Annotated in this window: 54 protein-coding genes (1 of these 54 only partly in view); 19 read left to right on the top strand and 35 right to left on the bottom strand. The window is 59.3% G+C overall.

The window, feature by feature from the left end:
• The 4 genes from ACA052_RS15820 to ACA052_RS15805 all read right to left on the bottom strand — a co-directional run.
• A protein-coding gene (locus tag ACA052_RS15820) for an AraC family transcriptional regulator (RefSeq protein ID WP_497645721.1) crosses the window boundary here: on the bottom strand, positions 1-384 show its beginning. It extends 456 nt beyond the left edge of the window; only the first 384 of its 840 coding nucleotides appear in the window; it begins with the start codon at positions 382-384; its stop codon lies beyond the left edge, outside the window.
• A gap of 76 nt (positions 385-460) precedes the next feature.
• The gene (locus ACA052_RS15815) at positions 461-1102 is read right to left on the bottom strand and encodes a DUF1345 domain-containing protein (protein ID WP_497645720.1); all 642 of its coding nucleotides are present in this window, start codon (positions 1100-1102) and stop codon (positions 461-463) included.
• Between the two features lie 151 nt (positions 1103-1253).
• Positions 1254-4349 carry a multidrug efflux RND transporter permease subunit gene (locus ACA052_RS15810; RefSeq protein WP_497645719.1) on the bottom strand — a complete coding sequence of 1032 codons (3096 nt, stop codon included), beginning with the start codon at positions 4347-4349 and terminating at the stop codon, positions 1254-1256.
• Positions 4350-4364: 15 nt separating this feature from the next.
• On the bottom strand, positions 4365-5522 hold the full coding sequence (locus ACA052_RS15805) for an efflux RND transporter periplasmic adaptor subunit (protein ID WP_497645718.1): 1158 nt from the start codon (positions 5520-5522) through the stop codon (positions 4365-4367).
• Positions 5523-5774: 252 nt separating this feature from the next.
• Between ACA052_RS15805 and ACA052_RS15800 the strand changes: the two genes are divergently transcribed.
• The 3 genes from ACA052_RS15800 (at position 5775) to ACA052_RS15790 (ending at position 8143) form a co-directional block, all read left to right on the top strand.
• On the top strand, positions 5775-6476 hold the full coding sequence (locus ACA052_RS15800; protein WP_497645717.1) for a response regulator: 702 nt from the start codon (positions 5775-5777) through the stop codon (positions 6474-6476).
• A 4-nt stretch (positions 6477-6480) separates the two neighbouring features.
• On the top strand, positions 6481-7782 hold the full coding sequence (locus ACA052_RS15795; RefSeq protein WP_497645716.1) for an ATP-binding protein: 1302 nt from the start codon (positions 6481-6483) through the stop codon (positions 7780-7782).
• 109 nt (positions 7783-7891) lie between these two features.
• Positions 7892-8143: a hypothetical protein gene (locus ACA052_RS15790; RefSeq protein WP_497645715.1), complete on the top strand. Its 252-nt coding sequence runs from the start codon at positions 7892-7894 to the stop codon at positions 8141-8143.
• A 308-nt stretch (positions 8144-8451) separates the two neighbouring features.
• On the opposite strand, the gene ACA052_RS15785 is transcribed toward ACA052_RS15790, so the two are convergent.
• From ACA052_RS15785 to ACA052_RS15770, 4 genes are read right to left on the bottom strand one after another with little or no spacing between them, the layout of a single operon-like run.
• Entirely contained in the window at positions 8452-9219 is a 768-nt protein-coding gene (locus ACA052_RS15785) for an anti-sigma factor family protein (RefSeq protein ID WP_497645714.1), read from the bottom strand.
• Positions 9216-9713 carry an RNA polymerase sigma factor gene (locus tag ACA052_RS15780; RefSeq protein ID WP_497650334.1) on the bottom strand — a complete coding sequence of 166 codons (498 nt, stop codon included), beginning with the start codon at positions 9711-9713 and terminating at the stop codon, positions 9216-9218. The genes ACA052_RS15785 and ACA052_RS15780 overlap by 4 nt, the downstream gene beginning before the upstream one ends.
• 54 nt (positions 9714-9767) lie before the next feature.
• The gene (locus tag ACA052_RS15775) at positions 9768-10298 is read right to left on the bottom strand and encodes a tetratricopeptide repeat protein (RefSeq protein WP_497645713.1); all 531 of its coding nucleotides are present in this window, start codon (positions 10296-10298) and stop codon (positions 9768-9770) included.
• 27 nt (positions 10299-10325) lie between these two features.
• Positions 10326-10871, bottom strand: coding sequence for a cytochrome b (locus tag ACA052_RS15770; RefSeq protein ID WP_497650333.1), 546 nt, complete (start codon positions 10869-10871; stop codon positions 10326-10328).
• A gap of 151 nt (positions 10872-11022) precedes the next feature.
• On the opposite strand from ACA052_RS15770, the gene ACA052_RS15765 reads away from it, so the two are divergent.
• Complete coding sequence (locus ACA052_RS15765; protein ID WP_497645712.1) at positions 11023-11796, top strand: class I SAM-dependent methyltransferase; 774 nt, start codon at positions 11023-11025, stop codon at positions 11794-11796.
• A 107-nt stretch (positions 11797-11903) separates the two neighbouring features.
• Here ACA052_RS15765 and ACA052_RS15760 read toward each other — a convergent pair whose 3' ends face one another.
• From ACA052_RS15760 to ACA052_RS15745, 4 genes are all read right to left on the bottom strand, one after another.
• Positions 11904-12857 carry a D-2-hydroxyacid dehydrogenase family protein gene (locus tag ACA052_RS15760; RefSeq protein ID WP_497645711.1) on the bottom strand — a complete coding sequence of 318 codons (954 nt, stop codon included), beginning with the start codon at positions 12855-12857 and terminating at the stop codon, positions 11904-11906.
• A 13-nt stretch (positions 12858-12870) separates the two neighbouring features.
• Positions 12871-13896, bottom strand: a complete 1026-nt coding sequence (locus ACA052_RS15755) for an alpha/beta fold hydrolase (RefSeq protein WP_497645710.1) — start codon at positions 13894-13896, stop codon at positions 12871-12873.
• Between the two features lie 115 nt (positions 13897-14011).
• Positions 14012-14458, bottom strand: a complete 447-nt coding sequence (locus ACA052_RS15750) for a DUF411 domain-containing protein (RefSeq protein WP_497645709.1) — start codon at positions 14456-14458, stop codon at positions 14012-14014.
• A 185-nt stretch (positions 14459-14643) separates the two neighbouring features.
• Entirely contained in the window at positions 14644-15639 is a 996-nt protein-coding gene (locus ACA052_RS15745; protein ID WP_497645708.1) for an aldo/keto reductase, read from the bottom strand.
• Between the two features lie 115 nt (positions 15640-15754).
• On the opposite strand from ACA052_RS15745, the gene ACA052_RS15740 reads away from it, so the two are divergent.
• Positions 15755-16684, top strand: coding sequence for a LysR family transcriptional regulator (locus ACA052_RS15740; protein WP_497645707.1), 930 nt, complete (start codon positions 15755-15757; stop codon positions 16682-16684).
• A gap of 3 nt (positions 16685-16687) precedes the next feature.
• Here the strand turns inward: ACA052_RS15740 and ACA052_RS15735 are convergent, their stop codons facing one another.
• A complete protein-coding gene (locus ACA052_RS15735) occupies positions 16688-16825 on the bottom strand; it encodes a hypothetical protein (RefSeq protein WP_497645706.1) in 138 nt (45 codons plus the stop codon).
• Positions 16826-16988: 163 nt separating this feature from the next.
• On the opposite strand from ACA052_RS15735, the gene ACA052_RS15730 reads away from it, so the two are divergent.
• Positions 16989-17177, top strand: a complete 189-nt coding sequence (locus ACA052_RS15730) for a hypothetical protein (RefSeq protein WP_028620074.1) — start codon at positions 16989-16991, stop codon at positions 17175-17177.
• Between the two features lie 19 nt (positions 17178-17196).
• On the opposite strand, the gene ACA052_RS15725 is transcribed toward ACA052_RS15730, so the two are convergent.
• Positions 17197-17568, bottom strand: a complete 372-nt coding sequence (locus tag ACA052_RS15725; protein WP_497645705.1) for a fe2+ zn2+ uptake regulation protein — start codon at positions 17566-17568, stop codon at positions 17197-17199.
• Positions 17569-17913: 345 nt separating this feature from the next.
• Between ACA052_RS15725 and pvdQ the strand changes: the two genes are divergently transcribed.
• Positions 17914-20244 (top strand): bifunctional acylase PvdQ, encoded by a 2331-nt coding sequence (pvdQ, locus tag ACA052_RS15720; RefSeq protein WP_497645704.1) that lies wholly within the window; start codon positions 17914-17916, stop codon positions 20242-20244.
• A gap of 127 nt (positions 20245-20371) precedes the next feature.
• Here pvdQ and ACA052_RS15715 read toward each other — a convergent pair whose 3' ends face one another.
• Together ACA052_RS15715 and ACA052_RS15710 are read right to left on the bottom strand one after the other, a co-directional pair.
• Complete coding sequence (locus tag ACA052_RS15715; RefSeq protein ID WP_497645703.1) at positions 20372-21373, bottom strand: FecR family protein; 1002 nt, start codon at positions 21371-21373, stop codon at positions 20372-20374.
• A gap of 96 nt (positions 21374-21469) precedes the next feature.
• On the bottom strand, positions 21470-26284 hold the full coding sequence (locus ACA052_RS15710; protein ID WP_497645702.1) for a dermonecrotic toxin domain-containing protein: 4815 nt from the start codon (positions 26282-26284) through the stop codon (positions 21470-21472).
• A gap of 228 nt (positions 26285-26512) precedes the next feature.
• On the opposite strand from ACA052_RS15710, the gene ACA052_RS15705 reads away from it, so the two are divergent.
• Complete coding sequence (locus ACA052_RS15705) at positions 26513-27553, top strand: Ldh family oxidoreductase (RefSeq protein WP_497645701.1); 1041 nt, start codon at positions 26513-26515, stop codon at positions 27551-27553.
• Between the two features lie 125 nt (positions 27554-27678).
• Here the strand turns inward: ACA052_RS15705 and ACA052_RS15700 are convergent, their stop codons facing one another.
• A complete protein-coding gene (locus tag ACA052_RS15700; protein WP_497645700.1) occupies positions 27679-27996 on the bottom strand; it encodes an ElaB/YgaM/YqjD family protein in 318 nt (105 codons plus the stop codon).
• Positions 27997-28161: 165 nt separating this feature from the next.
• Here ACA052_RS15700 and ACA052_RS15695 point away from each other — a divergent pair, with 165 nt between their 5' ends.
• Positions 28162-28413, top strand: coding sequence for a hypothetical protein (locus ACA052_RS15695; protein WP_010460650.1), 252 nt, complete (start codon positions 28162-28164; stop codon positions 28411-28413).
• On the opposite strand, the gene ACA052_RS15690 is transcribed toward ACA052_RS15695, so the two are convergent.
• Positions 28414-29331 (bottom strand): LysR family transcriptional regulator, encoded by a 918-nt coding sequence (locus ACA052_RS15690; protein WP_497645699.1) that lies wholly within the window; start codon positions 29329-29331, stop codon positions 28414-28416.
• A gap of 84 nt (positions 29332-29415) precedes the next feature.
• Between ACA052_RS15690 and ACA052_RS15685 the strand changes: the two genes are divergently transcribed.
• Positions 29416-30339 carry a carbon-nitrogen hydrolase family protein gene (locus tag ACA052_RS15685; protein ID WP_497645698.1) on the top strand — a complete coding sequence of 308 codons (924 nt, stop codon included), beginning with the start codon at positions 29416-29418 and terminating at the stop codon, positions 30337-30339.
• Between the two features lie 152 nt (positions 30340-30491).
• Here ACA052_RS15685 and ACA052_RS15680 read toward each other — a convergent pair whose 3' ends face one another.
• The 3 genes from ACA052_RS15680 to ACA052_RS15670 form a co-directional block, all read right to left on the bottom strand.
• Positions 30492-30965, bottom strand: coding sequence for an LEA/WHy family protein (locus tag ACA052_RS15680; protein WP_497645697.1), 474 nt, complete (start codon positions 30963-30965; stop codon positions 30492-30494).
• Positions 30966-31023: 58 nt separating this feature from the next.
• The gene (locus ACA052_RS15675) at positions 31024-32496 is read right to left on the bottom strand and encodes a nucleobase:cation symporter-2 family protein (protein ID WP_497645696.1); all 1473 of its coding nucleotides are present in this window, start codon (positions 32494-32496) and stop codon (positions 31024-31026) included.
• 129 nt (positions 32497-32625) lie between these two features.
• Positions 32626-33519, bottom strand: coding sequence for a LysR family transcriptional regulator (locus ACA052_RS15670; RefSeq protein ID WP_497645695.1), 894 nt, complete (start codon positions 33517-33519; stop codon positions 32626-32628).
• A 101-nt stretch (positions 33520-33620) separates the two neighbouring features.
• Here ACA052_RS15670 and ACA052_RS15665 point away from each other — a divergent pair, with 101 nt between their 5' ends.
• Positions 33621-34712, top strand: coding sequence for a polyamine ABC transporter substrate-binding protein (locus ACA052_RS15665; protein WP_497645694.1), 1092 nt, complete (start codon positions 33621-33623; stop codon positions 34710-34712).
• A gap of 13 nt (positions 34713-34725) precedes the next feature.
• On the top strand, positions 34726-35685 hold the full coding sequence (speB, locus tag ACA052_RS15660) for an agmatinase (protein ID WP_497645693.1): 960 nt from the start codon (positions 34726-34728) through the stop codon (positions 35683-35685).
• A 148-nt stretch (positions 35686-35833) separates the two neighbouring features.
• Here the strand turns inward: speB and ACA052_RS15655 are convergent, their stop codons facing one another.
• Positions 35834-36886 (bottom strand): aldo/keto reductase, encoded by a 1053-nt coding sequence (locus ACA052_RS15655; RefSeq protein ID WP_497645692.1) that lies wholly within the window; start codon positions 36884-36886, stop codon positions 35834-35836.
• 141 nt (positions 36887-37027) lie between these two features.
• Here ACA052_RS15655 and zapE point away from each other — a divergent pair, with 141 nt between their 5' ends.
• The 3 genes from zapE (at position 37028) to ACA052_RS15640 (ending at position 39327) form a co-directional block, all read left to right on the top strand.
• Positions 37028-38146: a cell division protein ZapE gene (gene zapE, locus ACA052_RS15650; protein ID WP_497645691.1), complete on the top strand. Its 1119-nt coding sequence runs from the start codon at positions 37028-37030 to the stop codon at positions 38144-38146.
• Between the two features lie 17 nt (positions 38147-38163).
• Positions 38164-38745 carry a DinB family protein gene (locus ACA052_RS15645; protein WP_497645690.1) on the top strand — a complete coding sequence of 194 codons (582 nt, stop codon included), beginning with the start codon at positions 38164-38166 and terminating at the stop codon, positions 38743-38745.
• A gap of 90 nt (positions 38746-38835) precedes the next feature.
• On the top strand, positions 38836-39327 hold the full coding sequence (locus ACA052_RS15640; RefSeq protein WP_497645689.1) for a GNAT family N-acetyltransferase: 492 nt from the start codon (positions 38836-38838) through the stop codon (positions 39325-39327).
• 167 nt (positions 39328-39494) lie between these two features.
• Here ACA052_RS15640 and ACA052_RS15635 read toward each other — a convergent pair whose 3' ends face one another.
• The 3 genes from ACA052_RS15635 to ACA052_RS15625 form a co-directional block, all read right to left on the bottom strand.
• The gene (locus tag ACA052_RS15635; protein ID WP_497645688.1) at positions 39495-39710 is read right to left on the bottom strand and encodes a hypothetical protein; all 216 of its coding nucleotides are present in this window, start codon (positions 39708-39710) and stop codon (positions 39495-39497) included.
• Positions 39711-39860: 150 nt separating this feature from the next.
• On the bottom strand, positions 39861-41597 hold the full coding sequence (locus tag ACA052_RS15630) for a phosphoethanolamine transferase CptA (RefSeq protein ID WP_497645687.1): 1737 nt from the start codon (positions 41595-41597) through the stop codon (positions 39861-39863).
• A 198-nt stretch (positions 41598-41795) separates the two neighbouring features.
• Positions 41796-41978, bottom strand: coding sequence for a DUF6026 family protein (locus ACA052_RS15625; protein ID WP_497645686.1), 183 nt, complete (start codon positions 41976-41978; stop codon positions 41796-41798).
• A 235-nt stretch (positions 41979-42213) separates the two neighbouring features.
• On the opposite strand from ACA052_RS15625, the gene gnd reads away from it, so the two are divergent.
• The 3 genes from gnd to ACA052_RS15610 are packed head-to-tail and all read left to right on the top strand — an operon-like array spanning position 42214 to position 45571.
• On the top strand, positions 42214-43230 hold the full coding sequence (gene gnd / locus ACA052_RS15620; RefSeq protein WP_497645685.1) for a phosphogluconate dehydrogenase (NAD(+)-dependent, decarboxylating): 1017 nt from the start codon (positions 42214-42216) through the stop codon (positions 43228-43230).
• Positions 43227-44750 (top strand): glucose-6-phosphate dehydrogenase, encoded by a 1524-nt coding sequence (gene zwf, locus ACA052_RS15615; RefSeq protein ID WP_497645684.1) that lies wholly within the window; start codon positions 43227-43229, stop codon positions 44748-44750. Before gnd ends, zwf begins: the two co-directional genes overlap by 4 nt.
• The gene (locus ACA052_RS15610) at positions 44747-45571 is read left to right on the top strand and encodes an HAD family hydrolase (RefSeq protein ID WP_497645683.1); all 825 of its coding nucleotides are present in this window, start codon (positions 44747-44749) and stop codon (positions 45569-45571) included. The genes zwf and ACA052_RS15610 overlap by 4 nt, the downstream gene beginning before the upstream one ends.
• Before the next feature lie 79 nt (positions 45572-45650).
• Here the strand turns inward: ACA052_RS15610 and ACA052_RS15605 are convergent, their stop codons facing one another.
• Both ACA052_RS15605 and ACA052_RS15600 read right to left on the bottom strand, forming a co-directional pair.
• A complete protein-coding gene (locus ACA052_RS15605; protein ID WP_497645682.1) occupies positions 45651-46934 on the bottom strand; it encodes an NHL repeat-containing protein in 1284 nt (427 codons plus the stop codon).
• A gap of 371 nt (positions 46935-47305) precedes the next feature.
• On the bottom strand, positions 47306-47572 hold the full coding sequence (locus ACA052_RS15600; protein ID WP_497645681.1) for a hypothetical protein: 267 nt from the start codon (positions 47570-47572) through the stop codon (positions 47306-47308).
• A 343-nt stretch (positions 47573-47915) separates the two neighbouring features.
• On the opposite strand from ACA052_RS15600, the gene ACA052_RS15595 reads away from it, so the two are divergent.
• Entirely contained in the window at positions 47916-49241 is a 1326-nt protein-coding gene (locus ACA052_RS15595; protein ID WP_497645680.1) for a sigma-54 dependent transcriptional regulator, read from the top strand.
• A gap of 146 nt (positions 49242-49387) precedes the next feature.
• Here ACA052_RS15595 and fapF read toward each other — a convergent pair whose 3' ends face one another.
• From fapF to pnuC, 8 genes are all read right to left on the bottom strand, one after another.
• Positions 49388-50665: a fibril amyloid transporter FapF gene (gene fapF / locus ACA052_RS15590; RefSeq protein ID WP_497645679.1), complete on the bottom strand. Its 1278-nt coding sequence runs from the start codon at positions 50663-50665 to the stop codon at positions 49388-49390.
• A gap of 46 nt (positions 50666-50711) precedes the next feature.
• Positions 50712-51449, bottom strand: coding sequence for a fibril amyloid subunit FapE (fapE, locus tag ACA052_RS15585; RefSeq protein ID WP_497645678.1), 738 nt, complete (start codon positions 51447-51449; stop codon positions 50712-50714).
• Between the two features lie 33 nt (positions 51450-51482).
• The gene (gene fapD / locus ACA052_RS15580) at positions 51483-52163 is read right to left on the bottom strand and encodes a fibril amyloid maturation endopeptidase FapD (protein WP_497645677.1); all 681 of its coding nucleotides are present in this window, start codon (positions 52161-52163) and stop codon (positions 51483-51485) included.
• Positions 52164-52225: 62 nt separating this feature from the next.
• Complete coding sequence (fapC, locus tag ACA052_RS15575) at positions 52226-53548, bottom strand: amyloid-like fimbrin subunit FapC (RefSeq protein ID WP_497645676.1); 1323 nt, start codon at positions 53546-53548, stop codon at positions 52226-52228.
• Between the two features lie 51 nt (positions 53549-53599).
• Complete coding sequence (fapB, locus tag ACA052_RS15570; RefSeq protein WP_497645675.1) at positions 53600-54190, bottom strand: fibril amyloid subunit FapB; 591 nt, start codon at positions 54188-54190, stop codon at positions 53600-53602.
• Position 54191: 1 nt separating this feature from the next.
• Entirely contained in the window at positions 54192-54632 is a 441-nt protein-coding gene (gene fapA / locus ACA052_RS15565) for a functional amyloid chaperone FapA (RefSeq protein WP_497645674.1), read from the bottom strand.
• A 356-nt stretch (positions 54633-54988) separates the two neighbouring features.
• A complete protein-coding gene (locus tag ACA052_RS15560) occupies positions 54989-55513 on the bottom strand; it encodes an AAA family ATPase (protein WP_497645673.1) in 525 nt (174 codons plus the stop codon).
• The gene (gene pnuC / locus ACA052_RS15555) at positions 55510-56073 is read right to left on the bottom strand and encodes a nicotinamide riboside transporter PnuC (RefSeq protein ID WP_497645672.1); all 564 of its coding nucleotides are present in this window, start codon (positions 56071-56073) and stop codon (positions 55510-55512) included. The genes ACA052_RS15560 and pnuC overlap by 4 nt, the downstream gene beginning before the upstream one ends.
• Positions 56074-56275 lie beyond the last annotated feature (202 nt).

The following is a 56275-nucleotide window of genomic DNA, read 5'->3' as shown; positions in this document are numbered from 1 at the left end:
GCTGGTGGCGTGGGCCAGGCGACGGTCAGTCGCCAAGGTGTTGGCGAAGCTCAATTGACTGTTCTCGGGAGCGTTGTCGAACATCGCGCTGACTTCACCATTGAGCCACTGCGGGTCGAGGTACAGCATGCGATAGGTGAAACCGTCCTCGGTCGGTGCCTCGCCGTCGTGGATGTCGCCCGGCTCCAACAGGAACACCTTGCCCGGTGTGCTCTGATGCTTCGCCCGTCGACAGTTGAACTGCTGGACCCCTTGTTCGGTGACACCCACCAGATAGCTGTCATGCCAATGCGGGTCGTAGGCGTGCCCCTCGAAATGTGCGCGCAGCGTTTCGATACCGGTGTCGGCATCCAGGGCCAGGTCGATCCAGTTGTGAGTGGTCATGCGGCACCTGTAAGACGGATTGCCGATCTATTTAACGCCCGCGCCAAGGGCAACGCCTAGAACGTTTGTGCAGCCATCAGTTGAACAGTCCGGCCGCGATATTGATCGAAAATCCAAGAATCGCGGTATTGAACAGAAACCCGATCAACGACTGCGCCAGCACAATTTTGCGCATGCCCCGTGTGGCCACGCCGACATCCGAGGTCTGCACCGCCGCACTGATGGTGAACGAGAAGTACAGGAAGTCCCAGTAGTTGGGGGTATCCAGCCCTTCAGCGAAGCGCAGCGCCAGGTCTTTGCCGTTCCAGGTGTAGAACAGGCGAGCGTAGTGCACGCTGAAGATTACCCCGATCAGCAGCCATGAACCGATCACGGTCAGCGCGGTAAATCCGTAATGCAGCAGCTTGCGGCTGGTTTCCAGATCCTTGCTGCCCGCCAGTTCGAAGGTGATAGTGGCCAGGCTGGCAATCGCCGCGATGCACACCACGAACAGCACCAGCCCGGCGTTTTCGTCTTCGATTTCGGCAATCCGGCGCACGTCCGGCGCTTTGGCGCGCGCGGTGAGCCAGAGCATCAGCACCAGATACGTCCAGACGCCGACATTCCAGCCAATGAGGATTTTGCTGATGATCGAATCGGCCGGAGCCAAAATGCCTACCGCGATACCGAACGTCGTGGCGGCGGAGAGACGAGGGTGGGTGCGGGCGAGGAAAGGCATGGGAACTCACAGAAGCAGAAGTGTCTCCACCATAGCTTAGGTAAATGCGCTTTTGTAGGAGCTGCCGAAGGCTGCGATCTTTTGATTTTGCTTTGTTGAAAAACAAGATCAAAAGATCGCAGCCTGCGGCAGCTCCTACAGGGGGGCGGTGTCAGGTTTTGTGGCGTTTGCGGACGAGTTTCATCACCACCACAAAAAACACCGGCACGAACACCACGGCCAAGGTCGCGGTGATCATGCCGCCAATCACTCCGGTGCCGATGGCTTGCTGGCTCGCCGAGCTGGCGCCGGTGGCAATCGCCAGCGGCACCACGCCGAGGATGAACGCCAGCGAGGTCATGACAATCGGTCGCAGTCGAAGGCGTGCGGCTTGTAGCGTGGCATCGATCAGGTCGTGGCCTTCGTCGTACAGGCTCTTGGCAAATTCGATGATCAGGATCGCGTTTTTCGCCGACAGGCCGATGATGGTGATCAGTCCGACCTTGAAGAACACGTCATTCGGCATGCCGCGCAAGGTCACCGCCAGCACTGCGCCGAGGACGCCGAGCGGCACCACCAGCAACACCGAGGTCGGGATCGACCAGCTCTCGTACAGCGCCGCCAGGCACAGGAACACGATCAACAGAGACAAGCCGAGCACGATCGGTGCCTGACTGCCGGACAATCGTTCCTGCAACGAAAGGCCCGTCCACTCCTGGCCCAGTCCTGTCGGGCCTTGGGCCACCAGCCGTTCGATTTCCGCCATGGCTTCACCGGTGCTGTGGCCGGGTTTCGGTTCACCGGAAATGCTCACCGCCGGATAACCGTTGTAACGCGTCAACTGCGCCGGCCCCTGGGTCCATTTGGCCTGAACGAAGGCAGACAATGGCACCATTTTCCCGCTGTTGTTGCGCACGTGAATCTTCAGCAGATCGGCCACCTGACTGCGCTGATCACCTTCAGCCTGAACCACTACCCGCTGCATCCGTCCCTGGTTTGGAAAGTCGTTGATATAGGCTGAACCGACGGCAGTCGACAACACGTTGCCGATGTCGGCAAACGACACGCCCAATGCGTTGGCCTGCTTGCGGTCGACAATCAGTTGCACCTGCGGTGCTTCAGCCAGGGCGCTTTCACGCACGTTCATCAGGATCGGGCTCTTCTCGGCGGCCGCCAGCAACTCGCTGCGCGCCTGCATCAGCGTGGCATGCCCGAGGCCACCACGATCCTGCAAGCGGAACTCGAAACCGCTGGATGTCCCGAGGCCGTCCACCGGCGGCGGTAGGACCGCGAACGCTACGGCGTCCTTGATCTGGCTCAGCGCGATGTTCGCGCGGTCGGCAATCGAAGTCGCCGAATCGTCGCTGCCGCGTTCAGACCAGTCCTTGAGCGTGGTAAACGCCAGCGCTGCGTTTTGTCCGCTGCCAGAGAAGCTGAAACCGAGAATGACGGTGCTGTCGCCGACGCCCGGTTCGGTGGCGTTGTGCGCTTCGATCTGCTCGACCACCTGCACCGTGCGGTTCTTGCTCGCGCCGGGTGGCAGCTGAATGTCGGTGATGGTGTAACCCTGGTCCTCAACCGGCAGGAAAGAGGAGGGCAGACGACTGAAGCACACCCCCAGTCCCACCAGCAGCACACCGTAGATCAGCAGATAGCGACCGCTGCGTTTCAACGCATAGGCCACCCAACCTTGATAACGCTCGGTCAACTGCTCGAAGCGGCGATTGAACCAGCCGAAAAACCCGGTCTTCTCGTGGTGCTCACCCTTGGCAATCGGCTTGAGCAAAGTCGCGCAGAGTGCCGGGGTCAAGGTCAGGGCCAGGAACGCCGAGAACAGAATCGAAGTCGCCATCGACAGCGAGAACTGCCGGTAAATCACCCCGACCGATCCCTGCATGAACGCCATCGGAATAAACACCGCCACCAACACCAGCGTGATGCCGATGATCGCGCCGGTGATCTGCTTCATCGCTTTGCGCGTCGCTTCCTTGGGCGACAGGCCCTCGGTGGCCATGATCCGCTCGACGTTCTCCACCACCACAATCGCGTCGTCCACCAGGATGCCGATGGCCAACACCATGCCGAACATGGTCAGCACGTTGATCGAGAACCCGAGCGCCAACATCGTCGCAAAGGTGCCCATCAGCGCCACCGGTACCACCAGCGTGGGGATCAATGTGTAGCGGATGTTTTGCAGGAACAGGAACATCACCGCGAACACCAGCAACATCGCCTCGCCGAGGGTATAAATCACTTTGGTGATCGAGACTTTGACGAAGGGCGAAGTATCGTAAGGGATCTTGTACTCGACGCCGGCCGGGAAATAGCGCGCCAATTCATCCATCTTGGCCCGCACCAGTGTCGCGGTGCTCAAGGCATTGGCAGCCGGTGCCAGTTGCACGCTGACGGCGGTGGACGGCTTGCCATTCAGGCGGGTGGAAAACTGGTATTCCTGGCTGCCGATCTCGACGCGTGCCACGTCGCCAATGCTCACGGTTGAGCCATCGGGATTGGCTTTCAGGACGATGTCGGCGAACTCTTCCGGCGTCGACAACTGACCTTTGACCAGAATGGTCGCGGTGATCTCCTGCGTGGTTCGCGTCGGTAAATCGCCAATGCTGCCGGCCGAAACCTGAGCATTCTGCGCGACGATGGCGGCGTTGACGTCGGCCGGGGTCAGGTTGAAACCGATCAGCTTCTGCGGGTCGATCCAGATGCGCATGGCGCGTTCGGCACCGTACAACTGCGCCTTGCCGACACCGTCCAGACGCTTGATCTCGTTCATCACGTTACGTGCCAGGTAATCGCTGAGCGCCACGTCGTCGAGCTTGCCGTCACTGGAGGTGAGTGTGATCAACAGCAGGAAACCCGCGGAGACTTTCTCCACCTGCAAGCCTTGTTGCGTCACGGCCTGGGGCAAGCGTGATTCCACCACCTTGAGACGGTTTTGCACGTCGACCTGAGCCATTTCCGGATCGGTGCCTGGCTGGAACGTTGCGGTGATCGTTGCACTGCCAAGGCTGCTTTGGGATTCGAAATACAGCAGGTGGTCGGCGCCGTTGAGTTCTTCCTCGATCAGGCTGACCACGCTTTCGTCCACGGTCTGCGCTGAAGCACCGGGGTACACGGCGTAGATTTCGACTTTCGGCGGCGCAACGTTCGGGTACTGCGCCACCGGCAACTGCGGAATGGCCAGGGCGCCGGCCAGCAGGATGAACAGGGCAACCACCCAGGCGAACACCGGGCGGTCGATAAAGAACTGCGGCATGAAAAAGCGTCCTGCTTACTGACCAGAAACCTGGGCAAGTGGAAGAGGGGTGTCGTCGATCTGCACTTTCTCGCCGGGACGAGCGTGTTGCAGGCCTTCGATGACAATGCGGTCGCCGGGCTTGAGGCCGCCGGTGACGATCCAGCGATCGTTTTGCACGGCGCCCAACTCCACCGACTGCTGGCTGACACGCTGCTCGGCGTCGAGCAACAACACTAGGGCGATGCCGGCGCTGTCACGCTGGATCGCCCGTTGCGGCACGCTGATGCCGTGCGCAATCACCGCTTGCTCCAGGCGCACACGCACGAAACTGCCGGGCAGCAAGTCGAGGTCGGGATTGGGAAATTCGCTGCGCAGGATGATCTGGCCGGTGCCGGGGTCGACGGTGATGTCGGTGAACAGCAACTTGCCGGGCAACGGATAGAGGCTGCCGTCGTCCTGGATCAGCGTGGCTTTGGCCTGGTTCTGACCGACCTGCTGCAACTGGCCGGAACGGAAGGCGCGGCGCAGGTCGTTGAGTTCGCGGGTCGATTGGGTCAGGTCGGCATGAATCGGATTCAGCTGTTGGATCAAGGCCAGCGGCGTGGTTTCGTTCTGCCCGACGAGGGCGCCTTCGGTGACCAGCGCGCGACCGATGCGCCCGGAAATCGGCGCTGTGACGGTAGCATAACCCAGGTTCAGTTTTGCCCGCTCGACGGCGGCTTTGTTGGCGGCAACGTCGGCCGCGGTTTGCCGGACGCTGGCCCGGGCGTTGTCGTAGTCCTGGCCGCTAATGGCGTTGCCTTCGATCAACTGGGCGTAACGCTGCTCTTGCAGTCTTGCCTGGAACGCATTGGCCTCGGCCTTGCGCAACGCGGCTTCGGCGCTGTCCAGATCTGCCTTGAACGGTGCCGGGTCGATGTGGAACAGCACGTCACCTTTTTTCACGTCGCTGCCTTCACGGAAGGCCCGTTGCAACACTACGCCGGCGACCCGGGCGCGGACTTCGGCAATCCGCGGCGCGGCAATCCGTCCGCTCAGCTCACTGCTGATCGATAGCGGCCGGGCTGTGAGGGTCTCGACGCGAACGGTCGCCAGCGGCGCCTGTTCTTCGGCGTTCGAGGACTTGTCGCACGCGCTGAGCAGCAACGCCAGTGCGATCAGGCTGAGCCTGGCAAGCAGATTCCTGGACATGAATTACCCCAATAATGACCCCCAGCATCCTACTGGGCGTTGACGAGGGTAGCGGTGAAGCTTTGTAGGTGCTGTGTGAAATTGTGTAAGGGTTTTACTCAGGTGTGTGCGGGGGCGTATATCCTTGGCGACCGCTTCGCGCTCGTTCGCGGGCAAGCCTCGCTCCTACAGAATTACCGCAGGGCCTGTAGGAGCGAGGCTTGCCCGCGAAGAGGCCGGAACAGTCACCCTCGCATTTGCTGGAAAAACCCCATGCCCAACATCCTCCTGGTCGAAGACGACACCGCGCTCTCCGAATTGATTGCCAGCTACCTGGAACGCAACGGCTACTCCGTCAGCGTGCTCAGCCGTGGTGACCAGGTGCGCGAGCGGGCGCGGGTCAATCCGCCGGACCTGGTGATCCTCGACCTGATGCTGCCCGGGCTGGACGGCCTGCAAGTCTGCCGCTTGCTGCGCGCCGACTCGGCTACGTTACCGATCCTGATGCTCACCGCCCGCGACGACAGCCACGATCAGGTGTTGGGCCTGGAAATGGGCGCCGACGACTACGTCACCAAACCCTGCGAGCCGCGGGTGTTGCTGGCCCGGGTCCGGACCCTGCTACGCCGCAGCAGCCTCAGCGAACCGCAGTCGGCCAACGACCGCATTCTGATGGGCAACCTGTGCATCGACCTGTCCGAGCGCACGGTGACCTGGCGCGAGCAATTGGTGGAGCTGTCCAGCGGCGAATACAACCTGCTGGTAGTGCTGGCCCGGCATGCCGGCGAAGTGTTGAGCCGCGACCAGATTCTGCAGCGCCTGCGCGGCATCGAATTCAATGGCACTGACCGCTCGGTGGACGTGGCGATTTCCAAGCTGCGGCGTAAGTTCGACGACCACGCAGGCGAGGCGCGCAAGATCAAGACGGTGTGGGGCAAGGGTTACCTGTTCAGCCGCTCCGAGTGGGAATGCTGAGGCGATGTTCAGGATCCTGTTTCGTCTTTACCTAGTGACCATCGTCTCGTTCAGCGCCGCGATTTACCTGGTGCCGGATCTGGTAATCAAGGTGTTCCATGAACGCTTTGTTACCTACAACCTCGACTATTCGCGCGGGCTGCAAACCCTCATCGTCAAACAGTTTCATGCCATACCCGAAGCCCAGTGGCCGGCATTGGCGGTCGAGATGGACAGGGAGTTCGACCCGCTGCGCATCGTGCTGACCCACAACGATGATGCCGGTTTCACCCTGCACGAGCGGGAACGTTTGCAGCGTGGCGAGAACGTCGTGCGCGTTGGCGACTGGGGCTGGCGCACCCTGGCGGTGGCCCCGCTGAATGAGCAGTCGGTGGTGCAGATGGTCGTGCCACCGGACCCGCTGGACGTCAATTTGCTCTACTGGAGCATCAACGTGCTGATCGGCGCGACGATGCTCGCGTGCCTGCTGCTGTGGCTGCGCCCGCACTGGCGCGACCTTGAACGGCTCAAAGGCACGGCGGAACGTTTCGGCAAAGGGCTGTTGAGTGAGCGCACACAGATTTCCGCCCGCTCTAACATCGGCAGCCTGGCCCATGTTTTTGACACCATGGCCGGCGACATCGAAAAACTCCTCAACCAGCAGCGCGACCTGCTCAACGCCGTTTCCCATGAACTGCGCACGCCGCTGACGCGCCTGGATTTCGGACTCGCACTGGCGCTGTCCGACGACTTGCCTGCCGCCAGTCGCGAACGTCTGCAAAGCCTGGTTGCACACATCCGCGAACTCGACGAGTTGGTCCTGGAACTGCTGTCTTACAGCCGCCTGCAAAACCCGGCGAAAGTGCCGGAGCAGGTCGAGGTGTCACTCGATGAATTCATCGACAGCATTTTAGGCAGCGTCGACGAGGAGCTGGAAAACCCGGACATCGTCATCGACGTGCTGCTCCACGGTCAGCTCGAACGCTTCAGCCTCGACCCACGCCTGACCGCCCGCGCTATTCAGAATCTGCTGCGCAATGCGATGCGTTACTGCGAGAAGCGGATTCAGATTGGGGTGCAAGTGTGCGCGAAGGGCTGTGAGATCTGGGTGGACGATGACGGGATCGGCATTCCCGACGATGAGCGAGAGCGGATATTTGAACCGTTCTATCGGCTCGATCGCAGTCGGGATCGGGCCACCGGAGGGTTTGGCTTGGGGCTGGCGATCAGCCGCCGGGCGCTGGAAGCGCAGGGTGGTACGTTGACCGTTGAACCCTCACCGCTGGGGGGCGCGAGGTTTCGATTGTGGTTGCCTAGCACTGATTAATAAGCTTCACCTGTCAGATTTGACAGTAGTCACCTTCACCAATTAAGCGTTTTATTGCTTCTTCGCAGTCAGCCTTCTACGGCAAGTGCTGATGGCAAGGAGAGGAGAGATGGTTGAGCACCCAATAAAAAAAAACGGCCTTGGGACTATTAGTGCGATCAGGGAGGTCAGGGTAGAAACAACGTCGACGAAGTTTGCCATGGTGACGCCTGATGACGGTTCCTCCCGATTAGCCATCAGGATAGGGCCCAATATCACGCCTGAAGGTGAAGTCTGTTTTTTCGTGGGCGACACGGTGAAATATACGGTGGCGATCGGTGCGGCGGGGGTGCTCCCGGGAGCACTGGAAAGAACCTTCTGACATCAATAACCAGACGTTATTTTTTGTAGCAGCTGCCGAGCCTGCGAGGCTGCGTCCGGCTGCGCAGCAGTCGTAAATTCAGGCAGCAAGGTTAATCAGGCAGACCGATTTGCGAGGACTCCGGTCGAGCGTGACCCCGGCCCGAACGCAGCCTCGCAGGCTCGACAGCTGCTACGGTCTTGCGACCGAATGTAGGAGCTGCCGTAGGCTGCGATCTTTTGATTCTGCTTCTGCGGCCAACAGCAAGATCAAAAGATCGTCCGAACGCGGCCCGAGCCTTCGGCAGCTCCTACAGGGGGCTGGATCGCTCAGGTGCTGAGCCGTTGCCGCAACAGTTTGGCCATGTTCTCCAGTTCCTCCGCCGGGTTGTGCCCGATCAGCATCCAGGCGTGTTCCATGTCGGCCCAATAGACGATGTTCATGCCATGCCGGCGTTCCCGGGCGAAATCCCGGGTGCCGCTGTTGGCGCGGGTGATACACAGCGCCATCGGGCCGTGGACCGGGTCCAGGTAGGTTATCTGGGCGATGGCCACGCCGTCGTACTCGAGGATCTGCGCACGCTTGAACTCGGGGCGCGGCAAGGTCAGTTGCGCGGGCAGGAGATTCAGGCCCAAGCGCGAATCGATGGTCCGCAATTGCACGCGTTGGGCCGCTTCGTCGCTGGGCAAGTGTTCCAGGGTTTGCGGCACGTAGAGCGACATGTAGTCGGCGACTAATCCGCGCCAATTGTTTTCTTCCTGGGTCGATTGCCAGCCGAGGAACAACCGGTCCGCGAGCACGCCGCTGACCACGAGGCTGGCGGCCGCCGCGAGGAACCAACGCCGATTCATCCCCGGGCGTTCAGGCGAGGGCAGGGTATCGAGCATGGACTGCAAGCGATCCACCGGCGCCTGTCGCGCCAATTCATCGAAGGCCTGGTTGAACGGCAGACTACTGCGAGCCAGCCATTGCAGGCGCAGGTTGAGCATCGAATCCTGGGCAATGGCCGCGTCGACGCGGGCGCGTTGTTCGGTGTCGAGCTGGTCGTCGAGGTAGGCGACCAACTGCTCATCCGAAGGTATCGCGTGATCGTTCATCGACGTTCTCCAGTGGTAGGGTTCGGCACCGCCTGCAACGGTGGATACTCGGCCAGTTTCACCCGGGCGGCGGCGAGGCGGCTCATCACCGTGCCGATGGGCACCTGCAGGACCTCGGCGACTTCGCGGTAGGACAAGCCCTCAACGTAGGCCAGGAACACGGTTTCACGCTGGGCCTCGGGCAACGCATCGACGCGCCGGATCACCTGCGCAGCGAGGACGTGGGTCTGCGCCGCGTATTCACCGTCGAACGACAAGGCATTGTCGGCATCCACCAGCCCCTGGCCATGGCGCACGCGACGTGCGCGTACTTCGTTGAGCCAGATCGAATGCAGGATGCTCAGCAGCCAGCGGTCCATGCGCGTGCCCGGATCAAACTGCGCCGCACGTTCGAGCGCCCGCACGCAGGTGGCCTGCACCAGGTCTTCGGCGACATGCCGTTGCCGGGACAGCAGCAGGCCGTAGCGCCATAAACGCGCCAGATGCTGGCCCAGCTCTGCCCGTATTGCCTGATCGCTGGCGATGGCGACCTCCGTCTGCTTGGGGTATCAGGTTTTCGATGAATCGTTGATGGCTTCCGCCAGGTCCTGGTATTCCTCGCAGGTATTGCCGCAGATCGATTGGATCTTCCGCAATTGTTCCTGGGCGAGGTCCAGCCGGCCTTTGATCACGTAGGCTTCACCGAGGTACTCGCGGACTTGCGCGTACTGCGGATCGAGTTTCACCGATTGCAGGTAATACCCGATGCCTTCATCGGTGCGGCCCAGTTTACGCGTGGCGTAACCCCGATAGTTCAGGGCTATGGCAGTGTTCGGGTCTTTCAGGGTATCGAGCAGGGCCAGGGCTTCTTCGTAGCGACCGTCCTTGGCCAGACGATAGGCATAAGTGGTGCGGTCGGCGTCCGGCACCAGGCTGCTGGTTTGCTTGAGGCATTTCTGTGACTTGGTGTCGAAGACCTGGCCTTTGGGGCAGTTGGGTTTGGCCGGGGCATCATCTTCACCGTTGGCCCAGGCAAACGAACCGGATAACGCGACAGCCAGCAACAACGGGGTAGCGATAACTGCGAAACGGGTATTCATGGGTGATGCTCCACAGGTTTATTCGTTTCAGTTCCAACCACGCCCGGGCAACATGCGGCGCAAGGTGTTATCCCTCAGGCCGTAATGGTGAACCAGGGCCACCACGGCATGCAATCCGGCCAGAATGATGATGGCCCAGGCCACTTGTTCGTGCAGGCCGCCGAACACCGATTTCATACTTTTATCGAAGCTCATCAACGTAGGGACATCGAACAGGCCGAAAAAGTTGAACGGCTCGGCCTGGGCCCAACGGAACAGGAAGCCCAATGCGATCTGGCTCAACAACAGCGCATACAGCGCCAGATGCGCGGTCTTCGCCAGAATGTTCATCGCCCCTTTATTGGCGGGCGGCAAACGCCGGCCTCGGGTCAGGCGCCAGATCAGGCGGGCGAGGACAATCACCGCCAGCAGGATGCCGCAGGAAATGTGCAGTGACTGCAGTTCCTTGCGCAACGGCGTGCCCTTGGCCAGTTGCTCCCAGACCTGTGCACTGGCGAACATGCCAATCACCAGTAAGGCAGTCAGCCAGTGCAGGCTCATGGTCAGGCGGTCGTAACGTGTCGGCGTGTTCATGTTCAGGGTGTTCAAAGGTAATCCTCATGGGCGTTGATAGGAGAACACCGCAGGGTTAACAATTATTCATTTCTTTCTATCGGCGATTGCGAGGAAAGCTCGAATCGAGGGGCTATGCTCGACGGCACTCGCTGTCATCTGGAGCACTGCCATGAAAGATCAGGTCCATCACTCAGCGGCGGCCGGCTATAAAACCGCTGCCGAGACTTACGTCCGCGGTCGCCCGGAGTATCCGCCGCAAGTGGCCCAATGGCTAACCACGACGCTCGGCTTGAACGCGGATAAAGCGGTCATCGACTTGGGGGCGGGCACCGGCAAATTCACCGCTCGGCTGGTGGCGACCGGGGCGCAGGTGATTGCCGTGGAGCCAGTGCCGCAGATGCTCGAGAAACTGTCCGGGGCCTTTCCTGAGGTGCTGGCCGTCAACGGCACCGCGATGGACTTGCCGCTGCCGGATGCGTCGGTGGATGTCGTGATCTGCGCCCAGGCGTTTCACTGGTTTGCCAGTCACGAGACGCTGACGGAAATTGCCCGGGTACTCAAGCCCGGCGGCAAACTGGGGCTGGTGTGGAACCTGCGTGATACCCGGGTGAGTTGGGTGCCGAAACTGGATGCGATCGTCAATGCGCTGGAGGACGACACCCCGCGCTTTTACACCGGGGCGTGGCGCCGGGCATTTCCTCATGCGGCGTTCGGGCCGTTGCAAGAGCAGCAGTTCAGCCATGGGCACACGGGCTCGCCGGAGGATGTGATTTTCAACCGCGTGCGCTCCACCAGTTTTGTCGCGGCATTGCCGGCGGTGGAGCGGGCGCAAGTGGATGAGCAGATCAGGGCGTTGATTGCTGCCGAGCCTGATTTAAGGGGCAAAGAAGTGGTGACGGTGCCCTACGTGACGGCGGCGTTTGTGGCGGTGAAGGGCAGTTAACTCTGTGATGAGGCCATTCGCGAGCAAGCCCGCTCCCACAGTTGATTTGTGGCGCACACAAATCAACTGTGGGAGCGGGCTTGCTCGCGAAGAACGATGACGCGGTTTCAGCTCAGCAAGCGTATCGGCTCACCCGCAGACCACGCCTGGATATCCTCGATCATCTGCGAGAAGAACAGGTGGTAATTCTGTTGGCTGACGTACCCGACATGCGGCGTCGCCAGTACATTCTCCAGCGTCCTGAACGGGTGATGTTCAGGCAAGGGCTCTTGCTCGAACACATCCAGCGCCGCACCGGCCAGTTGCTGTTTTTGCAGGGCCTTGATCAGCGCTGCTTCATCGACAATCGGCCCGCGGGCGGTGTTGACCAGCAGCGCGGTGGGCTTCATCCAGCCCAGCGCCTGAGCGTCCACCAGGCCTCGGCTGCGCTCGCTGAGCACCAGATGCACCGACAGCACATCGGCCTGCTCGAACAGCGCCTGTTTGCTGACGTAGGTCGCGCCGGCTTCGGCAGCGCGTTCGGCCGTCAGGTTTTCGCTCCAGGCGATGACCCGCATGCCGAACACCTGACCGAACTGGGCAACACGCTGGCCAATGCTACCCAGCCCCAGGATCGCCAGGGTCTTGCCGTGCAGATCGCCACCCAGGCCTTGCTGCCACTTGCCGGCGCGCAGGGCGTTGGCTTCGACGACCAGGTTGCGGGTGGCAGCCATGATCAGGGCCCAGGTCAGTTCCGGGGCAGCGTGTTTGTAGCTGTCGGTGCCGCTGACTTGAATGCCCAGCGCGGCGGCGGCTTTCAAATCCAGGGCCGCGTTGCGCATACTGCCGGTGACCAGCAGTTTGAGTTTCGGCAGTCGTCGCAGCAGGTCTTCATCGAAGCGAGTGCGTTCGCGCATCACGCAGATTACTTCAAACTCGCCCAGACGTGCGGCCATCGCATCGTTGTCGGCAGGGTAGTCATGGATAAAACTCACCTGGCCGAGGGTGTCCAGAACCGACCAGTCCACCACGTTACGCGCTACATCTTGCCAATCATCGATTACCGCAATCTGCACAGCCATCAGCCTTACCTCATCAATGAACAGGGTTGGTCTTGCTCAGCCAGGCGAGCAGGGCCTGGTGGAATTCCGTGGGTTCTTCCATTTGCGGCGCGTGCCCCATGCCGGGGAACTCGACCAGGGTCGACTGCGGAATCAGCTTCGCCACTTGTTTGCCGAGTACGTCGTAATGACCGATTTTTGCCTTGACCTCGGGTGAGGCGATGTCGCTGCCGATGGCGGTGGTGTCGGACGTACCGATCATCAAGAGCGTCGGCATCTTCAGGTCCTTGAATTCGTAGTACACCGGCTGGGTGAAGATCATGTCGTAGATCAGTGCCGAATTCCACGCCACTTGAGTATGCCCGGGGCCTTTGTTCAGCCCGGCGAGCATGTCTACCCAACGATCGAATTCGGGCTTCCAGCGGCCACCGTAATACGTGTTGCGCTCATAGGTGCGGATGCCGTCGGCGCTGAGTTTCAGTTCCCGTTCATACCATTGATCAACCGTGCGATACGGTACGCCGAGGGCTTTCCAGTCTTCCAGGCCGATTGGGTTGACCAGCGCCAATTGCTCGACCTGATCGGGATATTGCAGTGCATAGCGGGTGGCGAGCATGCCGCCGGTGGAGTGCCCGAGCACGCTGGCCTTCTGGATGCCTAGGGCCTTGAGCAGTTGCTGGGTGTTGGTCGCCAGTTGCTGGAACGTGTACTGATAGTTGTCCGGTTTGCTGGAGGTGCAGAAACCGATCTGGTCCGGGGCGATCACCCGGTAACCGGCCTCGCTCAGGGCCTTGATTGAACTGTCCCAGGTGGCGCCGCAGAAATTCTTGCCATGCATCAGCACAATGCTGCGCCCGTTGGCCTTGCCGTGGGCGGCAACGTCCATATAGCCCATTTGCAAGGATTTGCCCTGGGACTGGAAGGCAAAATGCTTGACCGTGTAGGGATACTCGAAACCTTGCAGTTCGGGCCCGTATTCCGGGCCTTCGGCGTGGGCGATAGCGGGCAATGCGGCGGTCAGTAGCAGGCTGGGCAGCCAGCGGGAAATCGGCAATGGCATGGGGGAGCTCCACAGGAAATCGACCGATGCCGGAACGGCACGATTAGGGCGACATTAAACACAGGCAGTCGCCGCGCCTGATCGTTCAACCCATCCAGCCTCAAGTCGCCGAACCTCAATGCGCGGGGTAGTCCGCCACCACCACGTCAGTGCCGTCCTTTTTCAGACCGATTACCTGGTAGGCATCACTCATGCCGTCCATTTCCATGCCGGGCGAACCCATGGGCATGCCGGGAGCTGCCACACCCAGCAGGTCATCTCGCTTGCTCAAGGCCAGCACCTGATCGGCCGGCACATGGCCTTCGACGAATTTGCCGTTGATCAAGCCGGTGTGGCACGACGCCAGGCGTGGCGGTACACCGTGTTGTTGCTTGAATTCGCTCATGTTGGCTTCAACGTGGTCTTCGACCTTGAAGCCGTTGGCTTGCAGATGACTGATCCATTTTTTGCAGCAGCCGCAATTGGCGTCGCGGTGGACTTCGATCGGGATCAGGTCGGCGGCCTGGGCGAGGGAAGAAATGAACAGGGCGCTCAGGGCGACCAGACGCAGGTGGGTTCGCATAAAATTTCGTCTCTAAATACGGCGAAAAAATGCATTCTGAACGGTTTTCCGGTCAACGAGGTACGAGATTGTTTCCAACCAATACGATCCCCCTGTAGGAGCTGCCGCAGGCTGCGATCTTTTGATCTTAAAAGACCACATCAAAAGATCGCAGGCTTCGCCAGCTCCTACAGGGGGACAAGCCGTTAACGGTCCAGCAACTTCATCACCTCTTCCGGATAACGCAAACCGGCCGTGGCATTCGCCGGGAATATCGCTTCCAGGGCAAGCAGCTCTTCGCGACTCAGCTTCACGTCCAGCGCGGCCACGTTTTCTTCCAGATACTTGCGCTGTTTGGTCCCCGGAATCGGGATCAGGTAATCGCCCTGGGCCAACACCCACGCCAGCGCCAGTTGGCCAGCGGTCACGCCTTTCTCTGCGGCCAGTGCCTGCACTTGCTGCACCAGCAGCAGGTTTTTCGCGAAGTTTTCACCTTGAAAGCGCGGGCTGAAGCGACGGTAGTCGTCCGCCGCGAAATCATTCGGGCTTTTCAGGGCACCGGTGAGAAAACCGCGACCCAACGGACTGTAGGGGACGAACGCAACGCCCAGCCGCTGGCACGCTGCCAGGCAGCCGTTCTCCTCCTGATCGCGACTCCACAGCGAGTACTCGCTTTGCAACGCGCTGATCGGATGCACCTTATGCGCCCGCTCCAGCGTCGCGGCTGAAGCCTCGCTCAAACCCAGGTATCGAACCTTGCCGGCCTTCACCAGTTCGGCCATGGCGCCGATGGTTTCCTCGATGGCCACCTGCGGGTCGATCCGGTGCTGGTAATACAAATCCAGCGTTTCAACGCCAAGGCGCTTGAGGGTGCCGTCGATAGAGGCGCGAACGTAATCCGGTCGACCATTGACGCCCCGCGCGACCGGGTTGGCCGGATCGCGGACGATGCCGAATTTGCTCGCCAGGAACACCTGGTCGCGTTTGCCGACAATCGCTTGGCCGATCAGCTCTTCGTTGGTGTGCGGCCCGTACATGTCGGCGGTGTCGAGCAGGTTGATGCCCAGCTCCAGCGCACGGTGCAGGGTGGCCGTGGCTTCGCGGGTGTCGGTACCGGTCGTATAGAAATCGGTCATGCCCATGCAGCCCAGTCCGATCGCCGAGACCTGCGGCCCGTTTTTTCCCAATTGACGTGTTTGCATGAGATCAGCTCCCTGTGAATGTGAATCCCATTGTTGGCCTCGACAGAAACAAGATAAACCGGCTAAAACCGCTATCACTATTCGTGATTTCTAAATAATCAGTCGGGACAGCCTAATGGACCGTTTCAACGCCATGCGCGTGTTTACCCGAATCGTCGAGCTGGGCGGCTTTGCCAAGGCGGCCGACAGTCTGAAACTGCCTCGTGCTTCGGTGACCCTCCTGATCAAGCAACTTGAGGCGCATCTGGGCGTGCAGTTGCTGCAACGCACCACGCGACAGATCAGCCTGACCCTCGACGGTGCGGCCTACTATCCCCGTTGCGTCAGGCTGCTGGCGGATCTGGAAGAAACCGAAGCGGTGTTCTCCGCTGCCCGCCACAACCCCAGGGGTTTGTTGCGGGTGGACATGCCGGCAGGGGTAGGGCGCTTGATTGTGATCCCGGCACTGCCGCAATTTACGGCGCGTTATCCCTTGATCGAACTGGAGATCGGCCTGAATGACCGGCCCGTCGACTTGATTCGCGAAGGCATCGATTGCGTGCTGCGCGGGGGTTCTTCACTCGACGATTCACTGGTGGCGCGGCCGCTGGTCACGCTGGACCAAGTGACTTGTGCCAGTCCTGATTATTTGCAGCGTCACGGGATGCCGCTAAGTCTGGCGCAGCTGCCGGGGCATCAAATGGTCGAGTACGTGTCCAGTAGCAACGGCAAACGCTTCGGGCTTGAGTTTGTCGTCGATGGCCAGGTACAGGCGATCAACTTGCCCAAGAATGTCTCAGTCAACAGTGCCGATGGTTATCTGGCGGCGTGTGAGGCCGGGTATGGCCTGGTGCAGGTCCCGTACTATCACGTGGCCCGGCAGATCAAGGAGGGACGTTTGATTGAAGTCCTGAGGGAAGCGCCGCCCCCGTGCATGCCGCTGACGGCGCTTTATCCTCCTCACCGCCAGTTGTCACGGCGGGTTCGGGTGTTCGTGGACTGGATGGTGGAGTTGTGTGAGCAGCCGGGAAATGATTTTTTCAGAAGGTCTCAGGCTGCTGGGTGAGCACTACCGATGCTGGTAATAACCCGGTCCGCCGTGGTCGTAATAGCGGTCGTGGTGCCCACCGCCGTGGGGGAAAATAATACAGCCGCTCAAGGACAGGATGGCAAGCAGGGGAATCAGCAGTGTGATTCGACGGAACATTTGAAAATCCTCATGGTTAAAGCCGCAATGAAGCCAAAACTCTTCATCGGCTGTAACATGAGACCCCGTTTGCAGCGCCCCATCCCCAAAGAACGGTAGGGGCTTGGCATGCATTCGGATACAAACCGGATACATTTCAAGGTTCACGCTCAGGAAAGTGGCAATGACCCAGTCGCAACGTTTGAAATACTCGATTCTGATCTCCCTGGTGGTCCTGGGGATCATGTTTGGCCTGTCGTACCTGCAAAACACCGGTGTCATCAGCGAAAAGCTGTTCCAGTACATCGCAATTGGCGTGGCGGTGATCGTGGTGGTGATCAATGGCGTGATGCGCCGCAAGGTCAAGCCCTGATCGGCGCGTCGGGGGCGGGTTATTCGCCGTGCAGCGTGGCGAGAGCCTGCGGGTGCAGGCTGTAGCTTTTGTCCGGGTTGAGGATAATCACGCCTTCGCCGCACAAGCGTTTCAACACTTCTCTCACGCTCAAGAAGGACAGGGGAATATCCAGGTCCAACAACTGAGTGTGCACGCCACGCACCCCGAGGCTGCGTTCGTTGTCGGCAGCGACCAGCAAGGCGTCGATGACTTTCAGGCGGATCAGACTGGTGCGCAGGCCGAAGCTCTTGAGCAGAAACCGGATCCGCTCATTGCCGTGGCGTTCGGTCCGCTGTTCGAAAACGACTGAGTTCATGGAAGTGCCCTTAGGCGCATGGCTACCGTCCGTTGGCAGTTGCGAGTTGTACATGCAAAAAACTCCTTTTCAGAGCCTGATCAGGAAAATGGTGCTCTCAAGCTGTAAGACGTATGAGCTGGGCAAATAATGAAGGCTCAAATGTAGAAATTTTGTCACCGCCACGTCAGCAACGTGTCAGAGCCCATAGCAAAGCCCTTAAATTTTTGTCATTTGCTTCGTTTCTAGGGGAGGCATGCCTTTCGGTTGGCACCACCCCCTGTAGGAGCTGCCGCAGGCTGCGATCTTTTGATCTGCTTCTAAAAATCAAGATCAAAAGATCGCAGCCTGCGGCAGCTCCTACAGGGCGCGCGGGGAGCGGCATTTGTGTGGCCTTCGTTTAGACGATCAGGAGCGAGCGTGATTATTTCCAGGCAGTTAACCCGGTTGAGCCTTGTAGGCGTGTTGGCGGGCTTGAGTCTTGCGGCAAACGCTCGCAGCCAGCCGGATCAGGCGACGGCCGAGATCCGCCGGACCAGTTTCGGCGTGCCGCACATTCGTGCCGACACCGAGCGCGGCCTCGGCTACGGCATTGGCTATGCCTATGCTCAGGACAACGTGTGCCTGCTGGCGAATGAAATCACCACCGTCAACGGCGAACGTTCCCGGTATTTCGGTCCGGATCAGCTCACCGTCGAAGAACGCGAAAACCCGGTCAGCGATGTGTTTTTTACTTGGCTGAATACACCCCGGGCCGTCGCCGCTTTCTGGAAGGCACAAACCCCGGAAGTGCGTGACCTCATGGAAGGTTATGTCGCGGGTTTCAACCGATCGCAGGCAGAACGCCGAGCCCAGGGTTTACCGCAACAATGCCAGGGTGAGTGGGTGCGCGATATTACCGCGCAGGACCTGGTCAAGTTGACCCGTCGCCTGTTGGTCGAGGGTGGAGTAGGGCAGTTTGCCGAAGCCCTGGCCGGCGCAGCACCGCCTGAAGCCGTGACGCGGATTGCCGGCGACCAAGCCGCGTTCCAGGTGGCGGATTCGCGCCAGCAGCGCTTTGCCCTGGATCGTGGCAGCAATGCGGTTGCCGTGGGCAGCGAGCGTTCGTTCAACGGCCGCGGCATGTTACTGGCCAATCCGCATTTCCCTTGGGTCGGCGGCATGCGTTTCTATCAGATGCACCTGACCATTCCCGGCAAGCTGGATGTGATGGGCGCGGCCTTGCCCGGTCTGCCGATGATCAATATCGGTTTCAACCAACACTTGGCCTGGACCCACACTGTCGACTCGTCCAAGCATTTCACCCTCTACCGCCTGCAACTCGATCCCAAGGATGCCACGCGATACTTGCTCGATGGCAAATCGTTGCCGATGGACAAGCAGACCGTGACGGTGAACGTGAAACAAGCAGATGGCCAAGTCAAAGCGGTTTCCCATGTGGTCTACAGCTCGCAGTTCGGCCCGATTGTGCAATGGCCCGGCAAGCTCGACTGGGACAACCACTTCGCCTTCAGCCTGCGTGATGCCAATCTGGATAACGACCGGGTTCTGCAACAGTGGTACGCCCTGAACCGTGCCGTCAGCCTCAAGGAATTGCAGGCTTCGGTGCACACACTTCAGGGCATCCCGTGGGTCAACACCCTGGCGGCGGATGATCAGGGGCAGACGCTCTATATGAACCTCTCGGTGGTGCCGAACGTGAATGCCGCGAAACTGGCCGCGTGCAGCGATCCTCGGGCCGGGTTGCAGATGATCGTTCTCGACGGCTCTAACAGCGCGTGTGCCTGGGACATCGATCCGCACGCTGCGCAAAAAGGTATTTATGCGGCAGACCAACTGCCGCAACTGTTGCGCAGAGACTTTGTGCAGCACTCCAACGATTCGGCCTGGATGGCCAATCCGGCGCAACCGCTCAGCGGTTTTTCACCACTGATCAGCCAGGATGGCCAGCCATTGGGGTTGCGGTCACGCTTCGCGCTGGAGCGTCTGAGCACGCTGAACAAGGCCGGCCCGATTGCGGCGACGGACCTGCAACACATGGTGATGGACGATCAGGTGTACCAGGCGACGCAAGTGATGCCGGACCTGCTGCAATTCTGCGCGGCGGACCTGGGCGCTGATGCGTCATCGCTCGCGCCGTTGTGTGCCAGCCTCACGGCCTGGGATCGCAGCGCCAATCTGGACAGTGGCCTGGGCTTCGTTCATTTCCAGCAGGTGATGGAGTCGCTACAGCAAGCGCCCGATGTCTGGCGGGTAGCGTTCGATCCGAAAGACCCGCAACACACGCCGCGAGGCCTGGCCGTGGACCGGCCGGAGGTCGCCCAGGCTGTGCGTGAAGCGATGCTGGCGTCGGTCGAACAGGTCAACAAAATGGGGCTGAAGGCTGATAGCCGCTGGGGCGATATTCAAGTGGTCAGCAGTGGGGGCCAACAGACGCCGATACACGGTGGACCGGGTACGCTGGGGGTCTACAACGCCATTCAAAGCGTGCCGAGGACCGATGGTAAACTTGAAGTCGTGAGCGGCACCAGTTATTTGCAGGTGGTGACCTTTGATGACAAGGGACCGCAAGCACTCGGCTTGCTGGCCTTCTCGCTGTCCAGTGACCCGTCTTCGAAGTATTCACGGGACCAGACGCTGGCTTTCTCGAAGAAACAATTGAGCGTGTTGCCGTTCACCGAGCAGCAGATCAGGTCCGATCCGCAGTACCAGGTGCAGACCATCCGCGAGCAGGACGATAAGAAATTGTAGGAGCGAGCTTGCTCGCGATGAACTCCAGAGCACCGCGTATAACCAGTAACTACGCGTTATCGTTAACGTCCATCGCGAGCAAGCTCGCTCCTACAATGTTTGGTGTTTGGTGTTCGGGTCGCGGCTTTCAGCTTTTTGGGGTTTGTTGCGGAATGGAATTGACGACCGGGTTGCCGTCCTTGTTACGGGTCAGGTAGACCGGCAGCACCTTGGGCAGGGACGCCACCAGGGTGTTCAGCTCCTTGATGTTGTAGATGCCACCGATGCGGATCGCCCCGGTACTGTTGTCAGCCACCACCAGCGGGCTGGCCAGGTAACGATTGATCAGCGGCAATGCGTCGGCCAGCGCCAGATCATCGAGTACCAACTTGCCGCTGCGCCAGGCCAATGAGTTGTCATTGTCGTAGGTCTGACTGATCCGCGGAATATAGTCGCCCTGTTTGTAGCTCGCCTGCATCGCCGGCCCAAGGCGCAGGCCATCACCGGGTAGGTCATCGTTGCTGGTGACGAGCACCGAACCTTCGATCAGGTTCACTTTCACCTGGTCTTCATACATCCAGACATTGAACCGGGTCCCGGTCACCCGGATCTTGCCTTCGGCGGCTTTGACGATGAACGGATGAGTGGCGTCGTGGCTGACACTGAAGAAGGCTTCGCCTTTTTTCAGGGTGACCTGGCGCTGGTCCTTGTAGTTGCTGTACGTCAGCTCGCTGCCCAGGTTCAGTTCGACCTTGCTGCCGTCGTTCAAGGTGACCTGACGCACATTGTCGGTGGCCTCGAAATGCTGATACGAATTCGGCAACCAACCCATGTTCCAGCCACTGTAGGCGGCCAATGGCAACACCAGGGCGCACACGGCGGCTGCCATGCCGAACGTGCGCCAGGGTGTCTGCGGTTTGGCGCGAATCATCGGCACTACCGTTTCCGGACGTGGCAGATCCCCCGCGACTTCCCAGATGTCCAGCATGGCCTCGTATTCGATCACGTGCAGTGGATGAGCATCCAGCCACTGCTCGAACGCCTGCCGCTCCTCGGCGGTACAGTCAGGTTCATGCAGGCGCATGCACCAATGCGCAGCGGCATCGGTGATGGCGTCATCTTGGGATTGCGAGAGCGGGTTGTCGGTCATTGACTCATCCTGATTTCCCGCATTCTAACCTTGAGGGAAGTCTGCGAGAACAAGGGTCATGGCAATTACCCATCAAAGTCGTACTTATTTTTCAATTCATGGGTTGCTGGCGTGCAACTGTCGCCCCAGATGACTGATCAACCAAGCAATGCTGTCGGCGTTACTGAGTTGCACCGACAGCCTGATCAGTGGATTTTTCTTGAAGACGTCACGGGCACCGCTCAGGTTGTATTGGTCGGTCAGGGCCAAAACACGTTTTTTTGCTGTCTCGGTTTCTTCAACTTCGCCCAAGTCTGTCCACGTGCGGGTATCCGGGGCGTAACTCATGAACAGTTCAGTCAATGGCGTCTTGATCGACAGGGCGGTGGCCTGAAGTTCGCTCAACGCATCTTTGAGGCTTTGGCCCGCGGTCGTTGACGTGTTTATCAGGTCGGCAAACGGTCTACCGGGATCGAGATAGGTGATGTCTTCGGCTTTGCAGGCAATGTGCGACAGTTCATGGATCAGCGTCGTCGCACGGGCATGGACACTGATAGGAAACGCGGTGTCAGTCAGGTGCTCGCGGTAGTATTCGAACCCGGGATGGAAGAACCTTTCCGCCAGGTAGATTCGGCGTTCCGCGTCCCTTGGGACGGTAAAGGCAAACGTATGCGTCGGGTCCTGGAGGACGTCTCCAACCGCAAAGCGGTTGGACTTGAGGTGCCTGAGTGTCGGGTCCAGCAGGGCTGAAAAAATGTCGGTTACAACCTTTTCAAGCTGTTCAACATGCTGGGGTACCACGGTTTGCACTCCCAGAAATGCCTTGATGAGCGTATGCGTCGGCGTGCCCGCCAGCGTGGGATCCTTCAGTAATTGCAGGTTCCGAAAGCTGTTCCACGCATAAGTGGTCGCGAGGTCCAGCCCTTCATCAATCATTCGGGCCCGGAAAGGAAACAGCGAGCGTATTTCTCGCAATCCTGTGGCTTCGACGCTCATCCCTGCGTCGGCCGTCAGCATGGTCTCCAGCCTGTTAAGCAGGCCGTAGCGTGGATCGAGATTTTCCGTTTCCAGAATCCACTGTTTTGAACTGATTTGGCGCACATAGGGGCCCCGGATCTTGTTGCCGAAGATTCGCCAGCGATTACCCCGTTTTTCGACCGGATACACCTTGCCTTCAATCGGCCCGTGCAGTGTTTTTGTCGTCGGGTCGGTGTACAGGCCCAGCGCCGGGTTCAAGGTCATTGAGCCCAGGTCGAGGTCGGTTTTCTCGTGACGCTGCAGCTGGGTCCGTTCGGGCGCCGTGATGTCGACGTCCTGCCATTTAAAGCGGGGGATGGGTGTTTCGGGTGCAGGCTTGCTCACGATCGAAGATGGCAGGGCATGGGGCAACATCGATTGACGCAACGAGGCGAGTTGCGCGATGCCGCTGATAAACGCCTTTAACGCAGCCCCCCATTTGTGCGTTTGAAGGTCCTCGGCGGACTGTTTGATATCGCGATAACTGCGCCACACGGTGACCGGGTAGGCAATCTTACCGGTCAAAAACGTAAAGGCTGCATGCAGGTCTTCCCCCAGCACATGCTTGATGGTGGCCCATTCGCTTTGCCCCTTTTCGTCTGACTGACAACCCAAAAGTCGGGCCAACAGTGCGGCGTTGTCCTTGAACAGGTTTGCGAACAGATTCCCCTTGATCGGGGTCGACGCCAGCGTCACTTCCCCAAGGCCCTTGCCGGGCGTCGCCCGGGTTTGCAGCAGGGTTCGATCGGGTGGCGGCAGATTCCTGAGTACCCAGTCGTGCAAGGCGCCCTGGGTCTCCAATTCGGTCAGCAGTTGTTGTTCATTTTCGTATTCTTTCAATCCGTGCCGGGGGCTGTAGGGTGCGAGAAGGATGTGCGGCCCTGTGTTGTCAGACGTTGAGTTGATCAAGTAGAGGCCGGGCACCTTGATCGTCTGGTCCTTCTTGAGTCCTATGAATTCAAGCGGGCGGATGATCGCCTGTGCACCGTCGACTGCCGCACGGGCAATGGCGTCGGGCATGTCCATGACTTGCCGGATCAGGTCAAATCCTGCCTCACTCAGACGTTCCTGCAATTTTTCGCTGTGGGCGTAATGCATCAGTTGCCAGGGTAATTGGCTGTAAAAGCGCTTCTTGCGGACGGCTGAGCCAGCGTGGGTGTCGGCAAAGGCTTCGTTCAGAACCGTCTGCTGATGCTCGCCCAGCTTCAGGTTGCGTATCAGGTCTTTGATGTAGCGTTCGTCGACTTCTTCAGGAATCACCGTGGCATCAAGCGATACCAGTTTGAAGCGGGCGGCCTCCAAATCCTGAAGGTGGCTCAAGGCAAATTCGGTCAGGGTTTGAGTGCTGGCCGCGGATATCCGGCGTGAGCTGATCTGGACCTCGACCTTGTCCGGATCAAGGTCGAAGGTGTCCGCCTTGAGTTGTTTTTGAAGTTCAAGATGCGCCGTGCGCGCCAGGGAGCGAATACCGCTCAGGTAGTCTTGCCCTTCGCTGACATTATTGAGGTATTGCTGAAGCAGTTCCGCATGCAGTATCTGATCCTTGATGGGCGCCTTGGCCAGCCATGCCGACAGTTTTTGCTGGGTTGTCAGGGCCAGGGCCATTTCCGTTGCACGGTGCAAACCCGTCTTCGGCTCGCGCAACGCCACCCACTGCAGAAGGCGGGTCAAGATCGTGGTGGGGAGCGCCGAGGCCAGTGCCTGGGCTACGCTCGCCTGGTCCAGTTGGACAAAAGGCTTTTGCACGTGATCGAGGAAATGCCCGTCTATCCGTTGCAGCGGTGCCAGGGTGTAGGTCAGGCCAGGCAATCGCTCGTTGAGGCCGAGGTTTTCCAGAAGGGTGGTGCGCTCATCGAAATCCTGAAGACGTCGTTTGAGCTCGGCCAGCAAGGGCGTCAATGAGGGGAACGCTTCAAACCCTCGCGCCGGGGACCATGCGATGGCTTTACCCGAGTGTTCCGGGTCAAGGCCTCCCCGTTCGGTGAGCACAAAACAACTGGCCAGTTTCAGCACGTCCGCCGAGTCGCCGGCCTTCAGGGAAAGTGCGAACACGTCAGGCAGAAAACCGTTCAACGCCCCGCGTTGCAGGCGCACCGGGGTATCGAGCACTGTCTTGATGATTGCCTGTTCTGTAATGCCCAGCGTGCGTGCGACGGTGTGCAGGTTGAGTTCGCTGCGCAAGGCCGTCGAGAGGGTATGGGTGAAACTCGATTGCAGGTCGTTCAGCGATGAAGCGACGATACTCTGCGCCTCGGTGGCGGTGCGTGTCGTGGCAGGAATGGCAGGGTGTTGTTCCAGCAATTGGTCGAGCGCCTGCTGGACAGTGGTGAGCTGTGCCAACTGCTGTTTGGCAGTCTCGGCGCGCACGGTCGCCGGTTGCGCGTGCCAGCGTCGGTCTGCCTGCGTGCTCCAGCGTCCGGCGGCATCGGCGGCCAACAGCCGATCATCGATCAGCCCCCGCACGTCCAGCGCCTTGTCGAGCAAGGCATGCGGGTCAAGCGTGCCTTCACTTTCACGGTAGCGGCTCAAGGCAAAGACCAGGTTCCTCTGTTGTTTGCCAATGACGTCCGTCATCAACTGTTCAAACACCGGACTGACAATCGGTTCTCCGACAATCATGCGCTCATTCGGCTCCAGTGAAAGAAACGTGCCGTATTCGTCAAGTGACATGAAATTGAGCAGCATGTCTTCATGGCCTTCGCTTTGCATCATGTCCAACACGATCTTTTTGAGCTCGGCCAGGTCGCTCGTGGCTTCGATGCCTCTGGATTGGGTATACAGATAACCGAGGGTGTCTTTGCTTCCGATCATCAGGGTGCAAGCCAGCTCGGCGTAGTGCTTCAACGGGGCGGTGACCCGGACTTTTTCGATGCGCAGCGTATCGTCCGAGGCAGACGCTAGGCTGACATTCATCAAGAACTGGTAGTCCTCCGTCGTCAGCACTTCTTTTTGACGCTGCAGTAAAAGATTGACGTGATAAGTGTCGCGCAGACCTTCGGCAAAAAACGCCGAGCGTGACAGCCCATTACTCAGGGGCGTGTTCCAGAACGTCTCGAGCAGGCTGTGCAAGTGGGGCGTGAAACTTTGTGCGATCTCCTTGACTGCGCTTTCCCAGGCCTGGTTATCGGCGTCGCTGCTCACGGCGAGCCCGGGATTGGAAAATACCCTGGAATCGCCAGCGGGCCATTGGTTGGTCAGGTAGTACTGCAGAAGGGCATCGCTTAGTGAAAGCGAAGACATTGTGTGGGCGTAGTCCCTGGTGTCGAAGGCGGAAACCGTGCCGACAAAGCTCTTCAGTCGCGTAAGCCGCTGGTCCAGTGTGGGGAAGGGCTTGAACAGCGCGTTTTTGAGGGTCTCGTCCAGCATCGATTGCGGGGAGGGGAGCTTGACCAGTTCAGCCATCATCGCCTGGAGGTTGTGCGCCTGATTTTGCTCAAGGATGAGCGCCTGGTCCTGGAATATCGCCGCCTGGATTTCTTCCGTGGAAATGTCGGGCGCAGCCGCGGCCAGTACGGTTTGGCGTTGTTCCATGGAGAGATAGCGCAGCAGTTCGAGTTGTTCTTGGGGCTGCGCCAGCCATTCTTTGAGCTTGCTTTTGAGGTCGGCCATGTCGGCGAACTTGATCAGGCCTTTCCTGGGGGTGTAGAGCGTGACCTCTCCATCGTCAGGCCGGCTCATGGCGAAGGCCCCGGCCAAGGGAATACCGGTTTTGCCCGCCCGGTCCAGCAGTAGACGGTAGACGTGCATGGGGTCGTTTTTGTCGGTGCGGGCTGCACGTGTAGCCAGATAAACGCGTTTCAGCCAATTCAGGTCATTCTTGGTCAAGTTCAGCGCTTTTTCGCGCTCGCCGGGTTGCTTGGCACTGGAAGCACGCTCTGCTTCGTCGAAAAAATACGGCAGTGAGGGAGTTGTCATGTTTTTCCTCGATGTGCTGCGAGGGGGAGACCTCGCAGGTTGTTGGGTCGAGTAAAAACATTACCGTCACCCCACAGGCCGGGTGCGGTACATATTGCTTGAACGAACCCGCGGTCGAGACTTGACAGGACGCCGGTAAAACAGCGCTTAATCGACGTCTGCTTTTGGTTGCCGTGCAACTACGTTCCTCCCTGGTGCCCGTACTCAATAAAAAAATTGGAGCTTCAGATGACCGCAACGCCCAAAGTGGCCGTCAGTTCGAACACTCAATCGCTCGATTTCGACGCGCTCGTTCTATTGCTTGAGCAGATTTTCACGCGCCACGGCACGTCTGCCGATGTCGCCAGGACACTGGCCCTCAATTGCGCCGGTGCCGAACGCGATGGCGCCCACAGTCATGGTGTGTTCCGCATTCCCGGGTATGTCTCGACACTCAAGAGCGGCTGGGTCAATGGCCAGGCAGTGCCCGTGGTCGAAGACGTCGCCTCCGGCTTCGTCCGGGTCGACGCCGCTAACGGGTTTGCCCAGCCGGCGCTCGCCGCGGCACGTTCCCTAATGGTAGAAAAGGCTCGTAGCGCAGGGATTGCGGTGCTGGCGATTCGTAACTCCCATCACTTCGCGGCCTTGTGGCCAGATGTCGAGCCGTTCGCCTATGAAGGGTTGGTGGCGCTGAGCGTGGTCAACAGCATGACCTGCGTGGTGCCACACGGCGCCGATCGCCCGTTGTTCGGGACTAACCCGATTGCCTTCGCCGCGCCTCGGGCCGACGGTGCCCCGATTGTCTTCGACCTGGCCACCAGTGCCATTGCCCATGGCGATGTGCAGATCGCTGCACGCAAGGGCGAGCGCTTGCCGGCGGGTATGGGCGTGGACAGCCTCGGCCAGCCGACGCAGGACCCGAAAGCGATTCTCGAAGGCGGCGCGTTGCTGCCGTTCGGCGGGCACAAGGGCTCGGCGCTGTCGATGATGGTCGAGCTGTTGGCCGCGGCGTTGACCGGTGGCAATTTTTCGTTCGAGTTTGATTGGTCGAACCATCCAGGGGCCAAGACACCCTGGACCGGGCAGCTGTTGATCGTGATCGACCCGAGCAAGGCCGCCGGGCAGAATTTTGCCGAGCGCAGTCAGGAATTGGTCCGGCAGATGCACGGCGTCGGTCTCAAGCGTTTGCCAGGTGATCGTCGCCACCAGCAACGGGCCAAGGCCACTGATCAGGGAATTGCGCTGGATGCACAGACGTTGGCGGATCTGCGGGAATTGGCGGGGCTATAGGCTGAACACACTGTAGGAGCGAGCTCGCTCGCGATGGTCGATAACGAAAACGCGTGATTACTGGATAAACGCGGTGCTTCGGAATCCATCGCGAGCGAGCTCGCTCCTACAAAAAGCAGAGCTGATTAACGTCGGCCGAGCAGCAACCCGACCACAAGGCCAAAGCCTGCCGAAATGGCCACGGTTTGCCATGGATGACCACCGATATAGGTTTCAGTGGCTTCGACCGCGGGTAACGTCCGGTCGCGTACGCTGGTGACCGAGTCCCGTGCCTGCTGGAGTTTCAGGGCGATTTGCCCGCGAAGCGTTTCAGCTTCCTCTCCCACCAGTGAAGCGCTGCTCTTGAGCAGTTTTTCCGACTCTTCGATCAGCGATTGAAGTTCGCTGAACGCTTGGTCCTTGATTTGGTCTTCGGCGACTTGTGCGGCGGTTTTCCGGGCCATTGGGGTACTCCTTGCGGGTGGATAGTCAGTGAACAATGGAGTCTGTGGCGACTGAAAAAGTTGCAGTGATTTTGCGCGCAGACGTCACGCGGTAGAAAAATCCAGCGCAGGACATTTCTTCCTACAGTGTAAGATGTCGCCTATTTACGCAGCAGGTAACTTCCCATGAGCTTCAATCTGGCCGACAAACCCCTTGCCGAGCGTGCGGCGCTTGAAGACGAGAAATCCCGTCTGTTCGATCTTTGGCAAAGCAACCTGGGCAAGTCCAAGGGCGAGGCCGCGCGGTTGTTCGGTGAGCGCGCCAAGCGCAAAGGCAAATGGGCTGAGTGGGTCCGCGCCGAACTCGACGCCATGTCGCCGCCTGAATTTGCCAACATGGTGCGCAGTGAAGTCAACCGCCTGATGGCCGCCAAATAATTACGATCCCGACACAAAAATTGCGGCAATGGCTTCGCGTACTTTCAATACCACCGGATCGAGCTGGGTGCTGGTGCGCCACCCCAGCTCAATTGGATAACGCGGCAGCGCCAGAGGGCAGGGCAGCAGCGCCAGGCCACTGAGTGCCGCGATGCTTCGGGCGGCATGCGCCGGAATGGTCGCCACCGCCTGACTGCCCTTGAGCAGATACGGCAATGCCGCAAAGTGCGTAGTCGACGCACACACCCGCCGAGTCAGGCCCAGCGCCGCCAACCCTTCATCGGTGATCCCGATAAAACCGCCCGATGACACCAGGATGTGTTCGCGCGTGACGAACTCCTCCAGGCCAAGCGTCTGCTGGCCCTCGTCCAGACTGAGCGGGTCCACCAGGCACAGATAATTGCCTTCGCCCAACACCTGGCGGCTGAGCAAACGCTCGGCAAAACCACCGGCCGTAATTGCCAGGTCGATACTGCGTTCCAACAGTGCGTGAGCAACGATCTGACTGTGGGTCTGCCGGAAGATCAGCCTTAGCTTCGGGGCGCTACGAGCGATTTCTTCGATCAAGCGCCGGCCGTAGGCAATCTCGAAATCATCGGATAAACCCACCGAGACCGAGCGTCCGTCGTACTGATGGGCGGAAGGATCGACCATCGCCAGGCTTTGCCGGCATTTGTTGAGCGCATCGCTGACAACCGGTTTCAACTGGTTCGCTTTGAGTGTCGGCGCAAGGCCGCGACCGGTGCGCACGAACAGTTGATCGCCATACAGCTCCCGCAGTCGGCGCAACGCCGCACTGACCGCCGATTGCGTTACGCCCAGGCGCAGTGCCGCACGGCTGGCGCTGGATTCCTCGTGCAAGGCTTCGAACACTTTCAGCAGGTTGAGATCGACGGTGGCGATATTCATCGGGTTCATATCATTCAGCAGTGAGTCGGGCTTTATTCATGATCCCGTGGCACCTGAGAATGAGCAACACCTGAGGCGAATGGAGTGATCGAGATGCCTAAATCAATCGTGGCTGCACTGCAACTCGGCGCCTTGCCCGGCGGCAAGGCTGAAACCCTGGAGCAAATCCTGTCCTATGAAAACGCGATAATCGACTCCGGCGCGGCGCTGGTGGTCATGCCCGAAGCCTTGCTCGGTGGCTATCCGAAAGGCGAGAACTTCGGCACTCAACTGGGCTATCGATTGCCGGAAGGTCGAGAAGCCTTTGCCCGCTATTTCTCCAACGCTATCGACGTGCCCGGCGCGGAAACCGAAGCGCTCGCCGCGCTGTCGGCCCGCACTGGGGCCAATCTGGTGATCGGCGTCATCGAGCGCGCCGGCAGTACGTTGCACTGCACGGCATTGTATTTCGATCCGCAGGCCGGGCTCGTGGCCAAGCACCGCAAGCTGATGCCCACCGGCACTGAGCGGCTGATCTGGGGCAAGGGCGATGGTTCGACGCTGCCGGTGATCGACAGCCAGGTCGGGCGCGTTGGCGCGGTGGTGTGCTGGGAGAACATGATGCCGCTGCTGCGCACCGCGATGTACGCCAAGGGTGTTCAGGTGTGGTGCGCGCCGACGGTGGACGAGCGGGAGATGTGGCAGGTCAGCATGCGCCACATCGCCCACGAGGGCCGCTGCTTCGTAGTGAGCGCCTGCCAGGTTCAGGATTCACCACAGGCCCTGGGCGTGGAGATTGCCAACTGGCCGGCGGACCGGCCATTGATTGCCGGGGGCAGCGTGATTGTCGGGCCGATGGGGGATGTATTGGCCGGGCCGCTACGTGGCGGGCCGGGTTTGCTCACCGCCGAGATCGACACGGATGACCTGATCCGCGCCCGTTACGACTTCGACGTGGTTGGCCATTACGCACGCCCTGACGTGTTCGAGTTGACCGTAGACGAACGCGCCAAACCCGGCGTCCGTTTCAACCCATAACCCCTGTAGGAGCTGCCGAAGGCTGCGATCTTTTGATCTTGATTCTTGGCGGATCAGGTCTCGCCGAAGATCAAAAGATCGCAGATTTCGGCAGCTCCTACAGGGCAGCATCGGCCAATTCCAATGGGCGCAGGATCAGGCGTTCAGGGGTATTACCAGGTGCCGGTAGTGGCGGTTGGCAGGCTGAGTTTGCCACTGTCGGTAAAGCGCATCGTGCCGAACAACCCCCCGGCCAATTTCCCGCGCAGCACGTAAGGCAGGTTGTTCAGGGTTTGCGTCTGGCTCAGGCCCAAGGTCTGGCGCAGTACCGAGAACGCCGAAACGCTCACGGGTACCGTCAGCACGGTTTCGGAAAAGCGTGCAATCGTGCCCGATTGATCGCTGACACCGGAGGCGAGTGGCTGGCCGTTGACCTCCAGGTCCAGGGCCACGCCGTTGTAGTCGATGGCGTTTTCATTGGGGTTCTGCACGCGTATTTTCACGGCAAAACGCACTTCCATGTCCTGGCTTTGCAGCGGCTCGAAGCCGACCACATTGATGTTCAGCGGGTCGCGATTGGGGAACAGGGCACAGGCGCTGAGGGAGAGCAGAGACAGGGCAAGGATGACGGCGTGGACACTGCGCATGGAGGTGCTCTCATATCAAAAAGGGCTGAACCGGCAGCGGCTCAACCCTTGAGCATTTCTAGCGGTTCAACTGTGCGACCACCACAGGCGTTGCGGGTTCACCTTTGGCCGGCATATCCGGGTTTTCCATGACTTGCAGGATCGAGGCTTCCGGGTCGAAATCGTCTTCCTCCAGCTCAATGAATTCTTCGGGCAGGAATATGTTCAGCACGATAGCGCACAACGCGCCGACCGTAATTGGCGATTCGAAGATGTTGTGCAGCGCCTTGGGCAGCTCGCGCAACACTTCGGGAACGGCGGCGACACCCAGGCCCATGCCGAGGGAGATCGCCACGATCAGCATGTTGCGCCGATGCAGGCCCGCTTCGGCGAGAATCTTGATCCCCGCCACGGCGACGGTACCGAACATGACGAGCTCGGCGCCACCGAGCACCGGTTTCGGCATCAACTGCAGCACCGCGCCGATCATCGGGAACAACCCCAGCACCACCAGCAATCCGGCGATGAAGAACGCCACATAGCGGCTGGCAACACCGGTCAGCTGGATCACGCCGTTGTTCTGGGCGAAGGTCACCATCGGCATGCTGTTGAACACGGCCGCCATGGCCGAGTTGAGGCCATCGGCGAGCAGGCCGGACTTTATGCGGCGGATGTAGATCGGACCTTTGACCGGTTGCCGGGAAATCATCGAATTGGCGGTCAGGTCGCCAGCGGCTTCGAGTGGCGACACCAGGAAAATCACCGCGACCGGCACAAACGCCACCCAATCGAAATGGAAGCCGTACTTGAACGGCACTGGCACGCTCATCAGCGGTACGGCGGGCAGGCTGCTGAAATCCACGTGGCCCATGAACCAGGCCACGACATAGCCGAGGGTCAGGCCGATAACAATCGCGCCGAGGCGCAAGAACGGCACATCCACCCGGTTCAGCACCACGATGCTCCCGAGCACCAATGCCGCCAGCGCAAGGTGGCTGGCCGCGCCAAGGTCCGCCGCCCCAAAGCCGCCGGCAATGTCGGTCATGGCGACTTTGATCAACGACAGACCCATCAGCGTGATGATCGTGCCCGTCACCACCGGCGTGATCAGCATCCGCAGTTTGCCGATGAATTGGCTCAACACCACTTCGATGAAGGCGGCGAAAAAGCACACGCCGAAGATCGTCGAGAGGATTTCATCGGTGCCACCGCCTCGAGCCTTGACCATGAAACCGGCACTGAGAATCACACTGATGAACGAAAAACTGGTGCCTTGCAGGCACAGCAGTCCAGAGCCGACCGGACCGAACCGCCGCGCCTGTACGAAAGTGCCCAAGCCTGAAACAAACAGCGCCATGCTGATCAGATAAGGCACTTCGCTTTGCAGGCCGAGCGCGCCACCCATGATCAGCGTCGGGGTAATGATGCCGACGAAACTGGCGAGTACGTGTTGCAGGGCGGCGAACAGGGTAGCGGTCAGGTGCGGGCGGTCGTTGAGGCCGTAAATCAGGTCGGAGCGTGGCTGGGGTTTTGCAAGTTCAGATGAAGTCACGAGGAAAGTGCCGGAGGCCAGGTCAAAAACGGACGCGCAGGATGCCAGAAAGATCAAAAGATCGCAGCCTTCGGCAGCGCCTACACCGATCTCATGTAGGAGCTGCCGAAGGCTGCGATCTTTTGATCTTCAAGCAAACGCCGCCAGCAAATCCTCCTCAAACGCCTTCTGCGCATCCCCCGGCACTTGGGCGCGATGGCGCGCCAGATGAAACGCCACGTCAAAACTCACGTCGTCGAGACGCAGGGCCCTGAGCAAACCCTTATCCTCCCAGCTCTTCGCATAGTGGCTGGGCAAATACCCAACGTGCTTGCCGGACAGAATAAAGGCGAGGGTGCCCTCTACCTGTTCCGAGCGCGCCGAACACAGCTTGCCCTGGAAGGGCTCGTCGCTGCGCAGGAAGCGGTAGGGGTGATCGACCCGGTCGCAGGCCTGGAGCGCCTGATCGTCGGGCGCGTCATCGGTGAACAACGGGTGCCCGGGGGCGCAATACAAGTGCTGGGTTTCGCTGAACAGTTCGCGGTAGTCGAAAGCGCTCTGCACCTGTGAAAAATAGCCGATGGCCAAGTCCAGCCGCTTCTGCAACAACAACCGCTCCATTTCGCCAGGCATGGCACTCATCAACTCGATACGCACCGATTGATCGCGCTCGCGAAAGCGCCGGATCGCGTCAGCCACCCGCCGCAGCACCGATTGATCCAGCGCTTCGGACAATCCCAGGCGCACCTCGCCGATCAAGCGCCCGGCCACACCATTGGATTGATGACGGAACGCTTCGATAGATTCGAACAGCCCGCGGGTCGCTGTCAGCAGTTGCTCGCCTTTTGGCGTGACTTTGAATCCACCCTTGCCGCGACTGCACAGTCGATAGCCGAGCCGGGTTTCGAGCCTGGCCATTTGCTGGCTGATGCTCGACTGGCTCAGGCCCAGTTCGCCCTGGGCAGCGCTGAAGCCACCACATTCCACCACGTTGACGAAAAGGCGCAGCAATTGCAGGTCCAGGTCGTGCAGTTGGCCCAGCATCAAACATTACTCCAGGATAAAGTCAGGTTAACAAACTTGATATTTCGCCAATGTATCCGACGACGCATGCTGCAGCCACTTCCCCTGGTCAGGTGTTCGTCATGGCTCCCGTATACAAGCTGTGTTTCCCCGCGATGTTCCTCGCCATGGCCGTATCGGCGCAGGCCGAGGACAAGGTAGTCAATCTCTACAGTTGGGCCGATTACGTCGCCCCCGAGACGTTGCAGCGTTTCGAGCAGGAAACCGGCATTCACGTGCGCTACGACACCTTCGATGCGCCGGAAGTGCTCGAAACCAAACTGCTCACCGGTGGCAGCGGTTACGACGTGGTGGTGCCGTCCTCCAGCGTTCTGGCCCGTGGACTGGCGGCGGGTGCGCTTAAGGCGATTCCTCACGAAGGCCTGAAAGGCTATGCCAACCTCGATCCGGATTTGTTGGAAAAACTGGCTGCTGTCGACCCCGGCAATCAATACGGCGTGCCTTATACCTGGGGAACGCTAGGGCTCGGGATGAATGTCGAGGCGGTGCAGAAGCGCTTGCCCGGCGTGGCGCTCAACAGTCTGGATTTGCTGTTCAAGCCGGAATACGCCAGCAAACTGAAAGACTGTGGCATTGCAATTATCGATTCGCCGCAGGAGGTGATCGGTCTCGCGTTGCACTATCTGGGGAAAGACCCCTACAGCACCGACACGAAGGATCTCGACGCGGCGCAAGCGTTACTGCATCAGTTGCAGCCCAATGTGCTGTACGTCGCCAGCGGTCGGCAGATCAACGACCTGGCCAACGGCAGCGTCTGCCTCGCTCTGGCCTACAACGGTGATGCCAGCATGGCCGCCGATCAGGCGCACAAGGCCAATAAACCCTACGAAATCGCCTACCGGATTCCCAAGGAAGGCACGATCGTGTGGCAGGACAACCTGGCGATCCCCAAGGACGCACCGCATCCCGAAGCGGCTCGCCAGTTCATTGAATTCATGCTGCGTCCGGAGTCCGTCGCGGCGCTGACCAACACCTTGTTTTTTGCCACGGCCAACCAGGCAGCCACGCCGCTGGTGGATGAAGCCGTGCGCACCGATCCGGACATTTACCCACCTGCCGACGTTCGCGATCGGCTGTACGCGGACCGCAGCATGAGCCTCAAGGACATGCGCCTGCGCACGCGCCTGTGGACCGCTTTCCGTAGCCGCCAATAATAAGGAACCCGAGATGGACGTCCCGATGCAAAACGATCAAGCGATCACCCGTGACAGTCTCTACGGAACTGCCGCAGAAAGTACCTACGCCGGTATCACCAGTTTCATGCGTCGCCGCTACAGCCGCGACTTGCGGGGTGTCGACGTAGCGGTCAGCGGTGTCCCGTTCGACACCGCCACCAGTAACCGTCCCGGCGCGCGTTTCGGACCGCGCGGCATTCGTGCCGCGTCCACCGGGATTGCCTGGGAACGCCACTGGCCTTGGACATTCGACCCGTTCGATCATTTGGCGGTGATCGACTATGGCGATTGCGACTTTGATTCCGGCACGCCGCAATCGGTGCCGGAAAGCATCGAAGCCCACGCCGAGCACATTCTCAACGCTGGCAGCGCGATGCTGACGTTCGGTGGCGATCACTTCATCACCTATCCGCTGCTCAAGGCCCATGCCCGCAAGCACGGTCCGCTGTCGCTGATTCACTTCGACGCCCACAGTGATACCTGGCCGGATGAAGGTGGCAAGCGGATCGATCACGGAACCATGTTCTGGCACGCGGCTAAGGAAGGTCTGGTGGACCCGTCACGTTCGGTGCAGATCGGTTTGCGCACCACCAACGATGATCACCAAGGGTTTGAGGTGCTGGATGCGCGGCAGGTGCATCGACAAGGGGTGGACGCGATCGTGGAAGCCATTCGGGCGCGGGTCGGCGATCACCCGGTGTATTTGACGTTCGACATCGACTGCCTCGACCCGGCCTTCGCTCCGGGCACGGGAACGCCGGTATGCGGCGGCTTGAGCACGGTGCAGGCGCTGGAAATCCTCGGCGGCTTGCGTGGCATCAATCTCGTGGGAATGGACGTAGTGGAAGTGGCGCCGGCTTACGACAGCGCGGAGATTACGTCACTGGCGGCAGCGACGTTGGCGATGGAGATGCTGTGCCTGTATGCGGCCAGACATAAAGTAGATCGTTAGTACACGGACCAATGTGGGAGCGGGCTTGCTCGCGAAAGCGATGTGTCAGTCGACAGGGATGTTGGCTGACATGGCCCCTTCGCGAGCAAGCCCGCTCCCACAGGTTCTATGCAAATCCTGTGGGAGCGGGCTTGCCCGCGAAGCTATTTCAGGCCACCGGGATAATCGGCAGGTCCAGTATTTGACCACCCGTAAACCGCGCCACCGAGCCGGCAATGGACTCATGCGGTACACCCTTCGCCACCTCACTCACGCCATCAAGTCGCGACAGCTGATCGGCACTCAGTTGCACCTCCAGCGCCCCCAGCGTCGCATCCAGTTGTTCACGGGTACGCGAGCCGAGAATCGGGATCAGCGTCGTGGTTGAACGTTTGGCTTTTTCCCGCAGCCAGGCGATCGCCACGTGAGTCGGGCTGGCGACCTGTTCCACGGCGACGGCCAGCAAGGTGTCGAGCAGTGCGGTTTCCCGGGCGCCTTTCTCGGCGTGGACCAGCATGCCGAGCTTGGTCGCGCGATTGTCCGCTTCGCTGCTTCGATATTTGCCCGTGAGAAACCCGCCACCAAGCGGTGACCACAACGTCGCGGCCAACCCCAGCGCTTCGGCCATGGGCAACTGTTCACGTTCGGCCGAGCGCTCGGCGAGGCTGTATTCGACCTGGATCGCTGCTATTGGTGAAAAACCGCGAACCTCGGCCAACACGTCGGCGCGAGCGATGCGCCACGCCGGGAAGTTCGACAGCCCGGCATAGTGAATCTTGCCGGCGCGCACCAGATCGTCGAAACCGCGCAGGATTTCTTCCATGGGCGTCACGCCGTCGCTCATGTGGGCCCAGAACAGGTCGATGTGATCGATCTTGAGCCGTGTCAGGCTTTCTTCTACTGCGCGAACCAGATTCTTGCGGTTGTTGCCGGTGTGGGAAATGCCTGCGGCGGGCGTAGTCCCCAAGGTGTATTTGGTGGCAATCACCAAGCGATCCCGCTCCGCCGCGATGAATTCACTGAGCATCGCTTCCGACTGGCCAGCCTGATAACCGTTGGCGGTGTCGATGAAGTTGCCGCCGGCTTCGAGGTAACCATCAAAAATGCGCTTGGCTTCGTCACGTTCGGCGCCATGCCCCCAACCGGTGCCGAAGTTGCCGGCGCCCAACGCCAGTTCCGAAACGCGCAAGCCGGTTTTGCGGCCGAAAACTTTGTAGTGCATGGGATGACTCCTGAAGGAAAGACGTCGGAACTAAATATAAATGTCTAGCGACATGTATTAAATATGATGTGAATAATATTCATCGTCAAGACGCTTTTTCATTAAGGGATGAAGGGCGGAGGTCGTGGCATACTGCCGCGCATGAATGACGACTCCCCGCTCAGCGCCTGGCAGCACGCCATCGAACAAAAAGGCTTCGTTCAGGACGAGGCTCAGGAACATGCCGTCTGGGCGTTGCAGAAATGCTACGAAGCCTTGCACGAGGGGCGCACGTCGATCACCGGCGTTTACCTGTGGGGGCCGGTCGGGCGCGGTAAAACCTGGTTGATGGACCAGTTCTACCAAAGTCTGAAGGTCCCGGCCCGACGCCAACACTTTCACCACTTCATGGGCTGGGTGCATCAGCGTTCGTTTCAACTGACCGGGACCGCCGACCCGTTGAAGGCGCTCGCTCGGGAATTGAGCGAGGAAGTGCGGGTGCTCTGCTTCGACGAGTTGTTCGTCAATGACATCGGCGACGCCATCATTCTCGGGCGGTTGTTCCAGGTGATGTTCGAGCAGGGCGTGGTGGTGGTCTGCACCTCCAATCAACCGCCGGATCAGCTGTACGCCGATGGCTTCAACCGCGACCGCTTCATGCCGGCGATCGAGGCGATCAAAAAGCACATGCAGGTGATCGCGGTGGACGGTAGCGAAGATCATCGACTGCATCCCGGTGCGGGTCTGCAACGTTACTGGGTGGCCGCGCCCGGCCAGGCCAGCGCTTTGAGCGACGTGTTCAACGCCTTGACCCTCGGCCAGTCAACATCCAGCGACCCGATCAACGTCGGCTACCGTTCCCTCAACGTGGTGCAGGCCAGTGCAACCGTGCTCTGGACTCGCTACGCCGACCTGTGTGAGCAGCCGTTTGCAGCCATGGATTTCATGGCCCTGTGCGACACCTTCAGCGCTATTCTGTTGAGTGACGTGCCCAACCTCAGCGCGCAAAAACGCGAAGGACGCATTGCCCGCGGCACTGAAGACGGTGCCGAGCGTGTGGCTGCGGGGGATCGCGAATTGCCGCAGTTGTCGGTGCATGACGACGGTGTCCGGCGCTTCATTGCCCTGGTGGACGAGTGCTACGACCGTAAGGTGCCGCTGTACCTTGAGGCGCAGGTGCCGATGGCTTCGCTCTACACCGAGGGTTATCTGCAATTCCCGTTTCGCCGCACCCTCAGCCGTCTTCAGGAAATGCAGCTACAACGCTTCGCCGACGCTTGAACCAAGGAGCCGCGAACATGACTCAGCCCTTGTCCCACCATTTGCTGACCATGGCTTATCAGAACGCCTGGGCCAACCATCGACTCGCCAAGGCCTGGGGCCAGTTGAGCGCGACCGAACTGGCGGCGTCACGGGTCAGCTTCTTCCCCAGCCTGCGCGCTACCCTCAATCACATTTTGACCTGCGACTGGTTTTACATGGACGCGCTGGAGCGCGAGTTGCGCGGCGATGACCCGCATCCCGAGTGCACGGTGTTTTTCAAGCAGGACGAGCCGTTCACCCAAGGCGAAGATCTCAAGCGCGAACAAGCGCTGGTGGACCGGCGACTGATTGCTTATTGCGAACAAATGCGCGACGCCGACCTTGCCAAGCTCGTGACCATCGCCCGGGACACGCCGCAACATGACAGCCGCTTGCGCATGCTCTCCCATCTGTTCGAACACCAGATCCACCATCGCGGGCAGGTTCACGCCATGCTCAGCGGCACTTCGGTCAAGCCGCCGCAACTGGACGAGTTCTTCTGTGCCGGCGAGTCGGGGTTGAGGGATGAGGATTTTGCCGAGCTTGGGTGGACTGAGGCGTTGATTTGGGGGCATTAAAGATCAAAAGATCGCAGCCCTTGTAGGAGCTGCCGAAGGCTGCGATCTTTTGATCTTGTGCGTTTACTTCATGTGTTATCGAGGATGGAAATGGAATCCGCAGAAATACTTGTGCTTCAGGCCAGCTACACCAACCCGGTGCATGCCGAGGCGATTCGCCTGGTGTTGAACCATTACGCCGAGGACCCGATGGGTGGCGGCCATTCGTTACCGGCCGACGTGCTGGAACAGCTTCCAGCAGAGCTGGCCAAGCGTCCCCACGCGTTCAGTGTGCTGGCGTTTGTCGGTGGCGAGCCGGCAGGGCTGGTCAATTGCTTTGAAGGGTTCTCGACCTTTGCCTGTAGGCCGTTGGTCAACGTGCATGATGTGGCAGTGGTGAGTCAGTTTCGCGGGCTGGGTTTGAGCCAGAAGATGCTGCAGAAGGTCGAGGACATCGCCCGTCAGCGCGGTTGCTGCAAAATCACGCTGGAAGTACTGGAAGGCAATGCGATTGCCCAGGCGTCGTACGGCAAGTTCGGCTTTGCGGCCGGCATGTTCGACCCGGCGCACGGCCGGATGCTGTTCTGGACCAAGGCGCTTTGATGCGTTGCGCATAAACGGCGTCCGTCTGGCCCGATGCTAAAAGCAACAAACACCCTTTGTAGGAGCTGCCGCAGGCTGCGATCTGTTGATCTTGCTTTTAAAAAAAAGATCAACAGATCGCAGCCTGCGGCAGCTCCTACAAATTGAGCTTCGTCCCATTTCCTCGGTCATGTCGGCCTGTAGGTTTCGGTCACTTGCGCAGTCTGGTCGTCTGGAACCCAGATTTCACCATTCTTGCTCGCGTTGGCCTTGCTCTGTTCCTGATGTTGGCCAACCGGGAAGTTCGCGAAGTAATACCGCATACGTTCAGCGCCACCTTCAGCAAAAGCGGTGGACGAAACGAACGTCATCAGGCCAGCGATGATCACGGGTGAATGTTTCATGGTGTGCCTCCCACTCTGGATGTCGGATGCTTTTCGTCCATGAATCAATGTTGCCGGGTCATTATCCGCCGAATCGGTTAATTGGGAATTAACGGCGATAGAGTGTGAAGGGAGGGGAGGGGGAAGGGGCCGGAACCGGCCCCTGAAGCTTTACTGTTGAACGACTTGCGGCACAGCCTTGGGTTTCATCAGGCTGAAGTCGATCAATGCCTTTTGCTCGCGCTCATAGGGATTGCCGATCAACAGTGGGCGGGCCTTGAAGCTGTCACTGACCAGGCTCTTGCTGTGATCGAGTTCATCGAAACTCAGGCCGGCAAGGTCCGCCCAGGTATGGATCAAGTGCGAGCTGCTGTAAGGACGACCGAGGTCCTGGGCGAAGTTCCAGTTATGGTTTTCGCGCCATTTCGGCGAAGCCCAGGCCATGAACGGGATGGTGTACATCGGCGCCGTCGGCTTGTTTTCGTTGCGACCCAGGGTGTCATGGCCGGCAGAGTCGAAAACGTCTTCGCCGTGGTCGGAGAGGTACAGCAGGAAGCCGTTCGGATCGGACTTGGCGTAGTCCTTGATCAGGCTGGACACCACGAAGTCGTTGTACAGCACCGCGTTGTCATAGCTGTTGTAAGTCGGCACCTGATCGTCACGCACACCGGCCGGCACGCCGGTGCGATCCTTGAACTTGTCGAAGTTCGACGGGTAGCGGTACTGGTAGCTCATGTGCGTGCCGAGCAAATGTACGACGATCAACTTGCGCGGTGCCGCGTCAGCCAGGGCCTTGTTGAACGGCTCGATGACATCGCCGTCATATTGCGCGGCATTCTGGTTGCGATTGTTGTTCAGGTACACCTGCTCGTCGGCCTGCTCGGAGAACGTCGTGAGCATGGTGTTGCGCTTGGTCATGGTCTGCTGGTTGGTGATCCAGAAGGTCTTGTAGCCTGCCTGTTTCATCATGCTGACCAGCGACGGCGTCGACAGGTACAGGTCCGGGTTTTCTTCGTCGGCGAAGGTCAGCACCTGCTGCAACGCCTCGATGGTATAGGGACGCGGAGTAATGACGTTATTGAAGACCGCCAGTTGATCCTTGAGTTTGTCCAGCTCCGGCGTGGTTTCCCGAGGGTAGCCGTACAGGCTCATGCGCTGGCGATTGGTCGATTCGCCAATCACCAGGACGAGGGTCGCTGGTTGATTGGCCATCGTGTCCTTGAGGTTGTGCAGCGGCGGAATCTTGCTCGCGCTGTGCAACATGTCCTGCATGCCGGCCAGCGTATCGAGATAGCGGTGATAGGCCACGGCCATCTGCCATGGCACTGCCGGTTCGATACGGGTTTCGAATTTTTCGAAACCGTCGGCGAAGTTGCCGGTGCGCATCGTCTGTTTGATCAGCGGATAACCCACCACGGCCACCACAATCGCCGTTGCGGCCACCAGCGCACGGCCTCGAGGCATGTACACCGGGCGCAGCCGCGTCCACAGGAACCAGGCAAATAGTGTATGGGCGAGGAATGCCGCCACCATCCACCAGGCGAAATACTGGGTCATGTACTCGCCAGCTTCAGAGATGTTCGACTCGAACATGATGAAGATGACGCTCTGCGAAAATTCCTGCTGGTAGATGAAGAAGTAACCGAGGCTGGCCATCGAGCAGGCCCACAACACGACACCGATAAACGCGGCCATGACACGGGTTTGTCTCGGGAACAGCAGCATCGGAGCCAGCCAGATGGCGCTCATGACGAAGGCTTGGCGGAACCCGGTGAAGCCGGACGTTCCCGTCAGTTGGATCAGTAGCTGGGTAATGCCGGAAAAATACCAGAAGAACAGGAACAGCCAGAGAAAACCTGCCCAATCGAAACCTTTCGCAGACGTACTGCTGCGTTTAAACAAAGACATGCAACGCTCCAACCAGAAATCACTTCCACCGCCGAGACTTCATGTCACCGACGAACGGGCACCACGCAGCTAACACGCGGCCATAATGAACCGGAGTATCACCAAGCAGATGTGAAAACTTCGTGAATCGCCGGGGCGGACAGGGGGGTACAGCATAGCGCAAGCAGCAAACGCTGCTTGCGAATCAAGCGAGGGGGTTCAAGCGTGAGGGGCGCGGTGCAAGACAGGTATGGGCTGAGCCCGATTCTCTTGTGTCAGTTGACGTAATTGAGCCAACTCTTGCTTCAGCTGTTCGTTCTCGTCCTTCAATTGGCGCAATTCATCACGACGGACAGTGACGTAGAGGGTTTGTACCGGTGGTGCTTTATGTACTGTGCCCATTGCTCACCTCGCAAATGGCGTGCTTCAACTGTAAACCCGCGCCGGAATCGGACGCTGACTTACTATCGGCGCTGATTTTGATTTCTTTTGCGCCGGAAGGGAACTTTTTTATTTTTCGTGGTCGTTGTGTCTTCGGCTTGAATTACGACGTTATCAATCTGTATCGGGCACAATGCCCGGAAACTATGTGCCCCGACGCTGGACTAACTCGATGAGTCGCGTTGGGCTATAACCAATGACACACTTTATTTGTAGTAGGGAGCATCAGCACATGCAACTCGGGATTATTGGACTGGGCCGCATGGGCGGCAATATTGCGCGGCGCCTGATGCTCAACGGCCATACCACCGTTGTGTACGACCGCAATAACGCCTTTGTCGAGAGCTTGAGCGAAGAGGGCGCCACCGGCGTTGCCGACTTGCCGGCGCTGGTCGCGGGGTTGGCCAAGCCACGAGCGGTGTGGGTCATGCTGCCGGCAGGCGCACCGACCGAAGACACCATCGACACCCTGAGCACCTTGCTCGAAGCCGGCGATACCATCATCGACGGCGGCAACACCTTCTATAAAGATGACATTCGCCGGGCAAAGACCTTGTCTGAAAAAGGCCTGCACTATATCGACGTTGGCACCTCCGGCGGCGTCTGGGGCCTGGAACGCGGATATTGCATGATGATTGGCGGCGATGCCGAGACCGTCAAACGTCTCGACCCTCTGTTCAACAGTCTGGCACCGGGAAGGGGCGACATCCCCCGCACCAAGGATCGCAAGTCGGATGACGATCGTGCCGAGCGCGGCTACATCCACGCCGGTCCGGCCGGCTCTGGCCATTTCGTGAAGATGATCCACAACGGCATCGAATACGGAATGATGCAGGCGTTCGCCGAGGGCTTCGACATCCTCAAGACCAAGGCCAGCGAGAATTTGCCGGAAGACCAGCGTTTCGACCTGAACGTGGCCGACATCGCCGAAGTCTGGCGTCGTGGCAGCGTGGTGTCGTCCTGGTTGCTCGACCTGACCGCCGACGCGCTGGCCAGCGATCCGAAACTCGACGGTTATTCTGGCTCGGTGGCCGACAGCGGTGAAGGTCGCTGGACCATCGAAGCCGCCATGGAGCAATCGGTGCCGGTACCGGTGCTGTCGAACTCGCTGTTCTCGCGCTACCGTTCGCGCGGGCAAGGCACCTTTGGCGACAAGATTCTTTCGGCCCAGCGCTTCGGCTTCGGCGGCCATGTGGAGACTGCGAAAAAATGACCCGTCTGATCCGCAATAAATCCAAGGCAGAACCCGCGCCACCCACCACGCTGTTTTTGTTCGGTGCCCATGGTGACCTGGTCAAGCGCTTGCTGATGCCGGCGCTGTATAACCTGAGTCGCGACGGTCTGCTCGGGGATGGATTGCGGATCATCGGCGTTGACCACAACGCCATCAGCGACGAGGCCTTTGCGCAGAAGCTCGAAGATTTCATTCGGACCGAAGTGGCCACCAAAGTCGGCAAGGGTGATCAAGCCCTTGACCCGGCGTTGTGGGCCAAGCTGGCCAAAGGCATCAGCTACGTCCAGGGCGATTTCCTGGACGACAGCACCTATCAGGCCCTGGCGGCGAAAATCGCCGCCAGTGGCACTGGCAACGCTGTGTTCTACCTGGCCACTGCGCCACGTTTTTTCAGTGAGGTGGTGCGCCGACTCGGCGCTGCCGGCTTGCTCCAGGAGTCGCCTGAAGCCTTCAGGCGGGTGGTGATCGAAAAGCCCTTTGGTTCCGACCTGCCGACCGCCGAAGCCTTGAACGCTTGTCTGCTCAAGGTCATGACGGAAAACCAGATCTACCGGATCGACCATTACCTGGGCAAGGAAACCGTGCAGAACATTCTGATCAGCCGGTTCTCCAACAGCCTGTTCGAAGCGTTCTGGAACAATCACTACATCGACCACGTGCAAATTACCGCCGCCGAGACCGTTGGCGTGGAAACCCGTGGCAGTTTTTATGAACACACCGGCGCCTTGCGAGACATGGTGCCCAATCACCTGTTCCAGTTGCTGGCAATGGTGGCCATGGAACCGCCTGCGGCGTTTGGCGCCGATGCGGTTCGCGGGGAAAAAGCCAAGGTGGTGGGCGCGATCCGCCCTTGGTCGGTCGAGGAGGCACGGGCCAATTCGGTGCGTGGCCAGTACGCGGCGGGCGAGGTCGACGGCAAGCCGCTGCCGGGTTATCGCCAGGAAAACAATGTGGCGCCCGACAGCAACACCGAAACCTACGTCGCGCTGAAAGTCATGATCGACAACTGGCGCTGGGTCGGCGTGCCGTTTTACCTGCGTACGGGCAAGCGCATGAGCGTGCGCGACACCGAGATCGTCATCTGTTTCAAACCCGCGCCGTACGCGCAGTTCCGTGACACCGAGGTCGATGAGCTTCAGCCGACGTATCTGCGGATCCAGATTCAACCCAACGAAGGGATGTGGTTCGACCTGTTGGCCAAACGGCCCGGTCCGGCGCTGAAGATGGCCAATATCGAACTCGGTTTTGCCTACAAGGATTTTTTCGAAATGCAGCCGTCCACCGGCTATGAAACGCTGATCTACGATTGCCTGACGGGCGACCAGACGCTGTTCCAGCGCGCCGACAACATTGAGAACGGCTGGCGCGCCGTACAGCCGTTCCTCGATGCCTTGCAGCAGGATGCGAGCGTTCAGAGCTATGCGGCGGGCGAGGACGGGCCTCAGGCCGCAAAAGACCTGCTGACCCGCGACGGTCGTGTCTGGCACAGCCTCGGATGAGTGACCCAGCGCAACGCCCCATCCGTTTTCTGCTGAGTGACATGGACGGCACTTTGTTGTTGCCCGATCACAGCCTCAGTCAGCGCACCATCAATGCGGTGCGTTCCTTGCGCGAGGCGGGCGTGCTGTTCAGCCTGGCCACCGGTCGTCCCCCGAAAGCCATGCTGCAACAGATCGAAGCCTTGGGCGTGGACGTGCCGACGGCGGCGTTCAACGGCGGGACGATCGTCAATCCTGACGGCAGTTTGCTGGTCGCGCATTACTTGCCGGCAACGGCCGCGTTGATCGCGTTGGCCTTGTTCGCCGATCAACCGGGTGTTGAAGTCTGGGTGTTCAGTGGCGGCGACTGGCTCTTGAAGGACCCAACGGGCCCGATGGTGCCGCGTGAGCAACATGGCCTGGGCTATCCGCCGGTGGTGGTCGAGAGTTTCGAGCCTTTTCTTGAGCGTATCGACAAGATCGTCGCGACCAGTAACAACACGCAATTGTTGATCGAACTGGAAGCGCAATTGCTGCCCAAGGTCGAGGGCCAGGCGCAGGTCTCGCGTTCGCAGCCGGTGTACCTCGACGTGACCGCCATGCAGGCCAACAAAGGCGCGGCGCTGGTAACCCTGGCCGAGTTTTTGCGGGTGCCGTTGGCGCACACGGCCGCAATGGGCGACGGCGGCAATGACCCGGCGATGTTTCATCGCGCCGGGCTGTCGATTGCCATGGGGCAGGCGGAAGAAGCGGTGAAGCGCCAGGCCGATGTGGTGACCGGCGCCAACACCGAAGACGGCGCAGCGCAAGCGATCGAGCGATACATCCTTAACGCAGGTTAAGTCGCGTCATCGTTCTTCGCGGGCAAGCCTGGCTCCTACGGTCCACTGATATCTGTAGGAGCGAGGCTTGCCCGTTGACTTAACCCCGATACCGTACGACCACCGCCTTATAGTTGCCATCCAGCGAGTAGCCGGCCACTACGATGTTGCCGTCAGCCTGCACGGCCAATGACGTTGCGGTATCGAGGCTGCGACCCAGGCGGGTGCGCACCCAGCCATTGTCAAAGCTGTCATCGAGCAGCCCGTCGGGCCGGTATCGGGCCAGAATGAAATCTGCTTCGATGCCACCGATCGTTGCCCCGACCGCCAGCAGGCTGCCGTCCGGCAGTGCGTGGGCGGCCGTCCACTGACAACCACTGTGGCCGATTTCCAACAACTGAGGCTGGCCGTCGTTGCAATGGCTGTCCGAACGGCCGTTGTTGTGTACTTTGAAAACCATGCAATGCATCGGGTCGCGGCTACTGCCAACACATTGCACATCGCCATTTTCCTGCTGGACGATCTGGCTGACCTGCGCGCTACGCCCCTGCGCATTGAATGTCATGTAACCATCCACGGCGAAACTGTCGTCGAGCCGTCCATCCGTGTGATAGCGCGCCAGCAGGCCTTCTTCAGGGAAGTTGATCGCACCGCCCACCAGGATCCGGCCATCGTTCTGCACCCTCATGCTGTTGAGCCAGGTGTTCATCAGCAAGTGCCTGACCACGACGAAGCCACGACCGTTGAAGGTCTTGTCCAATGAGCCATTGCTGTTGAGGCGGATGAGGATGCCGGCGTGATCGGCCAGCTCGAAGTGATGATTGGCCAGCAGCAGGATGCGACCATCGGCCTGCACGGACATCTCGCAGGTCTCGGCGCCCGGTACACCGGGTGGCAGCCAGGCATCGCGCAAACCTTGAGAGAGATCTCCCGGCAGGCGCACCACACAGCGTCCGTTATCGCCAAACCATTGGGCCGGGCGGCCGGTCGGATCAAACAAGGCCAGGGCCGGGAGGGTGCGGTGGGCATTTTCGTATTGCAGGCCGGCCACCAGAATGTGGCCGTCGGGCAGTAGTTGGACGGTGCCCGCCATGGCCTCGAAGCCGCGCTCGAACTGCCCGATCACGCTGCCTTGGTTGCCGAATGCCAGGTCTGCCGAGCCATCCTCCAACAGGCGGGCCAGTCCGAAGCGGCTGCCCCCTGACATGCCGACCTTCGCGGCGACCAGAAACCGGCCGTGTGCATCAATCGCGATCCCGTTGGCCATGCTTGAGGTGCTGCCGGCGAAGTACACCTGGGTTTTGCCTTGGGCGGCAAACGTCGTATCGACGCTTCCGGCGGCGGTCCGTGTGGCAGGTAAGGCAAAAGCGGTCTGGATTGACATGCACGCATCTCCTTGCGAGTCGTCCTGATCCAGTAGTGGGGGTGGCGACTGTATAAGGAGAACATTCAATCCCTGAATGATTTGCTGCACAACTGTCACAACTAACAGGCGGAGGGTCGCGTTGTGCCAGAACAGTGTCTTTTCGAACCACTGTAGGAGCGAGCTTGCTCGCGATGGACTCAAGAGCGCCACGTTTTAACCGGTAAACACGCGTTATCGTTAACGACCATCGCGAGCGAGCTCGCTCCTACACTGGCCGGTAATTGGGTAATTTAAGTTTGATTAGAAAGATCGCGTAATGCTGGCAATAAAAGCCAGCTAACTAACGATCTAGGAGGGTGCGGATTACTGCACAGTAATCCGCACTACGATTAGTGTGGCATCGACCACGACAGGAGCGTGTAGCCTTCCTGGCTCAACTCGGCGCGGACCTGTTTGAGCAGGCATTCGAGTTGTTCCGGATCGGTATAGGCACTGCTTGGGATCAGCGTGCGGCCTATATTGGCATTGGTGCGGTCAATCACGGTCAGGCTGAGTTCACCGTTGCCGTCCTGTGGTGCCCAGGCCACGCACTGGAAAGGCTTGAAGGCGCGGTCGGCAATCAAAAGAGCTTCGTTGATGCGGAGCGGGGCGTTCATGGGTTCTTCTCTCTGTATGCCCAATCAATTGAAGTGCCGACGGTTGGGCGTACCGCTCGGCTGGTTACTTGTACTGATGCCCGCAACCGGGGTTCGGGTCACACACAATCAAAAGAAATTTCAGCTTTCTTTCATATATCCAATAAACAGGCAGGCTTTGAAAGCTGAATGAAAGGTTGAACTCGCTAGGTAACTAATGAAATCGTTTCTTATATCGCTTTACCCAACAGCCCTATAGTCAAACGGTACAAGCCCTCGTCAAATTCTTGCTAACGTTACAGTCAGCCCCGCCAAATCACTGTTTTTAATAATATTTCATAGAATTTGGCGTCAAGGAATAGTCATGATTGAAGCGCCTGCCTTACGACGTCTGTTAGTGGTGGATCCATGCGATGACTGCTATCGCCTGCTGCCGGGATTACGCTCTGTGGGTTGGGACGTTGACAGCTGTACGCTGGAAAACGCCGGCGACAAAACCTGCGACGTCGGGCTGTTACGATTGCAGCCTTTTCACCTGGAACGCCCGGATGCCGTCAAGGAGCTGATCAGTCGCAGCGGCACCGAGTGGATCGCCGTGCTGAACCAGGAAGTCCTGCGGTTGCAGAATGTCGGCGACTTTGTCTGCGAATGGTTTTTCGATTTCCACACCTTGCCGTTCGATGTGTCCCGGGTCCAGGTGACGCTGGGCCGTGCGTTCGGCATGGCCCGTCTGCGGGGGCAGGGCACGGTTCATATTGATCAGCCCGAGCACGAGTTGCTGGGCGACAGCAAACCTATTCGTGAACTGCGCAAGTTGCTGAGCAAACTGGCGCCCACCGAATCGCCGGTGTTGATTCGAGGTGAAAGCGGCACAGGTAAAGAGTTGGTGGCGCGAACCCTGCATCGACAGTCCCAGCGTCATAGCAAACCCTTTGTCGCGATCAATTGCGGCGCGATTCCCGAGCACTTGATCCAGTCCGAACTGTTTGGTCATGAGAAGGGAGCCTTTACTGGCGCCCATCAACGCAAGGTCGGACGGATCGAAGCGGCCAATGGCGGAACACTGTTTCTCGATGAGATCGGTGACCTGCCCCTGGAACTGCAAGCCAATTTGCTGCGCTTCCTGCAGGAAAAACACATTGAACGCGTAGGCGGCAGCCAGCCGATTCCGGTGGACGTGCGGGTGTTGGCGGCGACACACGTCGACCTCGAGGCAGCCATCGAGAAGAAGCGCTTTCGTGAAGACTTGTACTATCGCTTGAACGTCCTGCAAGTCGTGACCGCGCCTCTGCGTGAGCGCCATGGCGACTTATCCATGCTGGCCAACCATTTTTCCCATTTCTACAGCCATGAAACCGGTCGTCGCCCGCGCAGTTTCAGTGAAGACGCGCTGATTGCCATGGGCAAACACGACTGGCCAGGCAATGTTCGCGAGCTGGCCAACCGGGTACGTCGCGGGTTGGTGTTGGCCGAAGGTCGGCAGATCGAGGCGCGCGACCTGGGGCTCATCAGTCAGCAGGCCATCGCTGCGCCGATGGGCACGCTCGATGACTACAAAACCCGCGCTGAACGCCAGGCTTTGTGTGATGTGTTGAATCGCCATAGTGACAACCTCAGTGTTGCCGCCCGCGTCCTGGGCGTGTCCCGGCCGACGTTTTACCGGTTGTTGCATAAACACCAGATCCGCTAAACCCAAGATCAACAGATCGCAGCCTGCGGCAGCTCCTACAAGGGAACGCATCCCCCTGTAGGAGCTGCCGCAGGCTGCGATCTGTTGATCTTTAAAACCAAAAAAAACCCCGCTGCGATTGAAGTCGCAGCGGGGTTTTTTGTGGGTCAGAAGTAGTAAGGGAATTTCAGGCTGAAGGAAAAATCCGGCGCGTCGTCGGTCAAGCCAATGGCCAGGTTGGGAACGATCGTCAGGTTATCCGTTGCCGCCAGGGTCATCCCGATATTGAAGTTGGCCGCGTTGTAATCGCTGTTGGAAATCGATTGCCAGTCGCCACCGTCCGGCTTGATCTTGCTCTTGCGGGCGAACTGATCGGTGAACGAGAACGACATACTCATCTTCTCGTTCAAGGCGAATGCAATGCCGCCGCCGATCTGCCAGGAGTCGCCCAGTTTCACGTCTCCTTTCACCTTGGAGCCGACCTGAGGGCTGATGTCGCTGAAAGAGTCCTGAATGTTGTAGGTGTAGGCCAAGGTGCCGAACAGCACGGCCGGGTCGAAGGTCTTGACCAGAGAGAGCCCCGGGGTGATGGACCAGACACCATTGCCGGTAGGCAAGTCCTCGGGGACCGCGAGGTTATCGTTGCTCGGGTCCTCGACCAGCTTGATGCCGTAAGGGTCCTTGCCGGTGGGTGCCTTGACGCGCAGTGTAGCCACCGCGTCGGGCAGGTTGGCGGACTCATCCAGAAACTTGTAAGCAACACCAACGTTCACATCGCCGATGGTCGGGTCGCGGGTTACGGTTGCGTCCGACGTCACTGGACCTGCGCCACCCGCGCCACCGGAGGAGTACGTTGATTCCCGATAAACAACGGGGACGTTTATGTCGAACTGCCAACGTTGCGCCACGTTGTAACGGGCGGTCAGGTCCAGTGTCCAGTTGTCGGCCTTGATGCGGTCGAGGTTGATGTTGCCGAGAAAGATCGAATCCAGTGCCAGGAAGCCGTTGAGCGTTAACGCGCGGGTATCGTAGTGCGTGTAGGTCAGGCCGGTTTCGATGCTGAACTTGCCGCCACCGAAGAAGCCGCTGGCTTCGTCATACAGGTTGGAAACGCTTTGCGCAGGCTCCGAATCATCCTTGAGCGATTGGCCGTATGAACTGCCGGTGGTTCCCGGCGCAGCGCCGGCCACCGCCTGGCCACCCTTGGTCTCGGCGGGGGATTTGGTCAGGCGTTTGGGAGCAGGTGTCGCCGGTGCTTCTTCGACTTGGCGAACGCGCTGCTCGAGTACCATCAGCGCGTTCTGTTGTGCTTCGTAACGCTGTTTCAACTCCATGAGTTCTTGTTTTAGTGCTTCGACCTGGGGGTCCGGTGCTGCGTATAGCAAGGTGGCCGGGGCCAGGGTACTCAAACAAACGATAGCGTTGAACGTCATAGATCGGTGCATAGGTTAGCCGTCCCTTCTGACTAGATCTGATGAGACTGAGCGTAGATCAGAATCCAAGAGCGCGAATGCCTTTGAGCTGGTCCAGGTTGCCGTTCAGCGCCCCGGCTGTCGGCGCGTCACGCAGCACGACATTGAGGGATGTGAGGTTGCTGACCTGGTTGCCCCCGCCGAGCAACGTCGTGTTTTGCATCAGCCCACCCTGCGCCAGGCGTTGCACGGTGCTGCCCTGGTTGTTGTTGGCCAATATGTTGAGTTGCACACCCGTCCCGGTGGAAGAAACGCTCATCGAGCCCGCGCCATTGGAGCCGACCAACGTCTCGCCTGCGCCCAATGCCTGGCCCTGCTGTTGCGTGGCTGGCGCTTGGTTACCCTTTGCGACGTTGATGTCTACATTGTTATTGGCAGTGTTATTGTCGCCGGCAGCACGCACCACCTGAGTCACACCGACGGTGCTGTTGAGGCCGTTACCGCCAGTGACGGTACCGGCGCCTTGCTTGATGGTTGAGCTATTACCGGTTTTGTCGATCAACGACACATAGAACTGCGGCTTGATGGTCGTTTGTTGAACTTGCATCGAGGACGTTGCCCCGATCACTTCACCGTTGGCATTTTGCCAAGTGCTGGTCATGACAACGCCGAAACTGACGATTCGGCCCGGCATGACAAAGCGGCCGCGCAGGACCGCCAATTCCTGATCGTTCAGTTCGATGGGTTTGAAAATTTGTGCCTGTGTCGGCAGGCTGGCTGCCAGGCAGACAACGGCCAGCCAGATTGGAGTCTTCATGAGATGCTCCCGGAGCGTCGTGCTCCCTTGTTATTAGAAGAAGTCGCTTCGGATAAATCCGAAATCCATCAACTCTGCGTCTTGCACCGGGCTGAAGGTGTTGAGGCTTTGCTTGGCAGTCAGTGGCATCGGTGGGTCGAGCAACGCATTGGTTTTGTCATAGCCCTGGCCGATGACGGCAAAGATGATGCCGTTCCAGCCTTTGACAAAGTCGTCGACTTTGTACCGTTTATGACCGAGTACCGGATCGCCGATATAGACCCAGCCTTTATTGACTCTTTGCATGACCACAAAGTGCTTGTAGCCACGGATGTCCATGAGTACCACCACCGGAATTTTGATCTCGCTCAACGTTTCCGTTGCTACCCGGTAGCCACGGGCCCGCATGCCGATACTCTCCACGTAGCGCTTCATGTCGAGCATGGAGAAGCCCTGGACGCGAACAAGGTTCTGGTCGGAGTTGGCTAGCATGCCTTCGATGATCTGTTCTTCATTTACATCCAGCCAATAGGCCTGGCGCAATACGGTCGCCAGCGCAGCTGCGCCGCAACTGAAGTCGGTTTTCTGTTGTACCAGGTCGGAAAATTTGCGCTCGCGTATGCTCTGGATCGGCTTATAGACCACCGCGCCGCCCGGCAGGACGGAAAGCGGCATTTGGGCAGCCTCGATCACACTGGCCACGCAAAGCAAAAATGCCAAAGCAATAATGCGCATGGTGGGACGCCTTCTATGTGCGTTGAAAAAGGCCCCCGTAAGGGGGCCTCCCGAGACAGCCATCAGAACGATTGGTTGGAAATGGCCAGCGAGTTGCTTTGTTGGTTGCCCACACCAGCAGCCACGTTGACGCCCAGGTTGCCACTGCCGCCATTCACCGAACCGCTCAGGGTTGCAGTGTTGGTCACAGGGTTGGCCCAGCCAGTTGGAGTCAGCACTTGATAAGAGTAGGTACTGCTCAACTCAAATGCACTGCTCTCGCTGTAGCTTTTCGTCACGTCTTTCGACGATGCGGACGCTTTCTCGCCAGATTTGTCGTACGAAGAGTCATACGATTTGGTGAATGACGAGTCGTGCGATTTATCATACGAAGAGTCGGTCGAATGTGAGCTCGATGTGTCGAGAGATGCATCGACCGATGCGCTGAGCGAAGCGTCTAGCGAAGCACTGGATTCCCTGCTGCGGGTGCGATCGCCATTGCCGTTATTGAAGGTAACGGATCTGGCAGCTTCCGCCGATGCGCTTAAAGTAGCATCCAAAGAAGCGCTCAAAGTAGCACTGCTAGTAGCGCTCGAATCGGTGCTTGCGGAGCCGCTGGCAGCCGAGCTTTTGGAACCGCTGGCATCAAAGCTGTTGGAGCCGCTGGCAGACCAGCTGCTGGATTTGGACTTATCAACACTCAGACTGGAATCCTTGTTGAAAGAGGAACTGCCGCTAAGTGTTTTGGTCAACGAGATCGTATCCAGGCTGTACGTCCGGTCGGCACCGTTAACCACTGTCAGGCCAGGACCGTTTTGATCGGCAGACGCGGTGGCGCTTGCGTTACCGAGCGGGGCACTGGAGTTGGCAATCGCCATGGTGTTTTTCTGTTGGTTAAGATCGCCGCCAGCAATGTTGATGCCCATGTTGCCGCTGGCACCACTGCCCGACCCGCTCATCACAGCGGAGTTGGTGGTGGAGTAGTTTTCGACCCGGTTGTTGTTGCTGTACTGAGTGACTTTAGACGTAGCGCTGGCAGTGCCAAACACGAAACTGTTATCGATAGAGGCGTTGTCAGAGGCAGCATTCGCGATGGCAGCCGCGTTGTCTTGTTGGTTGCCAGAACCGGCAGCCACGTTGACACCCACGTTGCCGCTGGCGCCTGTGCCAGAGCTACTCATCTCGGCTGAGTTTTGAGTCCCTTGGTTGTAGATGCGGTTGCCAGTACTGTTCTGCTTATCATTGGCATTGGCAGTCGCACTGATAGGGATCATTTTTGGGGGAGGGGTTTGATTACCGCCATTATGATGGTGGTGGTCATCATTCCGATCGTTCGCTTGTACAGCAACAGCCATGACCGCAGCAATTGCGAAAACCAGAGGCTTTAGTGCCATCGAAGGTTTCATGGTGATTCTCCGTACTTATTTTAGGTTAAGTGTTGTTATTACCTGTTTGGGTCAATCCGCGACCCGTATGCTCAGGGTATTGGCCATTCGGTTTCCTACCCCGGCACTCTGATTCAACTGAATCACCCCACGGCTACCGGTGAATGCCTGGTCACTGGTAGTGACCTGGCGATTGCCTGGTGCAGAGTCAGTTGGATCGGAGGTGTTGATCAGCGCCACGTTCTGTTGCCTGAGGACGCTGTCGTCGATAGTTTGCGGCTGCGCACTGATGCTGATACGCAGTGCGTTGGCTTGCTGGTTACTGGCACCCGAGCTCTGGTTGACGCCCAGTACGCCGTTGCCGCGGCTGAAGGAGTCGCCCTGGATGCTGGAACGGGCATCGATCGTGGGGTCTACCTCGGTGCGCAACCGTTGGCGAATCTGTGTGGTCGCGCTGGCGCCATGGCCAACGGCGATGGCCCGTGCGTTAGCCTGTTGTTGTTGATCGCCGGCAGCCTGGTTGACCCCGAGGTTGCCCTGGTATTGCATGCCCGAACCGTCGATTTCGGCGTTGTTTATGACCTGGGCGTTACTGGTGACGGGAGGTTGGGCAAAGGTCGAAGCACTGCAAAACATGGCGATAATCAGCAGTGAGCGATTCATCTTAACGGTCTCCCGTTATGATTTTCAGAGCACCCAGGCCTTGCTGGACGTTTGAATTGACCATGTTGGCAATACCGTTGCCGGAATTTCCGGAGCGGCCAGCGGGGAGATTGGAAAGCTGCTGCTGGTTGCTGATATTGCCGCCCAGGTTGCCACCGGTGTTTTGCGTGACCAGGCGGGAGATGCCTGCACCACTGGCGACGTTGGCAAAGTCACCGTCACTCAGCTCGTTCGTTTGACCGAGGATCTGTTTGGACGGGTTGGCATTGGCGGTGGTTGGGTGAGGGTCGGGAATCACCGGCGCTTGCACGGCGTTGCGCACTTGTACATCGCGCTTGATGATAATGATGCCGTTGTCAGCCTGGGCGGGCAGAGAGACCGTTGAGCCCAGTGCACATCCGATCAGCAGCAGGCTATAGATGCTTCTATCAAGTTTCCCCACGGCGGCAATTCCTTCTTTTTGTGGGCTGGTCCTAGTCAGCGTTGGGAAGGAGAGAGCGAAAGCTGTGCCGTTTTTTGAATTTTGTTGTGATTCAACAGGTTACGAATTTTGTCCGGGAGCTGGGTTAAGGGTTTGTTTCATGCTTGAGACAGGCACAATTGATTTGAACCAAGAAAAGCGGTTGCAATGCTCTAGAACAAGGGTTTGCGCGGAGTTGTATCAACGTCGTAACAAGTGACGGGAAAGAACGCGTGGAGCGTTGAAACGGCCTGTTTGCGCCGGGATGGATGTTTCAGAAATGGACAGTTTTACCCCAAAACAGGGTAAACACTGGGCCTTAAGGCCCAAAAACCGGGTCAGGTGGCGAGTAGCACCGCCACGGCGTGTAGCGCCAGAGCGCGACGTTTTGCCCAGTCCCCCTGCAATACCTGGAAAGGTTGCCGATGCTGTTCCAGCCAGCCCCGCGTCGCGTCGAAAAATGCCAGGCGTTCGCTCAGGTCGGGTTGGCAGCGCTGGCCATCGTCGGTCCAGTCGATGTTTTCGGGTGATAGCAGCAAGTGCAAATCATACTGCCGGGCCAACAGCGCCTGTTCGATCCAGGCCGGGCAATCGCCGAACAGCGTCTGACTCCAGAGGATATTGCTCAGCAAATGCGTGTCCAGAATCAGCAGCCGCGGTTGCCGGGCGCGGGCCTCGTCCTCCCATTTCATCTGGCCCAGGGCGATGTGCGAAATGTCGGCCAGGCACGTATCTCGCGGATTCTGCTCAATGAACCACCGCACGTATTCGTCCACCAACACCCCGCCAAAATGCGCTTGCAACTCGGCCGCCAACCAGCTTTTGCCGCTGGATTCGGGGCCGGTGAGCACCAGGACTTTCATGTGCGCAGCGCCGGATCGGTGCGCCACTCACGCCAGCCTTCAACAGCAATCAGGGTAAACAACGCATAGAGCCCGGCGGTCAGGTACATCCCTTTATAGATGAAGAGCCCGACGAAGATCACATCCAGGGTGATCCACAGCGGCCAGCATTGGACGCGTTTTTGCGCCATCCAGACCTGCGCCACCAAACTGAAGCCGGTCAGCGCCGCATCGAGCCAAGGCTGGGCGGCGTCGGTCCAGTGCGCCATGGCGGCGCCGAGTAACAGACTGCCGAGCGCACCGATGGCCAGGCCGAGCGCGATCGATTTGCCCTTGAGTTGACTGACCTGCCGTCCTTGCCGCGCTGCCCCCGCGCGCGTCCACTGCCACCAGCCATAGACTTGCAACGCGGCGTAGATCACCTGCAGCAGCATGTCTGAATAGAGTTTCACCTCAAAAAAGACCCAACTGTAAAGCGAGACCATGACCAGGCCAATGGGCCAGCACCAGGGGTTCTGTTTGACCGTCAACCAGACGGCAATGACACCGAGGGCGGCGGCAAACAGTTCAAGCCCGGACATGGAGGTTCCTTGGAGGAAGTCGAAGAGGGGGCGGATTGTACCGGCAGGCGCCGCCAAGTAGTACCGCCTCACGCGGCCGGTAGCAGCTGCCGAGCCTGCGAGGCTGCGTTCGGCTGCGCAGCAGTCGTAAATCCAGCAACGCCGTATGTCAGGACGACCACGTATGCCAGAATTACGACTGCTGCGCAGCCGAACGCAGCCT

The organism is Pseudomonas sp. LBUM1644 (genome assembly GCF_059716195.1).
This window is presented reverse-complemented; position numbering and strand designations above follow the sequence as displayed.

Bases quoted from the DNA above. Each gene is read 5' to 3' on its own strand.
- ACA052_RS15815 (WP_497645720.1), bottom strand. From the start codon at position 1,102: ATGCCTTTCCTCGCCCGCACCCACCCTCGTCTCTCCGCCGCCACGACG.
- ACA052_RS15810 (WP_497645719.1), bottom strand. From the start codon at position 4,349: ATGCCGCAGTTCTTTATCGACCGCCCGGTGTTCGCCTGGGTGGTTGCC.
- ACA052_RS15805 (WP_497645718.1), bottom strand. From the start codon at position 5,522: ATGTCCAGGAATCTGCTTGCCAGGCTCAGCCTGATCGCACTGGCGTTG.
- ACA052_RS15800 (WP_497645717.1), top strand. From the start codon at position 5,775: ATGCCCAACATCCTCCTGGTCGAAGACGACACCGCGCTCTCCGAATTG.
- ACA052_RS15795 (WP_497645716.1), top strand. From the start codon at position 6,481: ATGTTCAGGATCCTGTTTCGTCTTTACCTAGTGACCATCGTCTCGTTC.
- ACA052_RS15790 (WP_497645715.1), top strand. From the start codon at position 7,892: ATGGTTGAGCACCCAATAAAAAAAAACGGCCTTGGGACTATTAGTGCG.
- ACA052_RS15785 (WP_497645714.1), bottom strand. From the start codon at position 9,219: ATGAACGATCACGCGATACCTTCGGATGAGCAGTTGGTCGCCTACCTC.
- ACA052_RS15775 (WP_497645713.1), bottom strand. From the start codon at position 10,298: ATGAATACCCGTTTCGCAGTTATCGCTACCCCGTTGTTGCTGGCTGTC.
- ACA052_RS15770 (WP_497650333.1), bottom strand. From the start codon at position 10,871: ATGAACACGCCGACACGTTACGACCGCCTGACCATGAGCCTGCACTGG.
- ACA052_RS15765 (WP_497645712.1), top strand. From the start codon at position 11,023: ATGAAAGATCAGGTCCATCACTCAGCGGCGGCCGGCTATAAAACCGCT.
- ACA052_RS15760 (WP_497645711.1), bottom strand. From the start codon at position 12,857: ATGGCTGTGCAGATTGCGGTAATCGATGATTGGCAAGATGTAGCGCGT.
- ACA052_RS15755 (WP_497645710.1), bottom strand. From the start codon at position 13,896: ATGCCATTGCCGATTTCCCGCTGGCTGCCCAGCCTGCTACTGACCGCC.
- ACA052_RS15750 (WP_497645709.1), bottom strand. From the start codon at position 14,458: ATGCGAACCCACCTGCGTCTGGTCGCCCTGAGCGCCCTGTTCATTTCT.
- ACA052_RS15745 (WP_497645708.1), bottom strand. From the start codon at position 15,639: ATGCAAACACGTCAATTGGGAAAAAACGGGCCGCAGGTCTCGGCGATC.
- ACA052_RS15740 (WP_497645707.1), top strand. From the start codon at position 15,755: ATGGACCGTTTCAACGCCATGCGCGTGTTTACCCGAATCGTCGAGCTG.
- ACA052_RS15735 (WP_497645706.1), bottom strand. From the start codon at position 16,825: ATGTTCCGTCGAATCACACTGCTGATTCCCCTGCTTGCCATCCTGTCC.
- ACA052_RS15730 (WP_028620074.1), top strand. From the start codon at position 16,989: ATGACCCAGTCGCAACGTTTGAAATACTCGATTCTGATCTCCCTGGTG.
- ACA052_RS15725 (WP_497645705.1), bottom strand. From the start codon at position 17,568: ATGTACAACTCGCAACTGCCAACGGACGGTAGCCATGCGCCTAAGGGC.
- ACA052_RS15715 (WP_497645703.1), bottom strand. From the start codon at position 21,373: ATGACCGACAACCCGCTCTCGCAATCCCAAGATGACGCCATCACCGAT.
- ACA052_RS15710 (WP_497645702.1), bottom strand. From the start codon at position 26,284: ATGACAACTCCCTCACTGCCGTATTTTTTCGACGAAGCAGAGCGTGCT.
- ACA052_RS15705 (WP_497645701.1), top strand. From the start codon at position 26,513: ATGACCGCAACGCCCAAAGTGGCCGTCAGTTCGAACACTCAATCGCTC.
- ACA052_RS15700 (WP_497645700.1), bottom strand. From the start codon at position 27,996: ATGGCCCGGAAAACCGCCGCACAAGTCGCCGAAGACCAAATCAAGGAC.
- ACA052_RS15695 (WP_010460650.1), top strand. From the start codon at position 28,162: ATGAGCTTCAATCTGGCCGACAAACCCCTTGCCGAGCGTGCGGCGCTT.
- ACA052_RS15690 (WP_497645699.1), bottom strand. From the start codon at position 29,331: ATGAACCCGATGAATATCGCCACCGTCGATCTCAACCTGCTGAAAGTG.
- ACA052_RS15685 (WP_497645698.1), top strand. From the start codon at position 29,416: ATGCCTAAATCAATCGTGGCTGCACTGCAACTCGGCGCCTTGCCCGGC.
- ACA052_RS15680 (WP_497645697.1), bottom strand. From the start codon at position 30,965: ATGCGCAGTGTCCACGCCGTCATCCTTGCCCTGTCTCTGCTCTCCCTC.
- ACA052_RS15670 (WP_497645695.1), bottom strand. From the start codon at position 33,519: ATGCTGGGCCAACTGCACGACCTGGACCTGCAATTGCTGCGCCTTTTC.
- ACA052_RS15665 (WP_497645694.1), top strand. From the start codon at position 33,621: ATGGCTCCCGTATACAAGCTGTGTTTCCCCGCGATGTTCCTCGCCATG.
- speB (WP_497645693.1), top strand. From the start codon at position 34,726: ATGGACGTCCCGATGCAAAACGATCAAGCGATCACCCGTGACAGTCTC.
- ACA052_RS15655 (WP_497645692.1), bottom strand. From the start codon at position 36,886: ATGCACTACAAAGTTTTCGGCCGCAAAACCGGCTTGCGCGTTTCGGAA.
- zapE (WP_497645691.1), top strand. From the start codon at position 37,028: ATGAATGACGACTCCCCGCTCAGCGCCTGGCAGCACGCCATCGAACAA.
- ACA052_RS15645 (WP_497645690.1), top strand. From the start codon at position 38,164: ATGACTCAGCCCTTGTCCCACCATTTGCTGACCATGGCTTATCAGAAC.
- ACA052_RS15640 (WP_497645689.1), top strand. From the start codon at position 38,836: ATGGAATCCGCAGAAATACTTGTGCTTCAGGCCAGCTACACCAACCCG.
- ACA052_RS15635 (WP_497645688.1), bottom strand. From the start codon at position 39,710: ATGAAACATTCACCCGTGATCATCGCTGGCCTGATGACGTTCGTTTCG.
- ACA052_RS15630 (WP_497645687.1), bottom strand. From the start codon at position 41,597: ATGTCTTTGTTTAAACGCAGCAGTACGTCTGCGAAAGGTTTCGATTGG.
- ACA052_RS15625 (WP_497645686.1), bottom strand. From the start codon at position 41,978: ATGGGCACAGTACATAAAGCACCACCGGTACAAACCCTCTACGTCACT.
- gnd (WP_497645685.1), top strand. From the start codon at position 42,214: ATGACACACTTTATTTGTAGTAGGGAGCATCAGCACATGCAACTCGGG.
- zwf (WP_497645684.1), top strand. From the start codon at position 43,227: ATGACCCGTCTGATCCGCAATAAATCCAAGGCAGAACCCGCGCCACCC.
- ACA052_RS15610 (WP_497645683.1), top strand. From the start codon at position 44,747: ATGAGTGACCCAGCGCAACGCCCCATCCGTTTTCTGCTGAGTGACATG.
- ACA052_RS15605 (WP_497645682.1), bottom strand. From the start codon at position 46,934: ATGTCAATCCAGACCGCTTTTGCCTTACCTGCCACACGGACCGCCGCC.
- ACA052_RS15600 (WP_497645681.1), bottom strand. From the start codon at position 47,572: ATGAACGCCCCGCTCCGCATCAACGAAGCTCTTTTGATTGCCGACCGC.
- ACA052_RS15595 (WP_497645680.1), top strand. From the start codon at position 47,916: ATGATTGAAGCGCCTGCCTTACGACGTCTGTTAGTGGTGGATCCATGC.
- fapF (WP_497645679.1), bottom strand. From the start codon at position 50,665: ATGCACCGATCTATGACGTTCAACGCTATCGTTTGTTTGAGTACCCTG.
- fapE (WP_497645678.1), bottom strand. From the start codon at position 51,449: ATGAAGACTCCAATCTGGCTGGCCGTTGTCTGCCTGGCAGCCAGCCTG.
- fapD (WP_497645677.1), bottom strand. From the start codon at position 52,163: ATGCGCATTATTGCTTTGGCATTTTTGCTTTGCGTGGCCAGTGTGATC.
- fapC (WP_497645676.1), bottom strand. From the start codon at position 53,548: ATGAAACCTTCGATGGCACTAAAGCCTCTGGTTTTCGCAATTGCTGCG.
- fapB (WP_497645675.1), bottom strand. From the start codon at position 54,190: ATGAATCGCTCACTGCTGATTATCGCCATGTTTTGCAGTGCTTCGACC.
- ACA052_RS15560 (WP_497645673.1), bottom strand. From the start codon at position 55,513: ATGAAAGTCCTGGTGCTCACCGGCCCCGAATCCAGCGGCAAAAGCTGG.
- pnuC (WP_497645672.1), bottom strand. From the start codon at position 56,073: ATGTCCGGGCTTGAACTGTTTGCCGCCGCCCTCGGTGTCATTGCCGTC.